The organism is Rhodococcus sp. IEGM 1381, from assembly GCF_030056795.1.
In the GTDB taxonomy this organism is placed as follows: domain Bacteria; phylum Actinomycetota; class Actinomycetes; order Mycobacteriales; family Mycobacteriaceae; genus Rhodococcoides.
In genome coordinates, this window is the sequence record NZ_JASHKQ010000006.1 from 112933 (window position 1) to 170603 (window position 57671).

At 64.7% G+C, this 57671-nt stretch carries 56 protein-coding genes and 1 riboswitch (2 of these 57 only partly in view); of the genes, 20 read left to right on the forward strand and 36 right to left on the reverse strand.

Annotated features, from left to right (window positions below; genetic code table 11):
* Both QM797_RS16045 and dacB read right to left on the reverse strand, forming a co-directional pair.
* Window positions 1-836, reverse strand: partial view of a zinc-dependent metalloprotease gene (locus QM797_RS16045; RefSeq protein ID WP_502942348.1) — the 5' portion only. 262 nt of this gene lie to the left of the window's left edge; 836 of the gene's 1098 nt are visible here — the first part of the coding sequence; its start codon is at window positions 834-836; the stop codon falls past the left edge of the window.
* Window positions 821-2224 carry a D-alanyl-D-alanine carboxypeptidase/D-alanyl-D-alanine endopeptidase gene (gene dacB / locus QM797_RS16050; RefSeq protein WP_283276644.1) on the reverse strand — a complete coding sequence of 468 codons (1404 nt, stop codon included), beginning with the start codon at window positions 2222-2224 and terminating at the stop codon, window positions 821-823. The genes QM797_RS16045 and dacB overlap by 16 nt, the downstream gene beginning before the upstream one ends.
* Before the next feature lie 143 nt (window positions 2225-2367).
* Between dacB and QM797_RS16055 the strand changes: the two genes are divergently transcribed.
* Together QM797_RS16055 and QM797_RS16060 are read left to right on the forward strand one after the other, a co-directional pair.
* On the forward strand, window positions 2368-2859 hold the full coding sequence (locus QM797_RS16055; protein ID WP_032380124.1) for an inorganic diphosphatase: 492 nt from the start codon (window positions 2368-2370) through the stop codon (window positions 2857-2859).
* Between the two features lie 63 nt (window positions 2860-2922).
* Complete coding sequence (locus QM797_RS16060) at window positions 2923-3381, forward strand: PAS domain S-box protein (RefSeq protein ID WP_283276646.1); 459 nt, start codon at window positions 2923-2925, stop codon at window positions 3379-3381.
* 39 nt (window positions 3382-3420) lie between these two features.
* Here the strand turns inward: QM797_RS16060 and QM797_RS16065 are convergent, their stop codons facing one another.
* The 3 genes from QM797_RS16065 to QM797_RS16075 form a co-directional block, all read right to left on the reverse strand.
* Window positions 3421-4437, reverse strand: coding sequence for a GGDEF domain-containing protein (locus QM797_RS16065; protein ID WP_283276647.1), 1017 nt, complete (start codon window positions 4435-4437; stop codon window positions 3421-3423).
* A 185-nt stretch (window positions 4438-4622) separates the two neighbouring features.
* Window positions 4623-5084: a MarR family winged helix-turn-helix transcriptional regulator gene (locus QM797_RS16070; protein ID WP_283276648.1), complete on the reverse strand. Its 462-nt coding sequence runs from the start codon at window positions 5082-5084 to the stop codon at window positions 4623-4625.
* Window position 5085: 1 nt separating this feature from the next.
* Entirely contained in the window at window positions 5086-5913 is an 828-nt protein-coding gene (locus QM797_RS16075; protein ID WP_283276649.1) for a crotonase/enoyl-CoA hydratase family protein, read from the reverse strand.
* Window positions 5914-6032: 119 nt separating this feature from the next.
* Between QM797_RS16075 and QM797_RS16080 the strand changes: the two genes are divergently transcribed.
* A complete protein-coding gene (locus QM797_RS16080) occupies window positions 6033-6530 on the forward strand; it encodes a 2-oxo-4-hydroxy-4-carboxy-5-ureidoimidazoline decarboxylase (protein WP_283276650.1) in 498 nt (165 codons plus the stop codon).
* 17 nt (window positions 6531-6547) lie between these two features.
* Here the strand turns inward: QM797_RS16080 and QM797_RS16085 are convergent, their stop codons facing one another.
* Complete coding sequence (locus QM797_RS16085) at window positions 6548-6772, reverse strand: DUF6480 family protein (RefSeq protein ID WP_283276651.1); 225 nt, start codon at window positions 6770-6772, stop codon at window positions 6548-6550.
* 28 nt (window positions 6773-6800) lie between these two features.
* A complete protein-coding gene (locus tag QM797_RS16090) occupies window positions 6801-7445 on the reverse strand; it encodes a TetR/AcrR family transcriptional regulator (RefSeq protein ID WP_283276652.1) in 645 nt (214 codons plus the stop codon).
* Window positions 7446-7517: 72 nt separating this feature from the next.
* On the opposite strand from QM797_RS16090, the gene QM797_RS16095 reads away from it, so the two are divergent.
* Genes QM797_RS16095 through QM797_RS16105 form a run of 3 tightly spaced genes read left to right on the forward strand, consistent with a single transcriptional unit; the run spans window position 7518 to window position 10028 of the window.
* Complete coding sequence (locus tag QM797_RS16095) at window positions 7518-8522, forward strand: ABC transporter permease (protein WP_283276653.1); 1005 nt, start codon at window positions 7518-7520, stop codon at window positions 8520-8522.
* A 4-nt stretch (window positions 8523-8526) separates the two neighbouring features.
* On the forward strand, window positions 8527-9501 hold the full coding sequence (gene alc / locus QM797_RS16100) for an allantoicase (RefSeq protein WP_283276654.1): 975 nt from the start codon (window positions 8527-8529) through the stop codon (window positions 9499-9501).
* Between the two features lie 53 nt (window positions 9502-9554).
* The gene (locus tag QM797_RS16105; protein ID WP_283276655.1) at window positions 9555-10028 is read left to right on the forward strand and encodes a YbaK/EbsC family protein; all 474 of its coding nucleotides are present in this window, start codon (window positions 9555-9557) and stop codon (window positions 10026-10028) included.
* A gap of 19 nt (window positions 10029-10047) precedes the next feature.
* On the opposite strand, the gene QM797_RS16110 is transcribed toward QM797_RS16105, so the two are convergent.
* On the reverse strand, window positions 10048-10551 hold the full coding sequence (locus QM797_RS16110) for a hypothetical protein (protein ID WP_283276656.1): 504 nt from the start codon (window positions 10549-10551) through the stop codon (window positions 10048-10050).
* 155 nt (window positions 10552-10706) lie between these two features.
* Window positions 10707-12038 (reverse strand): aminotransferase class V-fold PLP-dependent enzyme, encoded by a 1332-nt coding sequence (locus QM797_RS16115; RefSeq protein ID WP_283276657.1) that lies wholly within the window; start codon window positions 12036-12038, stop codon window positions 10707-10709.
* A 54-nt stretch (window positions 12039-12092) separates the two neighbouring features.
* A riboswitch (SAM riboswitch) is annotated at window positions 12093-12208 on the reverse strand.
* Between the two features lie 208 nt (window positions 12209-12416).
* On the opposite strand from QM797_RS16115, the gene QM797_RS16120 reads away from it, so the two are divergent.
* Window positions 12417-16361: a Pls/PosA family non-ribosomal peptide synthetase gene (locus QM797_RS16120; protein ID WP_502942351.1), complete on the forward strand. Its 3945-nt coding sequence runs from the start codon at window positions 12417-12419 to the stop codon at window positions 16359-16361.
* 2 nt (window positions 16362-16363) lie between these two features.
* The gene (locus QM797_RS16125) at window positions 16364-17701 is read left to right on the forward strand and encodes a M1 family metallopeptidase (protein ID WP_283276658.1); all 1338 of its coding nucleotides are present in this window, start codon (window positions 16364-16366) and stop codon (window positions 17699-17701) included.
* 100 nt (window positions 17702-17801) lie between these two features.
* On the opposite strand, the gene QM797_RS16130 is transcribed toward QM797_RS16125, so the two are convergent.
* Window positions 17802-18422, reverse strand: a complete 621-nt coding sequence (locus QM797_RS16130; RefSeq protein WP_283276659.1) for a hypothetical protein — start codon at window positions 18420-18422, stop codon at window positions 17802-17804.
* 99 nt (window positions 18423-18521) lie between these two features.
* Here QM797_RS16130 and QM797_RS16135 point away from each other — a divergent pair, with 99 nt between their 5' ends.
* Window positions 18522-19211 (forward strand): hypothetical protein, encoded by a 690-nt coding sequence (locus QM797_RS16135; protein ID WP_283276660.1) that lies wholly within the window; start codon window positions 18522-18524, stop codon window positions 19209-19211.
* On the opposite strand, the gene QM797_RS16140 is transcribed toward QM797_RS16135, so the two are convergent.
* The 13 genes from QM797_RS16140 to QM797_RS16200 all read right to left on the reverse strand — a co-directional run bounded on the left by QM797_RS16140 (window position 19132) and on the right by QM797_RS16200 (window position 31211).
* Window positions 19132-20382, reverse strand: a complete 1251-nt coding sequence (locus QM797_RS16140; protein ID WP_283276661.1) for an MFS transporter — start codon at window positions 20380-20382, stop codon at window positions 19132-19134. The genes QM797_RS16135 and QM797_RS16140 overlap by 80 nt on opposite strands.
* Window positions 20379-21035: a GntR family transcriptional regulator gene (locus QM797_RS16145; protein WP_283276662.1), complete on the reverse strand. Its 657-nt coding sequence runs from the start codon at window positions 21033-21035 to the stop codon at window positions 20379-20381. Before QM797_RS16145 ends, QM797_RS16140 begins: the two co-directional genes overlap by 4 nt.
* 59 nt (window positions 21036-21094) lie before the next feature.
* Window positions 21095-21292 carry a hypothetical protein gene (locus QM797_RS16150; RefSeq protein WP_283276663.1) on the reverse strand — a complete coding sequence of 66 codons (198 nt, stop codon included), beginning with the start codon at window positions 21290-21292 and terminating at the stop codon, window positions 21095-21097.
* Window positions 21293-21404: 112 nt separating this feature from the next.
* Window positions 21405-21815, reverse strand: coding sequence for a DUF2752 domain-containing protein (locus QM797_RS16155; protein ID WP_283276664.1), 411 nt, complete (start codon window positions 21813-21815; stop codon window positions 21405-21407).
* Between the two features lie 13 nt (window positions 21816-21828).
* The gene (locus tag QM797_RS16160) at window positions 21829-22170 is read right to left on the reverse strand and encodes a plastocyanin/azurin family copper-binding protein (protein ID WP_283276665.1); all 342 of its coding nucleotides are present in this window, start codon (window positions 22168-22170) and stop codon (window positions 21829-21831) included.
* A gap of 23 nt (window positions 22171-22193) precedes the next feature.
* Window positions 22194-23168, reverse strand: a complete 975-nt coding sequence (locus QM797_RS16165) for a HEAT repeat domain-containing protein (protein ID WP_283276666.1) — start codon at window positions 23166-23168, stop codon at window positions 22194-22196.
* Between the two features lie 9 nt (window positions 23169-23177).
* Entirely contained in the window at window positions 23178-23804 is a 627-nt protein-coding gene (locus QM797_RS16170; RefSeq protein ID WP_283276667.1) for a HEAT repeat domain-containing protein, read from the reverse strand.
* Between the two features lie 34 nt (window positions 23805-23838).
* Window positions 23839-25896 carry an FUSC family protein gene (locus tag QM797_RS16175; protein ID WP_283276668.1) on the reverse strand — a complete coding sequence of 686 codons (2058 nt, stop codon included), beginning with the start codon at window positions 25894-25896 and terminating at the stop codon, window positions 23839-23841.
* A 14-nt stretch (window positions 25897-25910) separates the two neighbouring features.
* Window positions 25911-27260: a GAF domain-containing protein gene (locus QM797_RS16180; protein WP_283276669.1), complete on the reverse strand. Its 1350-nt coding sequence runs from the start codon at window positions 27258-27260 to the stop codon at window positions 25911-25913.
* Window positions 27261-27304: 44 nt separating this feature from the next.
* Window positions 27305-28072: an acetoin reductase gene (locus tag QM797_RS16185; protein ID WP_283276670.1), complete on the reverse strand. Its 768-nt coding sequence runs from the start codon at window positions 28070-28072 to the stop codon at window positions 27305-27307.
* Window positions 28069-29127 carry a 2,3-butanediol dehydrogenase gene (locus QM797_RS16190; protein WP_283276671.1) on the reverse strand — a complete coding sequence of 353 codons (1059 nt, stop codon included), beginning with the start codon at window positions 29125-29127 and terminating at the stop codon, window positions 28069-28071. The genes QM797_RS16185 and QM797_RS16190 overlap by 4 nt, the downstream gene beginning before the upstream one ends.
* 83 nt (window positions 29128-29210) lie before the next feature.
* Window positions 29211-30485, reverse strand: coding sequence for an FtsX-like permease family protein (locus QM797_RS16195; protein ID WP_283276672.1), 1275 nt, complete (start codon window positions 30483-30485; stop codon window positions 29211-29213).
* 3 nt (window positions 30486-30488) lie between these two features.
* Window positions 30489-31211, reverse strand: coding sequence for an ABC transporter ATP-binding protein (locus tag QM797_RS16200; RefSeq protein ID WP_283276673.1), 723 nt, complete (start codon window positions 31209-31211; stop codon window positions 30489-30491).
* Window positions 31212-31278: 67 nt separating this feature from the next.
* On the opposite strand from QM797_RS16200, the gene QM797_RS16205 reads away from it, so the two are divergent.
* Window positions 31279-31842, forward strand: coding sequence for a TetR/AcrR family transcriptional regulator (locus QM797_RS16205; protein ID WP_283276674.1), 564 nt, complete (start codon window positions 31279-31281; stop codon window positions 31840-31842).
* A gap of 321 nt (window positions 31843-32163) precedes the next feature.
* Window positions 32164-34005, forward strand: a complete 1842-nt coding sequence (locus QM797_RS16210) for a flavin-containing monooxygenase (protein ID WP_283276675.1) — start codon at window positions 32164-32166, stop codon at window positions 34003-34005.
* Window positions 34006-34079: 74 nt separating this feature from the next.
* Here QM797_RS16210 and QM797_RS16215 read toward each other — a convergent pair whose 3' ends face one another.
* The 6 genes from QM797_RS16215 to QM797_RS16240 form a co-directional block, all read right to left on the reverse strand.
* Window positions 34080-35444 carry an NAD(P)/FAD-dependent oxidoreductase gene (locus tag QM797_RS16215; RefSeq protein ID WP_283276676.1) on the reverse strand — a complete coding sequence of 455 codons (1365 nt, stop codon included), beginning with the start codon at window positions 35442-35444 and terminating at the stop codon, window positions 34080-34082.
* A gap of 111 nt (window positions 35445-35555) precedes the next feature.
* A complete protein-coding gene (locus QM797_RS16220) occupies window positions 35556-37031 on the reverse strand; it encodes a carboxylesterase/lipase family protein (protein ID WP_502942349.1) in 1476 nt (491 codons plus the stop codon).
* A gap of 45 nt (window positions 37032-37076) precedes the next feature.
* The gene (locus QM797_RS16225) at window positions 37077-38081 is read right to left on the reverse strand and encodes an aldo/keto reductase family protein (protein ID WP_283276678.1); all 1005 of its coding nucleotides are present in this window, start codon (window positions 38079-38081) and stop codon (window positions 37077-37079) included.
* A 55-nt stretch (window positions 38082-38136) separates the two neighbouring features.
* The gene (locus QM797_RS16230) at window positions 38137-39387 is read right to left on the reverse strand and encodes a hypothetical protein (protein WP_283276679.1); all 1251 of its coding nucleotides are present in this window, start codon (window positions 39385-39387) and stop codon (window positions 38137-38139) included.
* 7 nt (window positions 39388-39394) lie between these two features.
* A complete protein-coding gene (locus tag QM797_RS16235; protein WP_283276680.1) occupies window positions 39395-39859 on the reverse strand; it encodes a MarR family winged helix-turn-helix transcriptional regulator in 465 nt (154 codons plus the stop codon).
* Window positions 39856-40455, reverse strand: a complete 600-nt coding sequence (locus tag QM797_RS16240) for a DJ-1/PfpI family protein (RefSeq protein WP_283276681.1) — start codon at window positions 40453-40455, stop codon at window positions 39856-39858. The genes QM797_RS16235 and QM797_RS16240 overlap by 4 nt, the downstream gene beginning before the upstream one ends.
* Window positions 40456-40650: 195 nt before the next feature.
* Between QM797_RS16240 and QM797_RS16245 the strand changes: the two genes are divergently transcribed.
* Both QM797_RS16245 and QM797_RS26245 read left to right on the forward strand, forming a co-directional pair.
* Window positions 40651-41031: an ArsR/SmtB family transcription factor gene (locus QM797_RS16245; protein WP_283276682.1), complete on the forward strand. Its 381-nt coding sequence runs from the start codon at window positions 40651-40653 to the stop codon at window positions 41029-41031.
* A gap of 2 nt (window positions 41032-41033) precedes the next feature.
* A complete protein-coding gene (locus tag QM797_RS26245) occupies window positions 41034-42074 on the forward strand; it encodes a TIGR03086 family metal-binding protein (protein ID WP_349307203.1) in 1041 nt (346 codons plus the stop codon).
* 408 nt (window positions 42075-42482) lie between these two features.
* On the opposite strand, the gene QM797_RS16260 is transcribed toward QM797_RS26245, so the two are convergent.
* The 4 genes from QM797_RS16260 to QM797_RS16275 form a co-directional block, all read right to left on the reverse strand.
* On the reverse strand, window positions 42483-44444 hold the full coding sequence (locus tag QM797_RS16260) for a hypothetical protein (RefSeq protein ID WP_283276683.1): 1962 nt from the start codon (window positions 44442-44444) through the stop codon (window positions 42483-42485).
* A 530-nt stretch (window positions 44445-44974) separates the two neighbouring features.
* On the reverse strand, window positions 44975-46180 hold the full coding sequence (locus tag QM797_RS16265; protein ID WP_283276684.1) for an acyl-CoA dehydrogenase family protein: 1206 nt from the start codon (window positions 46178-46180) through the stop codon (window positions 44975-44977).
* Window positions 46181-46189: 9 nt separating this feature from the next.
* Window positions 46190-47011, reverse strand: a complete 822-nt coding sequence (locus tag QM797_RS16270; RefSeq protein WP_283276685.1) for an SDR family oxidoreductase — start codon at window positions 47009-47011, stop codon at window positions 46190-46192.
* Between the two features lie 70 nt (window positions 47012-47081).
* The gene (locus QM797_RS16275; protein ID WP_283276686.1) at window positions 47082-47903 is read right to left on the reverse strand and encodes a sulfurtransferase; all 822 of its coding nucleotides are present in this window, start codon (window positions 47901-47903) and stop codon (window positions 47082-47084) included.
* A gap of 65 nt (window positions 47904-47968) precedes the next feature.
* Between QM797_RS16275 and QM797_RS16280 the strand changes: the two genes are divergently transcribed.
* Window positions 47969-49114 carry an NADH:flavin oxidoreductase gene (locus QM797_RS16280; RefSeq protein ID WP_283276687.1) on the forward strand — a complete coding sequence of 382 codons (1146 nt, stop codon included), beginning with the start codon at window positions 47969-47971 and terminating at the stop codon, window positions 49112-49114.
* A gap of 32 nt (window positions 49115-49146) precedes the next feature.
* On the opposite strand, the gene QM797_RS16285 is transcribed toward QM797_RS16280, so the two are convergent.
* A complete protein-coding gene (locus tag QM797_RS16285) occupies window positions 49147-51267 on the reverse strand; it encodes an HNH endonuclease signature motif containing protein (RefSeq protein WP_283276688.1) in 2121 nt (706 codons plus the stop codon).
* A gap of 160 nt (window positions 51268-51427) precedes the next feature.
* Here QM797_RS16285 and QM797_RS16290 point away from each other — a divergent pair, with 160 nt between their 5' ends.
* Complete coding sequence (locus QM797_RS16290) at window positions 51428-51700, forward strand: hypothetical protein (protein ID WP_283276689.1); 273 nt, start codon at window positions 51428-51430, stop codon at window positions 51698-51700.
* Here QM797_RS16290 and QM797_RS16295 read toward each other — a convergent pair.
* Window positions 51697-52479, reverse strand: a complete 783-nt coding sequence (locus QM797_RS16295; protein ID WP_283276690.1) for an IclR family transcriptional regulator — start codon at window positions 52477-52479, stop codon at window positions 51697-51699. The genes QM797_RS16290 and QM797_RS16295 overlap by 4 nt on opposite strands.
* Window positions 52480-52621: 142 nt before the next feature.
* Here QM797_RS16295 and QM797_RS16300 point away from each other — a divergent pair, with 142 nt between their 5' ends.
* Window positions 52622-53383, forward strand: coding sequence for a CoA transferase subunit A (locus QM797_RS16300; RefSeq protein WP_283276691.1), 762 nt, complete (start codon window positions 52622-52624; stop codon window positions 53381-53383).
* Window positions 53380-54018, forward strand: a complete 639-nt coding sequence (locus tag QM797_RS16305) for a 3-oxoacid CoA-transferase subunit B (RefSeq protein ID WP_283276692.1) — start codon at window positions 53380-53382, stop codon at window positions 54016-54018. The genes QM797_RS16300 and QM797_RS16305 overlap by 4 nt, the downstream gene beginning before the upstream one ends.
* A 55-nt stretch (window positions 54019-54073) precedes the next feature.
* Here the strand turns inward: QM797_RS16305 and QM797_RS16310 are convergent, their stop codons facing one another.
* Entirely contained in the window at window positions 54074-54922 is an 849-nt protein-coding gene (locus QM797_RS16310; protein WP_283276693.1) for an aldo/keto reductase, read from the reverse strand.
* Window positions 54923-54976: 54 nt separating this feature from the next.
* Between QM797_RS16310 and QM797_RS16315 the strand changes: the two genes are divergently transcribed.
* Window positions 54977-56650 carry a phospholipase D family protein gene (locus tag QM797_RS16315; RefSeq protein WP_283276694.1) on the forward strand — a complete coding sequence of 558 codons (1674 nt, stop codon included), beginning with the start codon at window positions 54977-54979 and terminating at the stop codon, window positions 56648-56650.
* Between the two features lie 67 nt (window positions 56651-56717).
* Window positions 56718-57671 carry a 1-phosphofructokinase family hexose kinase gene (locus QM797_RS16320; protein WP_283276695.1) on the forward strand — a complete coding sequence of 318 codons (954 nt, stop codon included), beginning with the start codon at window positions 56718-56720 and terminating at the stop codon, window positions 57669-57671.
* Window positions 57668-57671: the start of a 5'/3'-nucleotidase SurE gene (gene surE / locus QM797_RS16325; protein WP_283276696.1), read on the forward strand. 746 nt of this gene lie beyond the right edge of the window; 4 of the gene's 750 nt are visible here — the first part of the coding sequence; the start codon lies at window positions 57668-57670; its stop codon lies beyond the right edge, outside the window. Before QM797_RS16320 ends, surE begins: the two co-directional genes overlap by 4 nt.

A 57671-nucleotide genomic window follows, 5' to 3' on the forward strand; every position in this document is an offset into this window, starting at 1 on the left:
ACGGCCGGCCCGACGGCGTCCATCACGTGGTCGGCGTGGCCTTCGAGCAGAGTGCCGAGCACCAGGAGCCGGTCGATGGCGTCGCGCTGCGGCTGGGGTTGGGTGGCGCGCAGCAGACCGACGATGCCCGCATCCTCCGATTTTGTCGTTCCGCTCGGATTCTTGCGGGCCTTCAGCGCACCGGTCAAGCGATTGGCGACGTCCGAGAGCGGCTCGTCGATGCCGTCGGAGAGCACCCCCACGTTCTCGCGCATGTAGCCGCCGAGCCACGGCGCGGAGGAGAACTGCACTCGGTGAGTCACTTCGTGCAGGCACACCCACAGGCGAAAGTCGCTGGGCGAGACGCGCAGCGCACGTTCGACGGCAATCACGTTCGGTGCGACCAGCAGCAGCGTTCCGTTCTCCCCGGTGAACGGATCGTACTGTCCGAGAATGGCACTGGAGAGAAACGCCAGCATCGCGCCGGCCTGCAGGCCTGCGGGTTTTCCGCCGAGCAGCCCCGACGGTGGCGTGTCGTCGTCGTCCCCGGTGAGGTGCTTCATGGACGACGCGGCCGCAGCGATCCAGCCTGCTCGATCGACCACCTGGGCGTCGGGCACCGGAAGTCCGTCGGCCAGACCGGTGGTCTCGCGAACCGGTCCCTCGGCTCGAATCGACGCGGCGGCAAGCTCTTCCACGGCCGCCTCGGCGGTGTAGCGCGAGGTGGCCGGACCCGGACGGGCCAGCTTGGCCCCGGCCTTGGCGGCTACCGACCAATCGACCGCACCGGCGAACCCGGACGTGCTCTCGTTATCGTCGGCATTCGCCGCTGCTGCTGACTTCACTGGCAACCACACAATCTCAAGGTCGATGCCACAGCATCGAGGGCGGGGCGACTGACCTCGGGTGGCCGGTCGTTCGACATCAGCGCGAAGGTCAGCACACGGCCGTCGACATCGACGACGTATCCCGCGAGAGCGCTTGCATTGGAAAGGGTTCCGGTCTTGGCCCGCACCCAACCCGCTCCGGTTCGATCCCCCGAGGCATATCGATCCGACAGCGTTCCGGTGGCACCGGCGACGGGCAGGTAGTCGAGCATCGGGCGCAACGTCGGCTGCTGCGTTCCGGCGGCCGAGGTCAGCACCTGATCGAGCAGTCGGGCCGGAATCTTGCCGTCCACCGACAGCCCACTGGCATCCTGCAGGGCCAATCCGGACATGTCGAAGCCTGCCGAATACAGGGTCTGGCCGATGGACGCCACCGCACCGGAAAAGCTTGCCGCCGTGTTCGTTTCGATCGACAGTTCGCGTCCGACCGCCTCGGCGAGGACGTTGTCGGAGCGATAGATCATCTGCTGCAAGCGGTTTCGCAGCGGGGCGGACTGCACCGACGCGAGCTGGTCGGCACCCTCGGCGGCCGTACCCGTCGTCACCGCGGCCGGATCGACGCCCAGTCCGGCCGCCAGTGCGCGGCCCGCGTCCAGCGCCGGGGTGGTGCTGCGGGGTGACTCGTCGACGAGCGGATCGGACCTTCCGCCGTCGAGCATGATCGGTTCGATCGGGGTTATCGAACCAGCGGCGATGTCGGCTGGAAACCAGCCCTGCGCCATGGTGTCGCCGGAGTAGATCGAGGTGTCGACGCTGATGCTGCTTACCGTCGTTCCGCTGCGCCGGATCTGCTCCACCAGATCGTCGATGCGGGCCGCACCGGGATAGAACCCGACGGTGCCAACCGGCAGTGCGGTGAGCGTGGGGTCTCCGCCCGCGATCAGCACGATGTTTCCTTCGCCGTTGCCCTGGACGACGCGTGTGGTGACGCGGTGATCGGCGGGGAGCGCGAGCATCGCCGCGGCCGCGGTGAGCACCTTGGTCGTCGAGGCCGGAGTCATCGGCGCATCGGGGTTCCGGGACCACAGAACCTGGCCGGTCCGTGCGTCGGCGACGGTTCCGGTGAAGGTGCCGAGATCGGAATCGTCCACCACCCCGGCCAGTGCACCGGCCAGTCCCGCCGAGCTGGGTGACGGAGCGGACTCGGGAAACGCAGTGATCTTCGGGTTCGGCAACACGGTGTCGGGCGGCGGCGCGATCGCGGTCTCGGCACCGTCGGACACCGACGGGAGCACGAGCGCAGCGGTCGTCACGGCGAGGATCACCACGAACACAGCGCACAGCGTCAGGATCAACCGCTTCTTCCTGCGCCGCCGGCCCGCTGTGGGACCGAGGAACCGCCGTGTCAGCCCTGCCACCGTTCCTCCGTCATTGCCGTGGTCGTACCCATGATCGTCCAGTCAACAGTATCCTCGGGTCCGGTAGCCTTGCGCCGCCACCATCTTTCGCATTAGCAACCGCTCGGGCCCCTCCGGCTCGACGAAGACAGTGAGGACTGCACGTGCCGTTCGACGTCACCATCGAGATCCCCAAGGGGCAGCGCAACAAGTACGAGGTCGACCACGTCACCGGACGTGTCCGCCTCGACCGCTACCTCTACACCGCGATGGCGTATCCAGCCGATTACGGTTTCATCGAGAACACGCTCGGCGAGGACGGCGATCCGCTGGACGCACTGGTGCTGCTACCCGAGTCGGTCTATCCGGGTGTCATCGTCGAGGCGCGGCCTGTCGCGATGTTCAAGATGGTCGACGAGGCCGGCGGCGACGACAAGGTGTTGTGCGTGCCGGCAGGCGACACTCGCTGGGATCACATTCAGGATCTGAGCGACGTATCGACGTTCGAACTCGACGCGATCAAGCATTTCTTCGTCCATTACAAGGATCTCGAACCCAACAAGCACGTCACCGGGGCAGACTGGGTGGGGCGCGCAGAGGCCGAGGCCGAAATCGCTGCATCATTCAAACGCTTGACGGACAATCCGGGTCACTGATCGTTTCGGCACTACACACTTCGTCTCGGCCGCGCGCCGACGAAACAGAGTTTGGGGAGACCTATGACCGACAGCAGTTCCAACGGCGACGCCGGTGATCGGCGCAATCTCGACTCGCGGCCCATCTCGGATCCGACGCAGTTCCCCGATCTGCCGGTGACGGTAGTTCTCGACCGGATTCCGGTGGCGATCCTCGCTGTCGATCCCAGCGGCGCGATCGTGTTCGCAAACGAGGCCTTCGACGATCTGTTCGGTCTCGACCGCACCGAACGCGTGGACTTCCACCTGCACGACATCTTTCCCGACCGGGCACCGGAGGGGGTCAACGTCGCCGACATGTTCTTGACGACGGTGGCCACCCGCGCGGATTCGCTGTGGCGGATGACCGACAAGACCGGTGACGTCGTTCAGGTGCGCGCCAGCAAGTCGATCCTGCGCCGCACCGAGGACACCATCGTTCTCGTCGCGCTCGAGGATTTCACGGACCAGTTGTGGAACGACCCCAAGAGCGCCTTGCGCTGATCGTTCTCCCCGAACGCGTGACGGTGTGTGCCGGCGAAATCAATCGCCGGCGTACACCGTCGTTCTGTTTCCACCGGCGTGCTTCGACTCGTACATTGCCGTGTCGGCGTCGAGCAGCACGTTGCGTACCAGCTCGGCTGCACCGTACGAAGACACCGCCGCTCGCCACCGAGCGGCGTCGAGTACCGCGACACCGATGCTGACCGTGACCGGCACGTCGTCACTCGGATCGTGCACGGCCTCGCGGATGTCGTCCGCGAGGTGGTCGGCCGAGTCCCCGCAGACCGGTACCGCGATCGTGAACTCCTCGCCCCCGGTGCGCGCCACGCAGGGCCGTTCACCTGTCGCAGTGGTGAGGCGCCGGGCCGTCAAGCGAAGCACCCGATCGCCCGCGGCGTGACCGTAGGTGTCGTTGACCCGCTTGAACTGATCGAGATCGACCACCATCAGCGCCACCGACTGCTTCTCGGTCAAGCGAGCCATCATTCGATCGAGCCGCAGTTCCAGACCTCGCCTGTTGAGCAGACCCGTCAGAGAGTCGGTATTGGCTAGGTCGAGCTGTCGCTGAATGACGGCTCTGAACGCCAGCACCGAATTGACCACCAACACCGTCACCAGCGTCCGCGCGATGATCGACGCCGGATCGTCCGGCCGCTCGACGACGGCCAGCACGGCGAGCAGAAGAATCACGGCGTTGACGAATGCCGTGTGGAATTTGAGCACGTTGCGCCGCGAGAAGTAGGCGATATAGGTGCCGATCACCGAGAACATGGCTGCGCCGTACAAGGCCAAGCTTCGGTCGGCGAAGGTGAGCAGCATGACCGCGACGCCCACGTCGGCGTAGATGACGAACCACCCGGGCATGTGCGACGCGTCGACCGAGCGCAGCCACCACCACGCTCCCACCGGGATTGTCGAGAGCAGCACGATCGTGCACATCGCGACGGCCATCGCACCGACCGGCCCGTCGTCGGACAGCATGATGATCACACCGATCAGGCCGAACGCTGGAGCGAGAACTGCGATTCCTCTCGCAACTCGGCGTTCGAGCCGCACCGAACCCGATCGTGGTCCCCGGTCGGAGGACTGGGGAGGTCTGTCGTGATCGGTTGGCACCACATTCCCTCCGTCCGTTCAGGCAGTTCGAGCGTCCGGGTAAAGCATCGCCTGCGTCCCGAACGTCGCTGGGATCACGAGTACGGAACGACTCGACATCGAAACGTGTTTCAGGTGTCTCGGGCTCAAACGTTACCCGTGCGCTGATCGGGTAGGTCCGGCCTGACGGTTTCGTAATCGGTCAAGAATCGATCCAACAGCCCGACCAGCGCAGACCGATCTTCCTTCTTCCATTTCTCGATGACTCGCCCGAGTGCCTCGGTTCGGTGTTGCTGGATCGCCGCGGCCACATCCCGGCCCGACTGCGTCACCGCAAGGACGAAGGCCCGACCGTCCCGTTCGTCGGGCAACCGTTCGACGTGACCCCGTTCGACGAGCTGAGCCACCTGCCTGCTCACCGTCGACGGATCCGAATTCACCATGGCGGCAAGCTCGCTGGACCGCATCGGCCCGTCACGCAGCAGACGGAACAAGCACACGTAGGCGGCACCGTCGACACCGCCCGACGAGATCTGAGCGATGTTGCGCTCGCGTAGGCGCTGCAATCGAACCAGCTGCGTGCCCAACTCCTCGGCGAACTCGACCACGTCAGCTACCGGTGAACTGAGCCGGCCGCTTCTCGAACACGGAGGTGATCGCCTCGGTGAGATCGTGCGAGGCGAGGAACGCGGCATTCCAGGCCGCGACGTACCGCAGCGAGTCTTCGACGCTGGAGGACCGGGAGTGGTCCAATACGGTCTTGATGCCCTGCACCACCAGCGGCGGGTTCGCGGCGATGGCCGCCGCGCACTCACGGGCGGCGGCGAGGGTGGCCTCGTGGTCCTCGAACACGTCGTTGACCAGGCCGATCTTTTCGGCGCGGGCGGCGTCGATATCCTTGCCGGTCAGTGCGAGCTCACGCAGGTGGCCATCTCCGATGATCGCGGGGAGTCGGGCAAGAGAACCCATGTCAGCGACGATCGCGACCCGCACCTCGCGCACGCTGAACTTCGCGTCGGCGCTGGCGTATCGCACGTCGGCGGCGGTGATGAGGTCGACGCCACCACCGATGCACCAGCCCTGGACCGCTGCGACGACTGGCTTACGGCAGTCCGCGACGGCGTTGATCGCCTTCTGCATCGTCTTGATGGTGTCGTGGAAGGACGTCCGAGGACCGGCCAACGCCTTGTCTTCCATGAGAGGACCGAACGTGCCTGCCATCGCGGCCAGATCCAGTCCGTAGGTGAAGTTCCTGCCGGAGCCGGCGAGTACCACTGCCCGAACCTCGGGATCGGAGTCGAGCTGGGTGAACAGCTCGGTGCTCTCGCTCCAGAAGTCGGGGCCCATTGCGTTGCCCTTGCCGGGCCCGAGAAGTGTCACTTGCGCGATGTGGTCGGCAATCTCGACAGAGAAGGCTTTCCAGGTACGTTCCGTCATGCGTTCGAGCCTAGCGGGATCGCCGCAGATTGCCGCACCGCATGTTACGGCGCGTAACGTCTGCGCTAAGTCCCTGCTCAGCTCTGGTGTGTGCGGCGCAGCAGGCTCACTATCGACACATGCTGATGCACCAGGGGCTGGGACTGGAAACATTCAACGACTTGCCGCGTCGCAAAGCGGTGCACGCACTGTACGAGTGCTGCTGCTCGGTGGCGTGGGCGTCACGGATGGCCGACGGCCGCAGCTATCGCTCCCGCGCCGACCTGTTCTCCACAGCCGATGCCGAACTGGCCGAGTTGTCGGACCGCGACATCGATTCGTTGGCCTCGACGCTGCCGGAGCCCGGGAAAGTGTGCGCGGCCATGGATCCGAACACGCGGGCAGCGCTGGGGACCGCTGCTCGCGCTTACGAGGAGCGTTTCGGATTTCCTTACGTGGCGAGCGTGATGTTCGGACCCGAGGGTTTCGAGCCGCGCGAGATCCTGGTGGATCTGGGACACCGACTCGACAACGACGACCGGACCGAACGCAAGGTCATGCGCAACGAACTCGCGGAGATCAACCACATTCGATTGAACCGTCTTCTCGGCCCCGAGGGTGGTTGGCCTCCGTACTGAGCAACGTGACGCGCAGTTCAGCCGAAGAGGCCGACGACGCGGCCGATCAATCCACCGGCGATCAAAATGGCCAACAGTGCCACCACGCAGATGATGACGATCGGCATCACTCGGCTGCGCTGCGGCGGCTCGTGGTTGGGGCCGCCGATTCCAGATTCAGCGGGCGGAGTGTCTCCCGGCGTGACGCCGCCTCCTGCTTCGAGGCCTGTAGTGACGTCCGGATCGGGATTCTGAGCGTTCATCTTGCGTGGTTACCCGGTGCGGTCACCCTCAATCGAGATGTGCCCTAGCTATCGCTCCGGCGAACAGTTCGGACACCGCGTCGGCGATGGTTCCCTCGTCGATGTCCTCCGGATCCACCGAATGTTCGACGGCCAATCCGGAGATCAAGGCCGTCAGTGACGTCGCGACGCGTCGGGCATCGAACTTCTCGCCGACGCCCCACTGGTCGGCGCGTTCGGCGATGAGACGTTCGAGCTCACGCCGCAGTGCTCGACGGTCGGTGCGGTAGCGCTCGGCGACGGCCGAGTCGCGTCCGGCCAGGATGCCGAACTCGACGGTCAGCAGCGGCCAGCGGGGTTCGGCGACCACCCACGAGGCGATCTCGTTGCCGCCCGCTCCTGCTGCTGCACCGGAGTCCAGATCGGAGATGTGGGCCAGCACGCGGGCCGCGAGGTCGAGTGAGCGTTTGGCGAGCAACTCGGCGAACAGGGCTTGCTTGGACTCGAAGTTCGAGTACACGGCCCCCTTGGTGAAGCCGGCGCGGTCCGCGATGTCAGTGAGTTTCGCTGCAGCATAACCACGTTCGGTGAACTCGTCGGCAGCGGCGGCGAGCAATCGGTCGCGTACGTCGGCACGCTGCGGTCGCCGCTGCGACTGTGGCGACCCCCACTTTTCTTGCTCCTCGGCATTCACGATACCTAGAGTATTGAATACCTCGGGTATCGACAAGACTCACGGGGATCGACACGGTTCAGGAGTTCACCCATGCGCAAGATGTCATTGCTCGCCGCCGCAGTCCTGGTGCTACAGCTCGGCTTCATCCTCAGCTACGTCTCGGCGTTCCATCAGCCGACGCCACACGCGATCCCGATCGCGGTGGTGACCGAAACCGGCCTCCCGGAAGGACTCGCTCAGCAGACCGCCGATCGCCTGGACGCCATCGACGGTGCGCCGCTCGACGCACGCACTGCAGTCGACACCGCCGAGGTCCGCTCGCTCCTCCGTGACCGCGACATCATCGGGGCCTATGTCGTCGGCGCGAACGGAACGGACACGCTCATCACCGCAAGCGCGGCAGGCAGTTCCGAGGCCACCGCGTTGCAATCGATCTTCACCGAGGTCGACGCCGCGCAGGGCCGTCAATTCGTGGTCCGCGACGAGATCCCGGTCGGGGTGCACGACAACCGAGGGTTGTCCGGTTTCTACCTCTCGGTCGGCTGGGTCGTCGGCGGCTACCTGCTGGCCGCGGCATTCGGATTGCTGATCGGGGCACCGTCCTCGCGCCGCGAAACCTACCTGCACGTCGGCATTCTCGCGGTGTACTCCCTCGCCTCCGGAGCGCTCGGGGCCTTTCTCACCACCCACGTTCTGGAAACCTTTGCCGGCCACTGGTTTCCGCTCACCCTGCTGGGCACCGGCGTGGTCTTCGCCACCGGACTGGTCACCATGGGTCTGCGCGCACTGATCGGCGTAGCTGCGGTTCCCGCCGCGATCGTACTGTTCGTGATCCTCGGAAACCCCAGCGCAGGAGGTGCTTTCGGGGCAGACGTCCTACCGTCGCTCTATGCTTCGATCGGTCGGTGGATCACCCCGGGCATCGGCACCGAGGGCGTTCGCAGCATCGTGTACTTCTCCGGCACCGGGCTGGGGCAACCCGCACTCGGCCTGACGCTCTACATCGCGATCGGCGCACTGCTGATGGGCGCGGCCGCAGTGCGTCGCCGGTCCGTACACAACCCGGTGAGCCGACGCGAAACCAGTAAAGTGTGATTCCATGACCGCCAACTTCCCCCTGCCACTGCCCGATCTCGCCGTCCGGACTCTCGGAGGCGCAGTCGTGTGGGCGAACGACGAGACGTTCGCGGAGAAGGAGAATCTCGTCAGTCCGGGCAAAGCCGATTATTCGACGGCGACGTTCGGGCACAAGGGTCAGATCTACGACGGTTGGGAGACGCGTCGGCGACGCGAGGCCGGATACGACGAGGCCATCGTGCGTCTCGGGGCACCCGGCGTCGTATCGGCGATCGTGGTCGACACCTCGTGGTTCACCGGCAACTACCCGCCGGAAATCTCGATCGAGGCCGCCGAGGTGGAGGGGTTTCCCTCCCCCGACGAGCTACGCACGCAGACCGAGTGGACCACCATCGTCGCTCGAAGTCCGGTCGACGGTGACAGCGAGAACAGATTTCAGGTCGCCTCCGACGCCCGGTGGACGCACGTGAAGCTGTCGATCTATCCCGACGGCGGAGTGGCTCGGTTGCGAGTCCTCGGCCGCGGCAAGCCCGACCCCAAGTTCCTCGCGGCCGGGCCGGTCGACCTGGCCGCACTCGAGAACGGTGCCTACGTCTCGGCGTGCTCCAACATGTTCTACAGCTCCCCCAACAATCTGCTGTTCCCCGGTCCTCCGCGATCGATGGGCGAGGGCTGGGAAACCTCGCGCCGACGCAACGACTCGAACGACTGGGTTCAGGTGCAGCTGGCGGGCACCGGACTCGTCCGCCTCGCCGAGCTCGACACCACGTGCTTCCTCGGCAACGCGCCGGGTGCCGCATCGTTGCGCGGACGGCTCGGCGACGGCGAGTGGATCGAGCTGTTGCCGCGAACGTCGTTGCAACCCGACACCCGGCATCGCTTCGTCCTCGACCACGAGACTCCGGTCTCGGAGGTTCGGATGGACATCTTCCCCGACGGAGGCATGGCGCGATTGAGACTGTTCGGTGATCTGGCGGGAGTGGAGCCTGCGGAATGACCCAGTTGGGCAAGCTCTCTGCGTAAACGGTCGCGGGGCAATAGGGTTGGTTCATGTCCCGGCTACTTCATCCGAATGCAGCCCATGTGGCCGACACTCTGATTTCTCGTGGTCATCACGGGGTGGTGGTGAACAGTCCGGAGGGCACACACACTGCCGCCGATGCCGCTGCAGCACTGGGCGTCGAGGTGGGTGCGATCGTGAAGTCGATGGTGTTTCTGCTCGACGACGAGCCGGTGCTGTTACTCGTGTCCGGAGCACACAATGTTCATCTCGAGCACACGGGTGAACGCCTCGGTGGCAGGTTGACGCGGGCCGATCTCGACACGGCCAAACACGCGACCGGGCAACCGATCGGCGGTATCGCACCGGTCGGCCACCCCACGAACCTGGATACCTCCGTCGACCAGGATCTGGCCGGGTATGCCGAGGTGTGGGCGGCGGCGGGTCACGTCAACACGATATTTCGGTCCACGTTCACCGAGTTGGTGCGCATCACCGCAGGTCTGGCGATCGACGTCACCTGACCCATGCCGACGAGACCCCTCAGGATGCGAGTGTAGGAGCGATGCGCGACGCTCCGAGGACCTCGTCGACAGCATCGACGTCGAACCGAGTGCCGCGCGATCCCAGCAGCGGTAGCACCCCGGAGCTCAGGAGTGTCGACTGCCGATCCGCATCGTCGTGGACCTGCAACGTCACCCCGTCGGCGACGTCGGCCGCGGTGACGTCGGAGATCAAACTGGCCAATCCCGACGGTGTGCCGACGTAGCGGATGGACGCCGGGCTGATCGGCGCGTCCAGCCCGGCGAACTCGCGACGAGCCGTCCGAGCATCGGCCGCGATATGTACCTCGAGGTCGAGAAACACCGCTGTGCTGTCGGCTGACTCGCCGCGCTCGACGGCTTCGGCGCGTAACCGCGCGCGTTGCTGCTGCGCTTCCCGCAGGTCGGAGGCCTGGATTCGGACAATGTCCGCGTCCGGAGCCACGGTCAGTTCGGACCAGATCGCATCGAATTCGACGGCGACGCGAGTGTGGTTGTGCGACATGAGTTGTGGTCCTGATTCTAGAAGTCGGGAAACGCATTCGGTCGGAGCGGAGCCGAAATCGAACACGAACCGGACGCAGTGCGGCACAGATCCACGTATCTGTTGCACCAGTGGCGGTTGCCCAGCCACACGACACTCACGGTCATGACGCCATGCTAACCGTCCGAGGGGATGCACGGGGATCCAACCCCGGCGGCCCCGTCTACCAGGCCCGGGAAGGGTCGAGGGTCCGGCACGGGGTTCCACCAGCCGGCGTCCTCCTCGTAGTGCCAGTTCGGCCCGGACTCGACCAGGGCGGCAAGGGCGTCGACGAGTCGGTCGACATCGGCCGAGGAACTGCCGAGGCCGATGCTGGCTCGAACCGCGCCGTCTGCATGGCCGAGCCGGCTCAACAGCGGATGCGCGCAGAACTTTCCGTCTCGGACGCCGATTCCGTGCTCGGCGGAGAGGTACGCAGCCACCTCACCCGGGTCGCGTCCGGCCACCGTGAAGGTGACGATGCCGACGGTGTCGGGCGCGTCGGCCCACACCTGCAGCAGTTCGACGCCGTCCAGAGCGGCCAGACTGCCCCGCAGTCGGGACGACAATTCGTGTTCGTGTGCCTGCAGCTCGGCGTCGTCGAATCCCGCGATGGCCTCACAGGCTGCAGCCAGGGCGGCAACTCCGAGCACGTTGGGGGTGCCGGCCTCGTGCCGCTGAGGCGCCGGGGCCCATTCCGTGTGGTCGATGCTCACACTGCGTACCGCGCCGCCGCCGGCCAGGTGCGGCTCACCGGCGTCGAGCCAATCACGTTTGCCCACAAGCACTCCCGCACCGAACGGCGCGTACAGCTTGTGCCCCGAGAAGGCGAGGTAGTCCACGCCGAGTGCAGCAATGTCGATGCGGCGATGCGGAACCAACTGTGCACCGTCCACTGCGATCCGGGTGCCGTGCCGGTGCGCCAGAGCGGCGAGTTCCGCAATGGGGAGGACCTCACCGGTGACGTTCGATGCACCTGTGATCGCCAGCAGCGCAGCAGGTTTCGCGGCCAGCTTGGCGTCGAGGCGGTCGATCGTCTCGGCCAGTGTCGACGCGGCCACCACCACGCGGCGATCGCGCCACGGAAGCAGGTTCGCGTGGTGCTCGATATCGAGTACCACGGTGTCGCCCGGCACACACGCGGCCAGCAGGTTGAGCGAGTCGGTGGTGTTCCGCGTGAACACCACCACCGAATCAGACTGCGCACCAACAAATTCGGCGACGGTCACCCGAGCCTTCTCGTAGGCAGCCGTCGAGACCCGAGACGCATAGCCGGCGCCGCGATGCACGCTCGAGTAGAACGGCAGCAGTTCCGCGATCCGGTCGGTGACCGCCGCCAGTGCCGGCGCGCTGGCCGCGTAGTCGAAGTTTGCGTAAGTGCACGTGCCGCCCTGCACCAGGGGTACCTGCAGATCCGTGCCCGAAACAGGGGCAAAAGGAGCACAGGGGCGGGAAAGTACGGATGTCATGACAGATCAAGCCCTCACGTTCGAGGGACCCGCAACCGAAGAGATTCGTGAACGAGTCCGCGCTTGCCGCGCCGGTTTTCCGGCAACAGCCTGGTCGTCACCCGGAGCACCCCACCGCGGAGGAGGGTTGCCGACCAGCGAGCCGGGGCTTGATGCTGGTACTCGTGACCGTGGGGAAGACGATCGCAAACTCGCTGCGGTTTTGTCAAGCCGGGACTCACGCGTAGGCAGCAGTAGGATTCCCGCGGTGGGAAGGCGCGCTCGTTCACCTGCTGGCAAACAGAACGTGAGATAACCAACGGCGCTGCTGCTCGCCGGCACCACAGAGTTCCAGCACCACAGAGTCACCAACGAATCGATAAGGACGCCCGGTTGTCTGTGCATCAAGAGAACGATCTGCCGGGTTCGAGCGCGGACATCGCGCCTGCACCGGCGGTGTTTCTACGCTCGTCCCTCGCTCCTCCCGCCCGGACGCTCATCGACGTTCTCTGCGAGACCGCCCATCGCTTTCCCGACGCCCCTGCCATCGACGACGGTGCCGTGTCGGTCAGCTACTCCGAATTGTTGGACGACATCGCCGAGGGCGCGAAGTGGCTCACCGATGCAGGCGTCCGGCGCGGCGATCGCGTCGGCATCCGGATGCCGTCGGGTTCGTTCTCGCTCTACGTCGCCATCCTGTCCATCTTGAACGTCGGTGCCGCCTACGTTCCGGTCGACGCGGACGACCCCGAAGAGCGCGCCGAGCTGGTTTTCGGCGAGGCGAAGGTCACGGCCATCATCACCGCAGGCGGTATCGCGGCCGGTACAGCTCCCAAGCAGGACACTCCTCGGCACGACCTTTCCGAACACAATGACGGACCGCCCACCCCGGAAGACGACGCGTGGGTCATCTTCACCTCGGGTTCCACCGGCACACCCAAGGGCGTTGCGGTCAGTCATCGCAATGCGGCGGCGTTCGTCGACGCCGAGGCGCGCATGTTTCTGCAGAAGGATCCACTGGGCCCGGGCGACCGAGTGCTCGCCGGCCTGTCGGTGGCGTTCGACGCCTCGTGCGAAGAGATGTGGCTGGCGTGGCGGCACGGTGCGTGTCTGGTGCCCGCGCCGCGGTCGCTGGTGCGGTCCGGCTTCGATCTCGGTCCGTGGCTCGTCTCCCGGGACATCAGCGTGGTCTCCACGGTGCCCACGCTGGCGTCGCTGTGGCCCGCGGTCGCACTCGAGGCGGTGCGGCTGCTCATCTTCGGCGGCGAAGCGTGCCCGCCGGAACTCGCCGAGCGGCTTGCCGTCGAGGGCCGTGAGGTCTGGAACACCTACGGCCCCACCGAGGCAACGGTCGTCGCGTGCGCGGCCATCATGGACGGGAAGGGTCCCGTCCGCATCGGATTGCCGTTGGACGGGTGGGACCTGGCGGTGGTCGACGCGTCGGGCGCTCCGGTACAGGTCGGCGAAATCGGTGAACTCGTCATCGGTGGCGTCGGACTGGCGCGGTATCTCGATCCGGCCAAGGACGCCGAGAAGTACGCGCCCATGCCCTCCCTCGGGTGGGAGCGGGCGTATCGCAGCGGCGATCTGGTCAAGCTCGAGCTCGAAGGCCTGCTCTTTCAGGGCCGCGCCGACGATCAGGTCAAGCTCGGTGGTCGACGCATCGAACTCGGCGAGATAGACAATGCGCTGCAAGCACTTCCGGGTGTGGGCGGTGCGGCGGCCGCCATCCGCAAGACGGCCGCGGGAAACTCGGTACTCGTCGGGTATCTCGCCAGCACCAACCCTGATTTCGATCTCGAAGCCGCTCGCGTGTTGTTGGCAGAGCAGCTGCCGGCGGCGCTGGTGCCTCGGCTCGCGCTGGTGGACGAGATGCCCACGCGAACCTCGGGCAAGGTCGATCGCAATGCGCTGCCGTGGCCCCTGCCCGGCGCGGCGGGAGCGTCTGCGCTCGGCGGCACAGCGGGGTGGGTGGCGCAGCTGTGGACCAACATCCTCGGTGCCCAGGTATCCGACGAGAACGCCGATTTCTTCGCCAACGGCGGCGGTTCGCTCTCGGCCGCGCAGCTGGTGACAGCTTTGCGCGAGCGGTTCCCCGAGGTCACCGTCGCCCAGTTGTACGACCATCCCCGATTGGGTTCGCTCGCACAGTATCTCGACGACCTGAAGCCGGTGGTCGAGGCAATTCCACGTGAGGTCGCCCCCACCTCGCGCACCGCCCAGTGGGCGCAGATTCTGGCGACGGTTCCGTTGACCACGTTGACCGGGTTGCAGTGGGTCACCTGGCTGGGGTTGCTGTTCAACGTCATGTCGTGGTTCGGTGACGTGTCGTGGGCTCCGACGCTGTCGTGGTGGTGGATTCTGCTCGCATTCGTCTTGTTCATCACGCCGGTCGGCCGGATGGCGATTTCGGTGATCGGATCTCGCATCCTGTTGGCCGGGTTGAAACCCGGCGCGTATCGACGCGGCGGCAGCATGCACATAAGGCTCTGGGCGGCAACGAGATTGACCGACGCCAGTGGTGCTTCGAATCTCTCGGGTGCGCCGTGGATGGTCTACTACGCGCGTGCTCTCGGCTCGAAGATCGGCAAGGGCGTCGACCTGCACACGATGCCACCGGTCACCGGCATGCTCGAGCTGGGCGACGGCTGTTCCATCGAACCCGAGGTCGATCTCTCGGGTCACTGGATCGACGGCGATATCGTCTATATCGGCGGCATCGAGATCGGTGCCGGTGCCACCGTCGGTGCCCGCTCGACACTTCTGCCCGGAACCAAGGTCGGTAAGAACGCGGTCGTCACCGCAGGCTCTGCCGTCGTCGGACGAGTGAAGGCCGGGCAGATGTGGTCCGGGTCGCCGGCGCAGAAGGTCGGCAAGGCCGATCATCCGTGGCCCGCAGAGACACCGCCGCGCGCCACGAAATGGGTGTTCGCGTACGGCGTCGCGTCCCTGCTCCTGTCGGGCATGGCGCTGTTCTCCATCGGGGTCAGTCTGGTGCTGATGGGCTGGTGGATTCACACCGCCGAGTCCGTGCTCGACGCCTTCGAACGTGGACTGGTGATGTTGCCCGTCGCAACGATGGTGTCGCTGTCGGTGTTCGCACTGATCACCGTTGTCGCAGTGCGGTTGCTCAGCATCGGACTCGTCGGCGGATACCACCCCGTGCGCAGCCGTATCGGCTGGCAGGTCTGGGCCACCGAGCGACTCATGGACTCCGCACGCACGTTCCTGTTCCCGCTCTACGCATCGTTGCTGACGCCGCACTGGCTCCGGCTCCTCGGCGCGAAGATCGGCAAGGACGTCGAAGCGTCGACGGTGCTGATGATCCCGAAGTTCACCACCGTCGCCGACGGCGCTTTCCTGGCCGACGACACGATGGTTGCCAGCTACGAACTCGGCGGCGGCTGGATGCATCTGGGCGACGCCAAAGTGGGCAAGCGGGCGTTCCTCGGCAACTCCGGCATGACCGGGCCCGGGCGAACCGTCCCGAAGAACGGCTTGGTCGCGGTGCTGTCGGCGACTCCGGACAAGGCGAAGTCGGGCTCGTCCTGGCTCGGCAGTCCGCCGGTGCGACTGCGTCGCGCCGCCGGTAGTGCGGATTCTTCGCGCACGTTCGATCCGCCCACGAAGCTCAAGATCGCGCGCGCACTCGTCGAGACATGCCGATTGATTCCTGTCGTCGTGACATTCGGCATCGGGCTCGGAGTGTTGTTCGGGCTCACCGCCATCGCCAACTCCATCGGGTACTGGATGGCCGCGCTGCTCAGTGGACTCGTACTACTCGTCGCCGGTTTCGTGGCTGCGGCCGTCTCCGCGTTGGCGAAGTGGTTGTGGGTGGGCAGGATCGGCAAGACGGACCACCCGCTGTGGAGCTCGTTCGTGTGGCGCAACGAGGTGGCCGACACGTTCGTCGAGACCGTCGCGGCGCCATGGTTCGCGCGCGCAGCCGAGGGTACCGCCGTCCTGAACATGTGGCTGCGGTGGCTCGGGGCCGACATCGGGCGAGGTGTCTGGTGCGAGACGTACTGGCTGCCGGAGGCCGATCTGGTGACGTTGGCCGACGGTGCGACGGTCAATCGAGGGTGCGTTGTGCAGACGCACCTGTTCCATGATCGGATCATGTCCATGGACACTGTCGATCTCGGCGCAGGCGCGACTCTGGGGCCGCACTGTGTAGCGCTCCCGGCCTCCGGTATCGGCGACGGCGCGACGGTGGGTCCTGCCTCCCTGGTGATGCGCGGCGATACGGTTCCCGCGCATACTCGTTGGCAAGGCAATCCGATCGCGCCGTGGGCCAAGGGTGATCCCTTTCCGCGGATTCGCGACGATCGAAACGAGGGGTGATCGTGGCAGGCAGATTGGTGGCACCGGTGTTCGACGTCGATTCCAGTGACAACCCGATCGACACGTATCTTCCGCAGAACGGCAACCGCGGCTATCGCGTCTCACGTTACGAGCTCGACCTCGAGTACAAGGTCGAGAGCAACCGGTTGACGGGCAAAGCGAAGATCACGGCGGTCACCACTGCGACGGTGTCGAAGTTCGCGTTCGATCTCGGCCCGGCGATGAACGTGTCGAAGGTATCGGTCAACGGTTCGCGTTCGGTGAAGTTCAGCCATCAACGCGGCAAGCTGAAGATCACGCCCGCCAAGCCGATCGCCTCGGGTGCAGCATTGGTGGTGACGGTGACGTACGGCGGAACTCCCAAGCCCATCAACGGTTTGTGGGGTGAAGTCGGCTGGGAAGAGCTCACCGAGGGATCGATCGTCGCGAGTCAGCCGAACGGTGCCGCATCGTGGTTTCCGTGTGACGATCATCCGGTATCCAAGGCCAGCTACGGCATCACCATCACCACCGATTCGCCGTACTACGCGGTGGCCAACGGAACGTTGGTGCGCAAGCAAACTCGCGCCAGCCGCACCACCTGGGTGTACGAGCAGCCCGAGCCGATGGCCACGTATCTCGCGACCATTCAGATCGGTCCATACGAGCATCGCATCGTCAGCCCGGGTCCGGTGCCGATGAAGGCGATCACTCCCCCGCGACTGCGCGCACAGTTCGACCACGATTTCGGCCGTCAACCGCAGATGATGGATACCTTCGTACGGCTCTACGGCCCTTACCCTTTCGCGTCGTACACCGTGGTGGTGACCGACGACGATCTCGAGATTCCGATCGAGGCGCAGGGGCTGTCCATCTTCGGGGCCAATCACTGTTCGGGTTCCCGGTACTACGAGCGTCTGGTGGCGCACGAATTGGCGCACCAGTGGTTCGGTAATTCCCTGACCCTCGGCAAGTGGGCCGACATCTGGCTGCACGAGGGATTTGCGTGTTACTCGGAGTGGATCTGGGCCGAGAACTCCGGCGGCGCAACGGCTCACGACAAGGCAAAGCGCGCGCACACCATTCAGCGTGGGCTCGAGATGGATCTGCAGCTCACCGATCCGGGGCCGGAGCGCATCTTCGACGATCGCGTCTACAAGCGCGGCGCCCTGGCACTGCACGCACTACGACGCACGATCGGCGACGAGCGTTTCTTCGGACTGATCCAGGAATGGACCTCCAAGTACCGCTACTCCACCGTGGCGACCGCGGACTTCACCGACCTCGCATCCCGCTTCGGTTGCCCCCGAAGTCTGTGGGACGCATGGCTTGTGGACACGCAACTTCCGTCGTTGCCGTAGTCCCGATGCTCGCGAATCGGCTCCCCAGTTTTGGATAACAGCCTGCAATCGGAGGCCTGAATCCAACTCCGGGGAGCCGATCTGCCGGTCCGACCCGACGTCAGCGATACCCGAGCGACACCGTCAACCCAGCAATCACGTAGCCGTACATCGCCGACGTTGCCACTGCTTGTCGCCAGAAGCCTCGCGGGAACGACGCCGCCCAGCGTCCCTTGCCGTCCAGTTGCAGATCGCAGGGGAAATCGCTGATGGCCATGGCAGACGAGGGCTGCTTCGAGTGCGCGAGTACCACCCCGGTGGTGAACGGCAGACCCCGAACGAACAGGTGACCGCGCGCCTCTCCGGTCCGGTACCGCACCGCAGACTCCGTCACAACGCCTGTGTACCAACGTCGTTGGACGTTCCAGCCGGTGGCGTGCGCGAGCCGAAGGTTACGATCGCCGCGCAGTGCCGTGTCGACGGTCTCGACGTCGGCGATTGTTCCCCACCGCAGCATCGACATCCATCGCGCGATGGTCCTGGCTCGGAGCGTCAGCGCAACCAGCAGCACGATCGCGAACACATAGGGCACCAGAGCGGGATACCTCGACCAGCAGGCAGCCGGCACAATCACCGCGACGAGAAACCAGTACGCCTCCCGTCGTTTCCATGCGGTCGCACCCGCGAGCACCACCGTCGAAGGCACTCGGTGCGGCGGGACAGTGGGCGCGGACTGCAGCATGATGCCGCTGATCCTAGAGCCGAACCCATCAGCGCGCACCCACTCGCGGAGGCTCTGTCTATTCAGAGAAATGGAACGATGCCTGCGTACCATCCACTGATGGCGAAACGGTGGTGGGGACTTGTCATCGCAGCCGCGATTACCGTGGCTCTCGTGTCGCTCGCCTCGAATATCACGAGTGAAAGCCAGCTGTCCGCTCAGGCAAACACGTTGCTGGCCGTGCGCTCGATCCTCAGTAAATTGGTGAATTCGGGTGCCGTGTGGGCCGGCCTGCCTATCCTGTCCGGCTGGCTGGTCCGCCGTCCGCTGCACGCATTCGCGGCAGGGATCGTCGCGAGTCTGCTGGCTTTGGTGGTGCACTACGGTGTCGGCCAGCTGTTCGGGATGTTCGACGAGACCGTATGGGCGGCGAACCGAATGTGGTTTGCTCTCGCCCTTGTCATGGGGGGCCCGTTGGGTCTGGTCGGGGTCGTAGCGCGAGGCAGCGGCGCGTCAGGTTTGGTCGCGCGTCTGGTCGTCCCCGCCGGAGCCATGATCGAGCCGTTCTTCCGGGGCATGTTCAGCGTACCGACGATACTGCCGTGGCCCGCGCGCGTAGCCAGTGTGGCCGCCGGAGCAATCCTGGTCGCAGCCGGAATGGTGGGTGCCGCGGTATTGATCCGCCAGCGGCGCAAGCAGCCCGGAATTCAGAACGGATCCAACCTCCGTCCTACGGCAAGTGAGCAGACGTCTTCGATCGCACCACCAGTCCGCAGATTCCGGCCATCACCGCGCCGAATCCGAAGATGATCGGATACGTGACCACGCCCGGCCAGGTCTCGGTCAGCGCCGACAGCACAGCGGGCACCGCGAAGCCGAGGTACGTCAGCGAATAGAACACCGCGGTGAGACCGGCGAGATCATCGGGGCCCGCAATACGTTGCACCTCTTGCAAACCCGAGACCAGCGCCATGCCGTACCCGCACCCGAGCACCGCTGCCGCGATCAACGCCGCGGCAATCGTCAGCACCGACGCCGCCCACGCCGCGACAGCCATGCCGACCACCAGCAGAGACAGCGCAACCAGAGCGCCTCGCGCATTGGCGGGTGTGTCGATCCGTCGCCCGACGGCCTGGATCGCGAATCCGGATCCGAGCGCGATCACCGCCATCGCGGCCGAAAGTGCAACGGGATAGCCGCCACCGGGCTCGTCGGCCAACGCGTCGGCCATCAGTGACGGTAGCACCGCATAGGCGACGCTCGCGGCACCGAACACCCATGGAGCCAAAGGCAATACGACGAACAAGAACCGTCGATGCGAAGCGGACGGGATCCTCAGGTCGTCGAGCAACTTCTTGCTCTTCGATGTCACTGTCGCCGGGCGCGTTTCGGGAACGGAGAGCATTCCGATACTGGCAACGATGCAGATGAGCACGTGCACGCTGTAGGCGAGGTGCGTCGGCCAGGGCGCCCACTGCGCGAGTACACCGGCGACTCCGGCACCGAGGGCGAAGCCCGCGGTCAGCGACATCGCGGCGCGGCGCGCTCCGGCACCGGGCTTGGCGCTGGCGTCGCGACTGGAGAGTTCCTTGACCCAGCTGCCGCCCACGGCCATACCGATTCCGAGCGCGATGCCGCTGAGCACGCGACCACCGAAGAGCAGGTACGCGTTGTCGGGTCCGAGGGCGATCAGAATGGACCCGGCTGCGGCAATTGCGGGGGCGGGCAACATGATCGGACGTCGGCCGAGTCGATCGGAGAGCGGCCCGCAGATCAGCATCGCCGGAATGATGCCCAGGACGTAGGCGAACAGGAACGTATCGACCACCACGGCCGAGAAGCCGTGATCGAGCCGGTACATCACCAACAACGGTGTGAACTCGTTACCGCCCCAGGCGACGGCGACCATGCCCGACGCCACCAGCAGCCAGCGTCGCGCAGTCAACTCGATGTCTCGATCGTTCGTGAGCGTTTCACTCATCGTGCTCCCCCTCTGTCCGGTCGTAGGCCGTGCACCCCGAGCATGTGTTGTTCGACGGCCTGCTCGAATCCGTCTGCGTCGCCGGCCTCGATCAGGTCGGTGAGTCGGCGATGGTCGTCGACGATGCGAGAGATCTGCCCCGGATCGCGCGTCACCGAGGCCGCGGTCATTCGGCGCTGACGCTCTCGAAGTCCGTCGTAGAACGCGTCGAGCAAGGGGTTGCCGCCGGCTCGAACGACGATGCGGTGAAAGTCGGCGTCGGCGGCGCTGAACTGCGCGGCGGTGCCGTCGACAGCCAGCTTCTCTTGCAGCTGCAGGTTCTCGCGCAGCGCGTTCACCACGGATTCCCGGGCGGTGACGTCGCCGCTGAATGCGCGAACACTTCCTGCCTCGACGAGGCGACGCGCATCGACGACACTCTCCGCCTCACCCACTGCGATCGGCACCACCAGTGCCCCGCGCTTGGGGTACAGGCGCATCCACCCCTCTACTTGCAGACGCAGAAAGGCCTCGCGTACGGGCGTGCGACTGATCTCGAGCCGGGTCGCGATTTCACCCTCGCTGACGAGCTCACCGCCGGGCAGATCACCCGAAACGATGAGCTCTTTGACCGTCGCGTAGGCCGTATCGGCGGCAGATTTAGTCTCGAGCACAACATAGATACTAGATGCACCTCAACTGTGCACCAAACCGAGCCAAGTCGAAGGGTCTGTCAGGGAACCCAGTGGCGTGCGGCGATGTCGTCGATCACCGGATCCCCGTCCTGTGCCGACTCGAGTGCGTCGAGGTCGTCGCGCAGTGCGTTCAGGCGCGGGTCGTCGCCCTCGGCCTGCTCGGCGGCCGTTCCACCGTCGTCCGCGAGTTGCGCGAGCAGCTTCGCGCGCACCCGATCCTTCAGGGAGTCACTCATTCGTCGTCACCTTTCTTGAACACGCGTCGGGCGGTGGGGATGAGCGCGATGAGTACGCCCAGCAGCACGATGATCGAGAAGATTTCCAGCAGCACAGCTACTCCCAGGAGTTTCAGGTCGGGGCGAGTGCGCTGCCCCACGGGGTGTTGCGCACCACCATAAACGCAGCGAGAACAGTGATCAGGACGATCACCGTCGGACGGTCGACTCGCGGGCGGCGCAGCGAACGACCGGTCCAGCGCGATCGAAACCACAGTCCCCACACCCCGACCGCAACGAGCGCAAGGACAACCGCAACGACATTGCTCGACGCGGCCGCCGCGATGTCTCCGCGAGTGAGGTCACCCAGAGCGCGGGTGGCTCCGCATCCGGGGCACCACAGTCCGGTCAGTGCGTGGAACGGGCAGGGAAGATAGGTCGAGGTTCGCGGGTCGCGCACGTGCAGCAGCACCGATCCGCCGACAGCCGCAGCGGCCACACCGAGGGGCGCGGCGATGCTGCGCGATCGGGTGGGTGCCGTCATGACTACCAGTCCATCACGGTTCTACGATGACTGTCGCCGTCATGTCCGGATGCGGCGTGCAGTGATACGCGAAGGTGCCCGCGGTGTCGAAGGTATGTGTGAACTGGCCGGTCTCCATGAGTTGACTGCGAAACGAGTGGTCGTCGGCGACGACGTTGTGCGCCATGCCGCGGTCGGCGAACACCCACGTGACGGTCTCTCCCACGGAGATCGTCAGTGACTTCGGCGAAAACGTCCGGTCGGCGACGGTGACCTGATTCTCGGCAACGGGTTCGGCGGGCGCGGCCGGGGTGGTGGCGGTGGAGCAGGCAGTCAACGTGATCAGCAGTGCCGCGAACAATCCGAATGCCTTCATGACCTCGACGGTACCGAAAGGGATCATTCACTCCGGCCGAGGATGTATTCGGCCGTCAGGGCTACCGATCGGTCCGCGTCTTGGGTCAAGCCCTGCAGTGCCTGCACTGCTGCCGGTCCCGGAATGCTCGCCAGGGCTTGCGTCACTCGCAGTCTCACAGCGACATCGTCGAGCCCGTCCATCAGCGCCGCAACCGTAGAAGAGTCGGATCCCAGCAGTCCGAGTGCGTCTGCTGCGTCCACATCGTTCGCTCCGTCGTGGACCATCTCGATCAGCGTCGGAACGGCGTCGGTCATCCCTCGGGCCGCCAGTTCCAGTGCAGCGACGCGCCTGATCTGCGCGTCGTCGTGGACCAGCGCCTCGCGTAACACGTCGGTGGCGTCGGGGTGGGCAATCTCGACGACGGTATCGACGGCGCGGCGGCGCACATCGGGGTCCGGTGAGTGCAGGCCGCGGCGCAGCGGCGCGATCGCGTGGCCACCCGACTGCGCGAGGGCCCACCGAAGTGCGCCGGCCACGTTGGTTGCGGGTTCGCGCAGTACCGCCTCGGCCAGGGCCTCCGCCGGTATGGGGCGATCACCGACCGATGCCAACGCTGCCGACTGCCGTTTTCCCGCACTCACCGAGTCCAGGTCGCCGAGCATCGCCACCGTGCCGAGCACGTCGTCCCAGTCGTCGGGACGGGCGCTGCCGACGCGACGCAGCCGCGTCAGCAACTCGGTATCCCGCGCGACGCGCTCCTCCGCTCGGGCCGCGAGCTCGTCGACGAGTCCCGACGCCGCGAAACTCGGGTCGTCGAGCGCTCGGCCGACGTCGTGCAACGACAGACCCAGCGAGCGTAGGGATTCGACGTGGAACAGACGCCGAACGTCCTCCGGGGAGTACTCGCGGTAGCCGGTGCTGCTCCGCGAGTTCGGCTGCACCAGCCCGAGCCGGTCGTAGTGCCGGAGCATGCGCGCACTGACCCCGGACCGCCGCGCCACCTCACCGATCAACATCGTCCTATCTCACCCCGCCGTGTCGCCGACGCCAAGGGCATCGACGCGTCTGGCCTCGAATATCGAGAACCCGGCATCCGGATCCAGCAACAGCGCCTCGGTCGCCCCCGCGTGTACTCGAACAGCAACATCCTTGCTCGACGCGGCCTGCCGCAACATCGGCTCGATCACCGAACCCAGTGCGACCAGAGCGCGACTCAGACTGCGTTGCATCTCTCGCCCACCTCGCCCGAGTTGCGTGCCCAGCATCCTGGCCAGCTGCCCTTCGCTTCCTGTCGGTACCAGAACCACCGCGGCTCGCCACGCGCTGCGCGCCACCTCGTCGTCGGGGTCGGCGATCAACGGCTCGGTGATGACCGGCCACGCCGCCCGATCTTTGATCTTGGACAACGTGTGCAACGCCTGGCTGCGAGCCTGTGCCCCGCCGAATCGCACCTGCTCGATCAATCGCGGAACCGTCGACGACGCAGGAAGCCGAATCAGCGCCCACGTCAACATCTCCCGCACCTGAAAATCAGGTTCGACGGCGCACCGCTCCAGCAGTGCGTCGAGGAACTGCAGATCCGGCGTCGTACCGATATCGAGCGCCGCCCGCAGCCGGGCCGACGAATTGCTGTGTTCGAGTCCTTCGTTCATGCGGCCCAGCCAAGACCCTGTCACCGTGCCAAGGTCAACCCCCACCCAGGACGTCCGCGAGAGTTCGGTTCATCGTGTTCAGTGCGCGCACCGCGCCCCGTAGCGGGCCTGGTGCATTGGTCGAGGTGAGCAGCACATCCAAAACCGTTGTCTCGGTGATCTTCTCCGGCGGATCGACGTGCTTGCCCGCCGCGGCCGCCTCGACGTGACGTACGGTCTCGCGCACCAGAGCCGCAGCGTCGCGCAGAGCCCGGGCCGTGTCGTCCGACGGGGCCGTCTGCGTATCGGCGCGAGCGGCCAGCACACCTGCTCTGGCCAATGCATGGGCAGATCGGCTACTGACGGCCAACACTCGAAGCAGTCGTTTCGCCCCTCGCCTGCTGCGGGTCGTCGGCCCCAGTACGAGTGGCTTTCCGGCCGTCACGACGTCCTTCAACGCGTTGTCGAGCACGCGCGTCGACGCCACCAGGTCGGTCTCCCCTCCCGGCGCCACGACCGATTCGACACTGGCCTCGATCAACGCGTCCAGCTGTTCGAGGTAGGTATCGACCTTGTCCACCATCGTCTTTCGAGTTCCGGTCGAGAAGATGAAGTACGCGGAGACGATGCCGACCACGCCGCCGACGGCGGTCTCGGTGATACGAAGCTCGAGCACCTCGATACTGAACGTGCCCAGCAGCCCGTAGAGCATCGCAAGCAGAATAGTGACGAAGAACGACAGCAACGCGTACGCCACGGTCACCAGGTAGAACGCGAAGAAGACGCAGACGACGATCAACACCAACTGCAGGGGTTGATTGTTGCCCACCAGTGCCGCGATCACCACTCCGGCCAGCACGCCTGCGATGGTTCCGAGTACGCGTTGACCTGCGCGCGTGAGGATTTCGCCCCGAGTCGACGCGCCGGTGAACACCAGGAACGCCGTGAGCACCGCCCAGTACCAGCGGTCGGGCGAGACCAGTTCACCCAGCACGGTCGCCGCGCTGGTGGCCACGGCCACCTGAATTGCGGCCTTGGTGCTGGGGTTCAGTCCGCTCGGCTCGTCCTTGGTCGCGGGCTCGGTCGATTCGGTCTCGGGGCTCGCCGCAACCGAGACTGCGTTGGTGGTGATGTGATGAATAGCGATGTGCGCCTGCACGGCTCGCTGCGCAGAGACCGTAGCGATGCCTGCGGGGGTCGACGGGTCGGCACGCTCGGCGGCCGTTGCGGCCAACCGACGCGCAGCTCGAAGCTGTTCCGAGGACGGCGTGTTCTGCAGGACCGACCCGAGTGCCGTCGTTGCTTGGCCCAGCGCATTGGGCCATGGCTTGACCGGATCGAGAGCCCAGAGAGAGCTGACGAGTTGTTCGGTCGCGATCTGGGCGTCGAACACGCGGAGCGACAGATCGGTGCTGGTGACACTGAGCAGCTGGCCGGCATCGTGTCGGTCGAGCCAGTCGTCGATCATCAGCGCGGTGTTGCCGAGTCGGTCGAGTCTGCGGCGCAACAGGTTCAGATCACGACCCTCCCCTGCCGACGCCGCCTCCAGCACCGACACCGATACCGCCCGCATGGCGAACAGCAACCGACGAACTTCCACGATCGGCCGGTCCGGGAAGATCACCGCTCGCACGAACAACGCGATCGCCAAACCGCCGAGGATCGCCGCGATGAGCATCGGCAGCTGCCCCGGGGTCGCGCGCAGAAACAGTGCGAAGAAGTACGAGATGAACGCCACCATCCCCAGCGCAGTGCCGCGAGGACCGAATCTGCGGACCCACACGGCCGCGAACAACACCGCGATAAAGCCGACGTCGGCCACCTTGCCGAGCTCGGAGAGCAACGACGCCAACGTCACTGCCGCCGAGGCCGGCAGCGCCATCAGTGCGGTGGTGATCAGCCGACTGTGCTGATCTTTGTCCTTCACTGCCGCCGATGCTTGCATCGCCACCACGGTTCCGAGCATCGCGACCGTCACCGGCTGACCGATGGCGCGCGTGGTCAGCAACAGAATCACCATCGCCAGCAGCACCGTCAACGTCGTCGCCGACGCGCTCCGAAGCCGAACCTGCCCCGGATCCGAGGCGTCGAGGATTCGGGCGAGGCGGTTCATTCCTCGATTCTGCGCTACTGCCTCACGTCGTGCTCGAAGAGCCGGGCCGCGCAGATCGCCGGTGCCGACGAATGCGGCAGCAAACGGCTCAGGTCCGACGGCATGAGCAGCTCGACCGTCGACGACTCGTCCAGTCGGTACGGCTGGGTGGAGACGATGCCGGCGAGGTGTTTGCGCAGCCGCGACATCTCGGCACGAACGGTGATGGCTCGGCCGGCGTCGCCGAACAGATCTGCGGCCATCTGGGCGGCCGTTCGCCCGTGCCGATTCGTGGCGAGAAGGTACAGAATTTCGGCGTGCCGGGGCGTCGGCTCGTGAGTCCACTCCCCCACTTCGCTGCGTACCTCGAGGCGCGGCTTCTGTGAATTGCGCAGGTCGATGCGAATTCTCGTCGTATTGCCGGAGTCCGCGACGGACGAATCCGCGGCACCGCCAGGAGTGGAGCCTGCGGAACGACCATAAGAAGTCGGGCGGACCAGCCATCCACCGGGCAGGGGTTCGAAGTCGCACACGCCGAGGGTCGGCAGCCAGAAGCGTCCCGTTGCCAGGTCCTCGGGCAGCAGAATTCGATTGCGCAGTGCCACCGATTCGACGGCCGCGACCCATCCGTTCGCGTCGACGGCCAGCGCCGGCGACCGCAGTCGCGCGAGCATCGGTGCGGCCACCGAGCGCAGTCGATCGAGGGTGCTCCGGTGCAGTTCGCGCAGTTGGGATTCCGCCAACCGTGCTACTGCGTCGACCAGCGCGATCGTGGTGGGGTGCACCGTCTTCGCCGGTCCGCTGACGTCGATGGCTCCCAGCACCTGACCGGTTCGCGGATCACGAATGGGCGCTCCGGCGCAGGTCCACGAATGATGGCTCCGCACAAAGTGTTCGGCCGAGAAGATCTGGACCGCGCGGCGGGAGACCAGTGCCGTTCCGATGGCGTTGGTGCCCACCGAATCCTCGGCCCAGTTGGCCCCCTCGACGAATCCGAGGTTGTCGGCGCGGTCGAGGACGGCCGTCGATCCGCTGCGCCACAGCACGCGGCCGTGCCGATCGGCGACGACCAGAATGTTGTCGCCGTCCTGTACCACCGACTCCAGTCCGCGGGCCAGATCGTCGAGGATGTCGAACAAACCCGACTCCCGACGCGTGAGCTCGAGGTCGGAGACGTCCATCTGCGTCTCGGCGGGGTTGCCCAGCTCGGGGTCGATGCCGAGGGTCTGCAACCGTCGCCACGAGTCACCGATGACCTCACGGGGACGCGCGGGTGACTTGCCGCCGGTCATGGTCGCGTCGTACACGGCAGTGAGAATCTGCGCGTAGCGGCGCGGGTCTTCGCCGGCCGCCAGCGCAGGTTCGGGGCCTGTCGACTGCGTCATCGCTGTCAATTGTGCTCCAGCTCACAGATCGGCGTGAACGGGGGCTACCGATAGACCAGACCACCGTCGATCAACGGTGCCTGGCCCGTCATGTAGTCCGAGTCGGGTCCGGCGAGATACGAAACAAACGCCGCCACGTCCTCAGGCGTCTGCGCTCGACCGAGAGCGATACCGCCGACGAACTTGTCGTAGGTTTCGCCCTCCGCGGCTCCGGTGAGCTCCGCGAAACGCTTGTCGATGGTCACCCACATGTCGGTGCCGACAACACCGGGGCAGTACGCGTTGACGGTGATGCCGTCCGAGGCGTACTCCTTGGCCGCAGCCTGGGTCAATGCCCGGACTGCGAATTTTGTTGCGCTGTAGACCCCGAGCATCGCGAACCCGTCGTGACCCGCGATCGAGGACGCGTTGATGATCTTGCCCTTCTGGCCGGTGGCCTTGAATTTCGCTGCGGCAGCCTGGATTCCCCACAGCACGCCGTCGACGTTGACGGCCCAGATCTTGGCGACGTCCTCCGGTCGCACGTCGTCGAGCGGTGCCACCTGGGCGATGCCGGCATTGTTGACGATGACGTCGAAGCCGCCCAGCGCCTCGTGGGTGTGTTCGACGGCCGCGAAGACCTGGTCACGATCGCTGACGTCGGCCACGAATGTCGTTGCCTTCGAGCCTGTTCGACGCACCTCGTCGGCGACCCCGGCGATCTTGTCCTCGGCCAGATCCACCAATGCGATGTCGTGCCCGTCGGACGCCAACCGCAATGCGATGGCGCGGCCGATCCCCTGACCGGCACCGGTCACCAGTACCGCGCTCATGAGACTGCTTCTGTCGAAGGATCTACGAGAACCTTCATCTTCGTACCGGCGTGCAGCGCCTCGAAGCCGTCGTCGATGACGCCGTCGAGCGTGATCTTGTCCACCCAGCCCGTCGTGTCGTAGTGGCCCTGGCTCATCAGATCGATGACGGCCTCGTAGTCGGCGGAGGTGTAGCACAGCGAGCCCTGAATTCGGGATTCGTTCATCACCAGCTTCTGCAGCGGCGTGGTCAAGGGCTTTTCGTAGATCGCGACACTGATCAGTGGCTTACGCGCACCGATGCAGCCCAGCGCGGCCTCGACAGCAGGTTGCACGCCGGCCGCGTCGTAGATGGCGTCGGCCCCGTTGCCGTCGGTGAGGTCGGCGATGTAGGCCGGGATGTCGAGAGCAGTCGGATCGAGAGTCCTCGCTCCGAGGGCTTCGATCGATGCTCGACGCGTCGGCGACGGTTCGACGACGTAGACGTTCTCGAGTCCCTTGCCGCGCAGCGCGAACCACAGTCCGATGCCGATCGGCCCGGCCCCGAACACCATCGCGGTGTCATCGGTCTTCGGATCTCCCAGTGTTGCAGCGTGATAGGCGACCGACATCGGTTCGACGAGCGCACCGAGTTCGAGAGAGACGTTGTCGGGTAAGGCGTGAATCATGTCGGTGGGGACCACGGTGTATTCGCCCATTCCGCCGTCGGACATCAGTCCGTGGAAGCCGATCTGCGCGCAGATGTTGTAGTTGCCCGCCCGGCACGGCCCGCAATGGCCGCAGCGGTAGAGCGGTTCGATGGCGACGCGGTCGCCGACTTTCACACCGGTGACACCCGTGCCGAGTTCGGTGACGGTGCCCGAGAACTCGTGTCCGAGCACCAGCGGCATCTCCTGACCGGTCAGAGGATGCGGCGAGGTGGGGATGAAGATGGGGCCGGCGTAGTACTCGTGCAGGTCGGTTCCGCAGATGCCGTTGAAGCCGACCTGGATCTTGACCTGGCCTTCGCCCGGCTGAGGCTCGGGGACGTCGGTGATCTCCACCTTGTTGGGGCCGTAGTACACAGCTGCGCGCATCGCTTCACTCCTGATCGTCGGATGCGTTCATGTCTATGTGACGCCGACCACTTGGAATAGGGTTGCAGCGCGTTGCATCCCGGTCACACTGCCGCAGCCACGGTGCGTCGGCCAGCGGCAGCGGTCGCGGCGATTGTCAGGAGTGTGCCTGCGGCGAGCACGAGGACCACCACAGGTACCGAGAGTGCGTCCGTGGGACTGCCGCCCTTGACGTAGGCGTACGGCGCGACGGCGAGCACGGCACCGATCGTCCCTGTCGTTCCGGCCGCGACCACCGCCAACACAGATTCCAGGGTCAGCATCCGCACGGTCTGGCGAGCCGTCGCACCGATCCGAACCATGGTTCCGAACTCACTGCGCCGCCGACTGATCGATGCAATCAGATTGTTGATCAACGCAATTGCCATGAATGATGCGACGAGCCCGACGACCGAGTAGTTGATCGATGCCATCAGCTGCCCTTCGGGGCCGGCACCGGCCGAGGCGTTCTCGATGTTCTGCATGGTCAGGGTTCCCACGCACACCCCGACGAGCAGGGTGAAGAACATCGTGGTCGGGCGCGCACCCTGGGCGCTGACCGCGTTGATGGCGGCGAGATACCCACTGACTCCTAGCTTCTGAAAGAGGAACGCAGCGACGCGGCAGAACCCGCCGAGGATTTCTCGGGCGAGCAGCGCAAGCCCGATGGACACGAAGACAGTTCCGGGTCCCGCCGTCGCAGTCGCGCCCGCACCGGTCGGCTCGACGGCGAACGCAGCCGTCGACGACGCAATTCCGAGTACGGTCACGAGCGCAGCGATCACTCGGCGGCGTTTCACATCACCCCGGTGCGAGTTCTCCGATCGCGAACCGAACTGTGCCGCAACACCTCCGAGTACTACGATCGCTGTCGCCGCCAGTGCGGCAGCGAGGATTCCGGGCGCATACCCGGTGGCCGAGTCGACAATCCCGATCGTTCGCAGGCGGTGGAAAATTACCGAGCCGAGCCCAATCCCCACTGCGACAGCGGGAACGGCCACGACGATTCCGAGGACCGCTGTCTCGAGTGCCACGAGTAGCCGGAGTTGAGGTTCCGTAGCACCGAGTCGGCGCAGAGTGTCGAATTCTTCTGCGCGCGCGAGTGTTGCCACGCTCACCGTCGAGGAGATCGCGAACAGCGAGATGGCCAGAATCCAGCTGCCCAAGATCACCGGAAAGAGCAGCAGGAATTGCTCGTCGTCAGGGTTGGACGCCGATCCGCTCGACGCCAGCAGGGACACGAACGCCAAGACCAGAACCAGGCCCGAAAACAGCACGACTGCTGTGGGTGCATAGCTCCGTCGACGGGTCCACACGGTTCGGATCGTGTAGGTCAGCATGTCTCAGGCCGCCGAGACGAGGTCGGTCATCCTCGACGCGACTGCGCTCGCAGTCGGTGCCGACAACTGGTCGACCAGTTCACCATCGGCCAGAAACAGCACCCTGTCGGACGTGGCGGCCGCGACCGGGTCATGGGTGACCATGACGACAGTGCGGCCGGAGTCGGCAATGCTGCGGAGAATACGGAGAACGTTTGCGGCGCTGTTGATATCGAGTGCACCGGTCGGTTCGTCGGCGAACACGATCGTGGGATCGCCGACGACGGCACGGGCAATGGCCACCCGTTGCCGTTGGCCGCCGGAGAGCTGCTCGGGACTCCGTTCGGCGAATTCCGCAAGCCCGACGATGTCGAGCATCTCGATCGTTCGGCGGCGATCCGGTCTGCGGCCGTCGAGACGAAGGGGAAGCTCCACATTCTGCTGAACGTTCAGCGCCGTAAGCAGATCGAAGGATTGGAACACGAATCCCATCGATCGCCTGCGGTATCGGATGAGATCGTTGCCCGACAAGGCAGTGATGTCGGTTCCGTCGAGGAGCACTCGACCACTCGACGGTCCCATCAAGCCCGACGCACAGCGCAGCAGCGTGCTCTTCCCGGAGCCCGACGGTCCCATCACCGAGGTGAACGAACCCGTCGGTGCCAGGGCACTGACGCCTCGCAACACCGGCACCTCTCGGTCTCCTTCGACGTATCCAGCGACAATACTTTCGATATAAAGCGTCACGGCAGCCTCCATAAGAAACAGTTGTTTAAAACGAACGTTTATATATGGCGATGCTAGCCTACAAACCGTGAGCCATCGAGACAACCTTCTGAGAGCGGCCCGGTCATGCCTGTTGGACAAGGGGTACGCCCAGGTCACCGTCCGCGACCTCGTCGCATCGTCGGGCGCGAATCTCGCGTCGATCAGCTATCACTTCGGCTCGAAGGACCAACTGCTCACCCGAGCGCTGCTCGACCTCAACGCCGAATGGGGTACCGAACTGTTCGCCGCCCTCGGTAGCGAGGAGACGCTGCCCGACGTCGAGCGGTGGGCTCGGATCATCTCGTCCATCGAAGCGAACCGCCCACTGTGGTTCGTCAACTTCGAGTCGATCGGGTACGTCGAGCGCGAACCCGAGATACGCGCGCTCAACGCTCGGGGGCAGGCAGAGTCCCGTCTCGCCCTTGCCCAAGCGTTCGGCGGACTCGGAGCCGACGCCGATCCAGCCGAGATTCACGCGGTCGGTTCGCACTACTACTCGCTGCTCACCGGCCTGGCTGTGCAGATCCTGACCGATCCCGCCGCGGCGCCGACAGCCGAGGAAATCGTGCGCGCCGACAGTCACCCACGAACCACCGCCACGTCCTCGTAGCGCCGCCGGTCACGGAACCGACACAGTTCACCCAGGGCCGACGACGAACTGCTCGAACACAACTTCACGCCGATACGCGATCGTGGCGTTCTGCATACCGACGACACGAGCGACACCGTTCGATCCTGCCGGATTGCTTTCCGACTTCGACCGGCCTGTGCTGCTTGCCTGGGTTGCTGACGACCGACGGACCGAAGTGGCGTCGCACATCGCCACATTCGTCCGCGATTCGCACTGCAACCCCCTGCAACTCTCGACCATCCGCCGCGCGAGGAGTGTGCTGAGTCACACAGAGGGTGCCACGAACCGCAAGGAGCTTTCATGACCCAGACCATCGAGCCGGCCTCGATCACCCGCACGCACACCCCGCAGGAACGGGTCGACGCCTGGCTGACGAACTTCGAGGACGCACTGGTCGCACGAGACATCCCCCGCGTCGCCGGCATGTTCGCCGTCAGTAGCTTCTGGCGCGATCTCGTCACCTTCACGTGGAACCTGAAGACGGTTGAGGGTAGGGAAGGCGTCGCCGACATGCTGTCCGAACGGCTCGACGACACCGATCCGACGGGTTTCCACACCACCGAGGTTCCCGACGAGGCGGACGGCGTCGTCTCGGCGTGGATCGAGTTCGAGACCGCAACGAGCCGAGGTAAAGGTCATCTGCGCCTGACGGTGGATGCCGACACCGGCGACGACGTGGCCTGGACTCTGCTGACGACCATGCAGGAGCTCAAGGGCCATGAGGAGCGTCAGGGCAAGTCCCGCATCAAGGGCGCGGTGCACGGCTCGAACGCCGATACCCAGAACTGGGCGGAGAAGAAGGAGATCGAGGAGAACGAGCTGGGCTACAGCGTGCAGCCGTACGCTCTCGTGATCGGTGGAGGCCAAGGCGGTATCGCGCTCGGCGCTCGATTCCGACAGTTGGGAGTGCCTGCGATCGTCGTCGACCGCGCCGAACGCCCCGGCGATCAATGGCGTGGGCGCTACAAGTCGCTGTGCCTGCACGACCCGGTCTGGTACGACCATCTCCCATACCTGCCGTTCCCGCCGAACTGGCCGGTGTTCGCGCCGAAGGACAAGATCGGCGACTGGCTCGAGATGTACACCAAAGTCATGGAAGTGCCGTACTGGAGCAAGACCACCGCGAAGTCCGCGACCTACGACGAGGTGGCGAAAGAGTGGACGGTCGTCGTCGACCGCGACGGTGAGGAAGTGATCCTGCGGCCCAAGCAGTTGGTGATGGCCACCGGGATGTCCGGCAAGAAGAACGTGCCCACCTTCCCCGGCATGGACGAGTTCGAGGGCGAGCAGCACCATTCCAGCGAACACCCCGGTCCCGACGCCTATGTCGGCAAGCGCGTCGTGGTGGTCGGTTCCAACAACTCGGCGCACGACATCTGCAAGGCTCTGTACGAGACGGGCGTCGACGTCACGATGCTGCAGCGTTCGTCGACTCACATCGTCAAGTCCGATTCGCTGTGCGAGATCGCGCTCGGGGATCTGTACTCCGAGCGCGCCGTTGAGTCCGGAATGACCACGGGCAAAGCCGATCTCACGTTTGCGTCGCTGCCGTACCGGATCATGCACGAGTTCCAGATCCCTGTCTATCAGCAGATCGCGGAGCAGGACAAGGACTTCTACGATCGCCTCGAGAAGGCCGGCTTCCAACACGACTTCGGTGACGACGGTTCAGGACTGTTCATGAAGTACCTGCGCCGCGGCTCGGGCTACTACATCGACGTCGGCGCATCCGAGCTCGTCGCGGACGGCAAGATCAAACTCGTTGCCGGACAGGTGGAGCGAATCAGCAAGACCGGCGTGGTGCTCGAGGACGGTACCGAGCTGCCGGCCGACCTGATCGTTTACGCCACGGGCTACGGCTCGATGAACGGCTGGGTCGCCGATCTGATCGACCAGGAGACCGCGGACAAGGTCGGCAAATGCTGGGGCCTCGGATCGGACACCACCAAGGATCCCGGTCCGTGGGAGGGCGAGCAGCGCAACATGTGGAAGCCGACGCAGCAGGAGAACTTCTGGTTCCACGGCGGCAATCTGCATCAGTCACGGCACTATTCGCTCTACCTCGCGCTGCAGATCAAGGCGCGCTACGAGGGCATCGACACCCCGGTCTACGGGCTGCAGGAAGTGCATCACCTTCGGTGACCCATGTGCGCGGAAATTCGTAGCAGGCTACGTGTTCAGGCTACGAGTTTCCGCGCACGTGCGGCGCAGCCGCTCTACTCGTACAGGTCGATCGCCTGAGCCTTGTTGATCAACGCATCCTCGGACCGCACCTGTGCAAGGTTGACGACCCGGGTCGGCAGCACCGCGCTGTACAGCCAATCCGTCGCTACCCGCACTCGCGCGGAGATCGTCGGCAGCGCGTACAGGTGATATCCGCGCGCGACGAACTTCGCCACTGGTCCGGTCAGCGGGATGCCGAGAGGCTTTGCCACGCCGTCGAACCCGCCGAGATCGGCGACCAGTCCCAAATCCTTGTGCTTGTACGGGCGCGCCTGCCCGACGCCGAGTGACGCCGCAACATTTCGGGCGACGGCCACACCTTGCCGCTGCGCATGCTGGGCGGTGGGCGCCGTCGGCTTCGACGGGTCGGCGGCCAGATCGGGCACCGCAGCGGCGTCGCCGATGGCCCAGACACCGGGCACACCGGGGACCGTCATGTCGGCACCGACGACGAGTCGCCCCTTCTCCGTCGGCAGTCCGAGCGTCGCGATCAGAGGGCTCGGGGCGACACCTGCACCCCAGACGAGTGTCCTCGACGGGACGACCTCCCCGTCGGTCAACGTCACCGAGGTTGCGGTCGCAGCAGCCACCGAGATCTCGAGACGAACCTCGACGCCGCGATCGGCGAGCACGTCGAGCGCCTCTCGGCCCAGCCGGTCACCGAGTTCGGGCAGCACCTTCGGCGCCAGGTCGACCAACAGCCAGCGGACGTCCTTCGGATCGATGCTCCCCCAGCGGGTCGCGATCCCGCGCACCCAATTCTGCATCTGCGCAACGAATTCCGTGCCGGTATAACCTGCTCCGACGGCGACGACGGTCAACCGTTCGGCGCGTTCTGCCCGGCCCGCAGGCGTGTCGGGGAGGGCGTCGGCTGCATCGAGCTGCGCGAGCACGTGATTGCGGATGTACACCGCTTCGCTCAGTGTCTTGAGCCCGTGCGCGTGTTCGTCGACGCCGGGGATATCGAACTGCTTGGTCACCGAACCCGGCGCGAGGATCAACTTGTCCCACTCGAGAGTGGAGTCCCCCTCGGCCCCGGTCAGCGTCAATCGGTGCGCGTCGAAGTCGACATCGACGACGTGGCCGAGCGCCAACGACGTTCGGGGCAAGGTCTGACGGATCGAGACGGCGATATCGCGGGGATCGAGCACGCCGGTGGCCACCTCGGGCAGCAACGGGCTGTACAGCAGGTAGTCGGTCGGGGCGACCAGTGTCAGCTTCGCCCGATCGGGTCCCAGCAGCTTCTCGAGCTGTTGGAGGGCATTGAATCCACCGAAACCACCGCCGACCACGACGACCCTGGCCGGCCTCGCAGGAGCCGGGGTGTCGGAGCCGAATCCGGGAACAAATCTGAGCATGAGCCAGGCTAACTCTCGTTCCGAGTGCTCCGCAGACGACGATTGGAGGTGTGATCGAGACCTCGCTGGCTGTCGAGTCAGCGCACCTCGAGAGTCAGCACACCTCGAGAGTCAGCGCACCCCGTCCCACACTGCGCGTGTCGCCGACCTCGGGTCCAGAATGACGCCCGGCTCGTCTCCGAACATCATCACCGCACGGTCGCTGCCGTACGAGTCCCATCCGGGTGAGCCGTCGCGCACGAAATCGACCCAGGCACGGTGCATCTCGTCGGCAACCTTCTGCGGCGGGTTCGGGCCCGTGATTCGTGCGGTCTCGGGTTTGTGCAGCATGTCGAACACGAACGGGATCTCGAGTGCATGGCAGGCCCCGAGCGAGCCGTCGAACAGCGATGAGCGCCAGGTGAACTCGTAGACGAATGCGTTACCGGAGCGGGCCTCGACCAGACGCGTGGCCGGGATACGGAAGAACCAGTCGGTCATGACCGCGATCATCAGTTCGCCGGCCGAAGCGTCGGGCAGCTGTTCGCGGTACCTGTCCAGCGCCGACGGGTCGGCTCGGTACCCGGCAAGGACCATCTTCACGTAGTCCTCGGTGAGGTGCGAGACTATTCCGGCCGGAACGATGAAGAACGCATGTTCCTCGCTGGTGGTTCCGATCAGCACGTCCACCTGTGCGCTCGCGCCGTCACTGATGATTCGCGAAAAGGGAAGCGCCGGAACGACATCACCGTCGATGTACGGCTCGAATGCCATGACGTTCAAGGCGAGCTCACCCCACGCACCGGTCGGCGCCTCGGCCGCGATGCGATCGGACAGATCGCGCTGCGCGTCGACCAACGCGTCCACCGACACCGAACCGAGTCCGTCGACCGTCGCCTCGACGCCGAGCGAGGCCGCCAACGCCGCGGAGACCGTCGCGGCGGTCTCGGCGGTGATGACGTGGTGGCCGGCTCCACTTTGCAGGATCGCCCGCTGGAAGAGCCCCTCGGCACGGGGCATCGACATCAGGGTGCCGACGCTCATCGCGCCTGCCGACTCTCCCGCAATGGTCACTCGGGCCGGGTCGCCGCCGTAGGCAGCGATGTGGTCGCGTACCCATTCGAGGGCGGCGACCTGGTCGAGCATCCCGCGGTTGGCCGGGGCTCCGTCGATCAGCGCGAAGCCGTCGACGCCGAGTCGGTAGTTGATCACCACGGCCACGACGCCGTCGCGCGCGAAGGCGGAACCGTCGTACGTGGGAATGGCGTTGCTGCCGTTGACGAATGCGCCGCCGTGAATCCAGACGAACACCGGTGCCGAGCCGCCGACATCGGGGGTGAAGACGTTGACGTTCAGGCAGTCCACGCCGGGTACCACCGGCTCACTGAGGATCTCGCTGGTCGGCGGACGGTAACCCACCTTGGGAACGGTGGCCCCGAACTCGAGCGCGTCGCGCACGCCGTCCCACGTGGGCGGCGACGACGGTGCTTGGAATCGGCGGGGTCCGAACGGAGCCTCGGCGTACGGCACTCCGAGAAACGAGGTGATGCCTGCGCCGGTCCGACCGCGAACCTGGCCCTGAGGTGTATCGACGGTGATCATGTCCATACCTCTTTACTACCCTGTTCGGGTCGGCTCGACGCAGGCAGGCGGTCAGACCAGACGTGCCTCGGGCGAGCCAGTCTTGCCCGCGTCACGCTCGACGGAATCTCCGAGGGCCTCGTCGATCTTCGCGAGAACGTCGGCGTCGAGTGTGACCTCCGAGGCCTTGATGTTCTCGGCGATCTGCTCCGGCCGCGAGGCCCCGACGAGTGCGGCGGCGATGTTGTCGTTGGCCAACACCCAAGCAACGGCCAACTGCGCCATGGTGATTCCCAGATCGTCGGCAATCGGCTTCAGCTGCTGCACCCGGGTGAGCGTCTGATCGTCGAGGTAGCGCGCGATCATCTTGTCGCCGCCCTTGTCATCCTTGGCGCGCGAACCATCGGGCAGGGGTTGACCGGGAAGGTACTTACCGGTGAGCACGCCCTGGGCGATGGGCGACCAAACGATCTGCGAGATGCCCAGTTCCTTCGACGTCGGGATCACCTGATCCTCGATGACACGCCACAGGGCCGAATACTGCGGCTGGTTCGAGATGATCGAGAAGCCGTTCTGGCGGGCGAGTTCCTGACCGCGTCGCAGCTGATCGGCCGTCCACTCCGAGACGCCGATGTAGAGCGCCTTGCCCTGACGGACGACATCACCGAAGGCGGCGATGGTCTCTTCGAGCGGGGTCTCGACGTCGTAGCGATGCGCCTGGTAGAGGTCGACGTAATCGGTGCCGAGCCGACGCAGCGAGGCGTCGATGCCTTCGAGGATGTGCTTGCGTGAGAGTCCGGTGTCGTTGGGGCCCTTGGGTCCGACGGGGAAATAGACCTTGGTGAAAATCTCGAGCGATTGCCGACGCTCCCCTTTCAGCGCGTCGCCCAGCACCGTCTCGGCAGCTCCGTTGGCGTAGACGTCGGCGGTGTCGAACGTGGTGATGCCCGCATCGAGAGCGGCGCGTACACACTGGGTGGCGATGTCGTACTCCACCTGCGATCCGTGCGTCAACCAGTTGCCGTAGGTGATCTCCGAGATCTTCAGTCCACTGTTTCCGAGGTATCTGTAAGCCATGCAGAAAACGGTACTCCGGTGACCGACGGAGGTTCTATCCGTCGCCGGGAGCCGACTACAGCGACGACCGACGATCGAGTACCCACGTCCCGACACCCGCGAGGACGACCGTCACGACTGCCGCGCCCGTCGAGAGCCACAGGTCGGTGCTGGGCGAGAACGTACTGGTGTCGATCGAGGTCAGCGGCGTGTATGCCGTCCATCCGTAGGTGACGACCATCGGCACCGTGATCGCCACCGGTACTGCGAGGCCCAGGGTCAAGGTCGTGGGGGTCGAGGTTGTGGGAGTAGACGACCTGCACGAGACATACAGATAGGCCGCGGCAGCAGGGAAGATCACCAGGCTCGCCGCGTAGTTGACGTTGTCCAACGGTTCGCTCTCGAACAGTGCCGTCGCGCAGACCACCGCCAGAACTACGAAGCCGATCAGCGGACGCCCCCAACGTAATCCGAGTGCCGCGCCGGCCGCCACCGTGAGTGCCGTCACGGCCACGAGCCCGAGTACCCAGACTCCGTCCGACACGTCGATCCCCACCCCGGCGGTGGTGGTCGACGTGAGCAAGACCGCCGCGCCCACGAGAACGGACACGCCACCGCGCCCCGGCAACAGTGCAGCAGCCCCGAAGAGTACGGGGACGGTGAGGAGGCCGAAATACCACCGTCCCTCGAACCCGAAGCCCCCACGGAACACGTCGTGCAAGAACAGCAGATTGAGCAGCAACCCGCCGACCGCGATCAGCAGGATCGCCCCCACCGTGCGGATATTGCTGTCGGGTGACGGGTAGTCATCAGCGTGGTCGACACGAGCCACCCACGCCGTCGCCAAAACCACGAGTGCGCACAGGACCGGAATTACCACCGGTGTGCCGATATCGGATTCGGTGAGGTAGTCGGCGTAACGCCGCGGAATGCCTGGGTACTGAAACGCCTCGACCGCACCTGCACTGAGCAGACCGAGAAGGAATGATCCGATCAGCAGCGCTTGTCGAATTCGTGAACCGTTCGCCCGTACTGCTGTGCATCCCAACAGAACTCCGCCCGCTATCACTTCGGCGAGGTCGGAGGGCATCAGCAGTGCCGTCACCCCAGCGACGACAGCCGCGGCGATGGCCAACCCTGCCAGGACGATGCGACGCCGAACGGTCATGGCAATGGCCGACGCCATGACCACCGCAACCGCGACTCCCCCGCCGCCACTCGAGAACAGCACTCCACCGGCGCTGGTGTCGCCGAAGATGTCGACCCCGTCCGTCTGCATCGACAATCCGGCCAGCAACCCGGTGAGCAGTACCGTAAGCACAACCATGCCCGAATTATGCACTGCCGCCGCGGTAGTCCCGGGATGCCGCGAGAATCTTGTCGAGGGTAGCCGCGAACGCATGCAACTCGTCCTCCCCCACTGCAGCTCCCACGGCGTCCGACCACGCGTATTGAGCATCTCGCAGCGAGGCGACCGTATCGCGCCCCTTGGGTGTGGGCTCGAGGAGCTTGGCCCGCTTGTGGTGAGGATTGTCTATGTACACCGCCCAGCCTCTGTCCACCAACAGATTTGCGGTCCTTTGCACGCTCTGCCGCGCCAGTCCCAGCCCGACGCGTCGCGCGATGTCTGCGACCGAGAGTGGCTCGTCCAGGGTGGCTCCGAGGACCTGCCACCAGGCCGGCGTCAGACCCGTCGGCGCGGTGATGTCCTGTGCCGCAGCGAGAAACTCGCCGTTGAGCTCGAAAACGGGCAGCACCAGCGCAGTCAGCGCGTCCCCCTCCGGGCTGCGGTCGGTCATGCCCCCGCCAACTGGTCGTAGTACTTTCGCTCTCCTGTTGTGTAAAGGCCGTACCAGGCGTCGACGATCGGTTGTGGAAACACGTTCAGCCGCTCGAACACCAGCTTGGCGAATTCGATGGGTGCCGTCGCGCCTGCGGTGATCACGGTGCCGTCGGACACCGCTTTTTCTTCTCGGTAGTACTCGGCACCACGGTATTCGGTTGCCTGCGTCAGGAAATCGGCGGCATTCGAGGTGTGCGGACGTGCGTCGAGCAGTCCGGTCCGGGCCAGGCCGTAGGTTGCACCGCAGATCGCCGCAACCGGAGTACCCGCCGCAACCAGTTCTGCGGCCAAACCTAGAGCCGCATCGTGGCCAACATTCCAGGTCGCCGCACCCGGCAATATCAGAGCATCGACGGACGGAAGATCCGCCAGGGCCAGATCGGGCGTGATTCGCAATCCTCCCATCGTCGTGACGGCCTCCCCCGTCTCGGAGGCGACGATCAGCCGGTTGGCATCCGGGTCCTGCTCGCGGGCCATGGCCAGGCCTGCGGTGAGGTATCCGTACTCCCAGTCGGCCATGGTGTCGGTGGCGTAGAGCGCAATGGTGGTCATCGGAACGTCCTCGCATCGATTGACAGGATGCTGTCATCATTGCCGCATTGACAGCATCCTGTCAATACTCGGCAGCACTCGAGTTGCCCGCGCACGGGGATCCAGCTCGTCCATCCAGTCGTATTACTCAACCAAATGGTTGACGATGCACGTCACGCGGCTTACTCTCGGCCCCATCGAGAAAGAGAGACGGCGATGGACGATCACACGGAGCAACTCGACAAGACGTTCGCGGCATTGGCCGACCCCACTCGTCGCGACATGGTGGCGCGGCTCGCCGGCGCAGACGCAAGCGTCAGCGAATTGGCGGAGCCCTACGACATGAGTCTGCAGGCCGTATCCAAGCACGTGAAGGTGCTCGAGGAGGCCGGCCTGGTCACCCGAAGCAAAGATGCCCAGCGTCGGCCGGTGCATCTGGACGCGGAGGTGTTCGGCCTCGTGGCGAAATGGATCGAGCGCTATCGACAGGAAGCAGAACAACGCTACCGACGCCTCGACGCCCTGCTGGACAGCATGGACAGCATGGACATCGAGGATAACCAGACGAAGACCCCGCACACGAAAGAAGCGTCGTAACCATGTACGAAACCGAGATCCTCGCGGACGAGAAAGTACCCACGATCGAGATCGTTCGGGAGTTCGATGCAACGCCGGAGCAGTTGTTCCGCGCTCACATCGATCCCGAACTGTACCGAAAGTGGGTGGGGCCCAGATCGTTGACCACGCGAATTCTGAAGTGGGAGGGCCATACCGGAGGCTCCTGGGCATTCGCCAACGATCGGGACGGCAAAGAGATCGCTGCTTTCTTCGGCAGCTTCCACGAGGTCAGGGACAACGAGCGGATCGTGTGGACGTTCACCTACGAGGGCCAACCCGATTCGGTTGCCCTCGAGACCCTCACATTCGAGGGCCGCGACGGCGGCGGGACACGGCTGAGAGTGCTGAGCGTGATGTCCGACTTTGCAACTCGGGACGGCATGCTGTCCAGCGGCATGGATGTCGGGGTGAAGGAGGGCTACGACAAACTCGACGAACTGCTCGGGCAACGAACAGGTCCGGCCCAGCAGCACCTGCAGGACGCCGCCGTGTTCACCGCGCTCGTCGAGTCCGCGTCGCCCGAGGACTGGTCACGCCCGAGCCCGGTATCGGACTGGGCCGCAATCGATGTCGTGAAGCACCTGATCGAGTGGTCTCGCGGCTTTCTCGCGGGCGGCGCAGGAATCGAATTCCAGACTCTCGACATCGAGGCCGACCCGAAAGCCGCATGGAGGCAACACGTCGCCGACATCCAGGCAATTCTCGACGACCCTTCCGACCGCGTCTCGAGCAACCCGCACACGGGAGACATGCCGGTGGACAAGGCGATCGCGATGTTCTACACCGCCGACATCTGGATGCACTCCTGGGACCTGGCGAAAGCCCTTGGCCTGGAACCCGACTTGGGCCAGGAGCGCTGCGCGGCGGCCCTCGACGCCATGCGACCGATGGAGCAGATGCTACGGGACAGCGGGCAGTACGGGCCCGCCATCTCGATCGGCGACGACGCGTCCGCGCAGGACAAACTTATGGCCTTCATCGGCCGTGACCCGCACTGGAAGGCCCAGGTTCCGGGGGATTGAACCGCCTTTCGGGCCTGCAGAGCCCGATTCGGCTGAACGCCTGACCTGCACCACCTGTGTATTTACGACCGCGAGCACCGCGCGCCAAGGATGGACCGCAACGGCGTCCCGGTCTGGGAGTTTAAACGCGACAGGAAGACAAATTTAGACCTGGCCACGAGCACTAGCTGGGCTACTTCGGAGGGGCGAACCTTATCCGCCTAAAAAACGCGGTGACGCCGCAGAGCTACGACTGAGCCTGAAGGAGAGCTACCGATCCCTGCTGGCATGGCCGAATCACGGTTTGCAAGCAGGTTGGCCACCAGTCGGGAGTCAACCTCCTGCGCCGAAGGCTCATCGTCATCTATGCGAATTGTCTTTCGATCGTCCCGATCTGACGGATCTGGGCCAAGGACAAACGCCATGAGCTCACTGATCGACATATTGCCTTTCGCCTCCCTGGTCAAGATCGCCAGGGTCCTCTAGAGCCCCTGGCGGCTGATCACCCAAAATCCGCTTGCGACTACCATAGGCGCACAACATGTAGAACCACCCAAATCTTGTGATTCGAATCACAAATATAGCACTGGCCAGCAGAGCCAGACACAACCCCACTGCTAGCAGCACAGTCCACAGGCCGTCTGACAGCAGCCTCAGACGGATCGCACTGTCTTTGGTTACGAGCCCACCCACGAACATGGACACTTCCCAAACCAGAAGAGCTGCACCGCTAAAGCTTAGAGCAACGGCAGTAACCGAGACGTTAAGAGAGTTCTTCGCTCTCGCGGTGAACACCGTAACGGCCGTCGTAAGCATAAGGGGAAATGCAATTGAAAACGCCAGAATATTACTTGTCTCACCTTTACCCTCCAGCAAAGTTTGCTTCGCAACTGCACTGATACCCACCACCACAATTAACCAGAGCATCGCCAAAAGATCGGATCCATACGGCTTCTCGTACACGTTAAAGCGAACTTCTCGCGCGTGACCGACCGAGCTAGAGAACAATCGCGAAGACCTCAGATATAGGTGCGCGCGGGACAGACCAAGGGTCGGCAGCCGCACGTATGGACCTTGCCCGAGCATAGCCGGATAGCTGGAACGTTCCTCTATCGACCCATCTTCGTTGACGACCGTAGTGGCACCGATGTAGGACCCAGAAGGGATAGTCATCTCCAAATGGAAACTGGAACACGTGTGCGCCCTCGACAACGGGATCACTATGAACCCGGCAGGTGCGGTAAGGCTCCGCCAAGCTCGCTTGAGCGAAAGCTCGCTGAATTTCAGACTTCGAGGCGGTAGCAGCTGCCTGGTGTCCAAAACGTATTCATACGTGATGTCGTACCATTCTTGACGTTCAACACATAGAATAATCGCATATCGCTCGATGCATGTTTGAGCCATAAATTTTGCGGAAGCGTGTGCTCCCGGATGTTTGCTACTCGACGCAAAGCAGGCTTCCAATGCCGACTGACAATCTTCGACCTGTTCTACCGTTAGCAAAAGATTCGCTGGTACCATAAATTTCGACACCAGGGTACTGAACTTAGTTACGAACTCCTCTCCCCATTCGTTAAATTCCTCAGGTAAGTCGTATGCCTCACGAAACAACACGATGATTACTGCCAGGTAACGGACTTGAGACTGGTGGAAGCTTAGCGACTCCACCGAGTCTGCCCCTTCCACCGAAATCTTCATTCCGTCATATAGTTGCCCTTTCATAGGGTAAAGGACCGGCAGATATACAGGTTCCTTGACCTTTGATTCATCCCCCGAACTGCCCGGAGAATATTTTTCGTCAAGGGCAATATTGCTGTGATGAACCGCCTGGCGGCCTGTTTTTGACGTGAGCATCCGTTCGACTTTCAGTTCTTCGGTGAGTCGACCCCGATGCGCATCGGGATTAACAACCATTGAGGCAAACTCAACGACAGCCGACCTTGGCCACGTATTCGCAATTCTAAAAGCCTCATCCAGTTGCCTACTCACCAAGACATAGACATCCTCGACGCTTATCTGCTGAGCCTTTGCGGTTGGCACCGGTTTCTTCAAGCGGATTCTTGCGCAGATTTGTACTATCCAACCTATCAACAAGGCTTGATTGAGAGCTTCGGGCACCTTACCCGAGACCGCGAAGTAGCACCAAAATGCGCTTGTAACCGCCAAAATTCCACCGAGATAGTTGGTCACTCGGCGCCCATAAGTGCGTGATCCAAGATTCCAAGCAAAACTAATACATAGCCAAAATATGAGCAACGACCCAATAGTCCCAAGAAGCCAGTAGAAAAAACCACCCAGCAAACTACTTTCAGGGAATATAAAATCGATCAAGTATCTTCTTACGAAGATAATTATTCCACCCAGTATCGCACTGATGAAGCTTCTGGTCACCCACGCATGATTCATCGAACACCCCCGCCCTATTTTCCCGGCTTACGCATTGTGAGCTCGCGACTAAATTTGACCACACAAAGACCTCCGTCGCCAGCTTCGATAGCGAAACGAATCATTTATCATTCGGTCGGTCTATGCGAGGGCCCAGCCCGATGCGTCGTGCGCAACAAAACCGACAGCGAAAAAGTCGATGGCCAAGTGTCGGCAGTGAGGTTGGCTGCGCGTCCGGACCGACATTTCCATACTTTGGGAGCCGGATGAGCCGCAAACAACGCTTAACTGAGTCGCAAGCCTGCGCGTGGCGCGGGGTTCGACGTGCGTTCCAGGCGGCGGCGGGCACGTCGTGTGCAATCCGAGCCCCGCGGTCAACTGTCAGAGAAGGGAAATGGCCGCGTCCTCTGAGCGCGCCTCCAAAACGAGGACGCGACCCCAACAAGGGCGCGGAGCCCGAGCGCAAGTCCCACCACGGCAGTCCGACCGCCTCGCGCCTGCGGCGTTAGTCAAAGTTGTAACGTCGTGAGCCACGTTCACAGGTACTTACGCAGCTCCATCTTCGCGATCGACATCTTGTGCACCTCGTCCGGACCGTCGGCCAGACGCAGGGTGCGAATGTGGGCGTACATCATCGCGAGCGGGAAATCGTTGCTCACTCCGCCGCCGCCGTGCACCTGGATGGCACGGTCGATGATCTTCAGTGCCATCTCCGGTGCCGCAACCTTGATGGCCGCGATCTCGGTGCGCGCTTCCTTGTTCCCGACGGTGTCCATCAGGTACGCGGCTTTGAACGTGAGCAGTCGCGTCTTCTCGATCTCGATCCGCGCCTCGGCGATCCAGTCCTGAATATTCGAGCGCATCGCCACCGGCTTACCGAACGTCACCCGCGATACCGCACGGCGACAGAGCAATTCGAGCGCACGTTCGGCCACGCCGATGGTGCGCATGGCGTGGTGGATACGGCCAGGTCCCAAACGAGCCTGACTGATGGCGAATCCCTCACCCGGCCCCTTCAACACGTCCTTCGCCGGTACCCGCACATCCTCGAACAGCACCTCGGCGTGACCTTCGCGGTCGATGTAGCCGAATACCGGCAGATTGCGCAGGACGGTGACACCGGGTGCGTCGATGGGCACCACCAGCATCGATTGCTGACGGTGGGTGGCCGCCTCGGGATCGGTCTTGCCCATCACGATGAGAACCTTGCAGTTCTTGTGCATCGCATTGGACGTCCACCACTTGCGCCCGTTGAGGATGAAGTCGTCGCCGTCGCGGTCCATCTTCATGGCAATATTCGTGGCATCGGAACTGGCGACGTCGGGCTCGGTCATCGCAAAGGCAGAGCGAATGGTGCCGTCCAGCAACGGCTTCAGGTACTTCTCTTTGTGCTCGTCGGTGCCGAAGAGCGTGAACACCTCCATGTTGCCGGTATCGGGTGCGTTGCAGTTGCACGCCTCGGGGGCGAGCAGGCTGCGGCCCATGATCTCGGCGAGCGGGGCGTACTCGAGGTTGGTCAGGCCGGGGCCCCACTCGGGGTGCGGATGGAACAGATTCCACAGTCCACGTGAACGCGCTTCCTTCTTCAGATCCTCGATGATCGGCGGCTGGAAATGCGGGTCACCGGAGTCGAGCATCTGCTGCTCGTACACGGCCTCAGCCGGGTAGACGTGAGAGTCCATGAACTCCAACAGATCCGACTCGAATTTCTTCGCACGGTCGGAGGTCTCGAAAAATGCCACGGTGGGCCCCTATCGGTTGTTGTCGAGCAAGCTGTCCTGGTAGCGACGCATGCCGCGCAACCACCGGTCGTAATCGGCACCCTTGTTGCGGTACATGTCCAGTACGTTCTCGTGCGGCAGGATGAGGAACTGCTCGCGGTCCATCGCGTCGAGCACCACATCGGCAACGTCGAGGGGTTCGAGTACGGCGCCGGCGCTCAGTACCGCCGCAGTTGCGGCCGCTCCCAACGCATCTCCGGATTCGCGTCCCTCGTAGAGCAGTTTGGTGTTGACGCCCATCGGGCACAGGCAACTGACACGAATGCCTCGGTTGCCGTAGGTGACGTTCAGCCATTCGGCGAATCCGACGGCCGCGTGCTTGGTCGTTGCGTATGTGGCCGAACCGATCTGGGTGAGCAGACCTGCCGCAGAGGCGGTGCTGACGAAATACCCCTCACCGCGCTCGAGCCAACCCGGTACCAAAAGCTGCGCGGCGCGTATGTGTGCGCGCACGTTCACATCGAACGAGAGGTCCCAGTCCTGTTCGGTGGCGTCGAGCCCGGGTGCGCCACTGATACCGGCGTTGGCGAAGTAGAGATCGACAGGTCCGAACGAGTCCTCGGCCACCGCGATCAGCCGTTGGATGTCCGCGATGTTCGACGCGTCCGCCGCAGCGGCGACGGCCGTTCCCGGCCGGTCGCGTTCGATGGCGTCGACTACCGCTTGGGCCGTCTCTCCGTCGAGATCGGAGACTATGACGCGTGCGCCGTGCTCCGAGAGTCGAGCAGCGATGGCCCCGCCGATTCCGCCACCACCGCCGGTGACGATGGCAACCTTACCTTCAACCTTCATTCCCCAGGTATAGTTGAAGTCAGATTCAAGTTCAACCCACGTTCGGTGAACAGCCAGCTCAGACGGGGTGTCATGCCCTCGGCCGCGTCGGATCGGTGATCCATCCCGACCACGAACCCGGATACAACGCAGCGTCGATACCCGCCAACTCGAGCGCGAGAATCTGGTGTGCGGCGGTCACCCCGGATCCGCAGTAGACAGCGACGTCCTTTCCGGCCGGCACAAGTCCACCGAATGTGCCATCGAGTACCTCGGGGTCCAGGAATCGCCCGTCCAAATCGACATTCTCGGTCGTCGGTCGATTGACAGCGCCCGGGATGTGACCGGCCACGGGATCCACCGGTTCCACTTCCCCGCGGAATCGTTCGGGTGCCCGCGCGTCGATCAGTACGTTGGTTCGGGCGAAATCGAGTACGTCGTCGACGTCGAGGACTCGTGCCAGGGATGGCCGTGCGGTGAACGATCCGGCTGCCACGATCGATGGTTCGGTGCCGATCGGGAATCCGGCGGCCACCCATTGAGTCAAACCGCCGTCGAGGACTCGCACGTCGCCGTGGCCGTAGTAGCGCAACAGCCACCAGCCGCGCGCGGCCGCGGTCGCCGGTCCTCCGTCGTAGACCACAACCGAGGAGTCGTCACTCACCCCGGCGCTGCGCATCGCTGCGACGAAGGTCTCCTCGTCGGGCAATGGGTGACGCCCGCGCTGACCAGGCGGGCCGGCCAGATCGGCATCGAGGTCGACGAATTGCGCGTGCGGGATGTGCCCGGCCTCGTAACCTGCTCTGTCGCTCCCGGTCTGAAGCGTGAACCGGATGTCGAGGACGACGGGTGCCCGTCCCATCTCGAAGAGATCGTGCAGTTCGGCGGCAGAGATCAGCGGCGAAGGGCTCATAAGGATCCGACGCTAACAGCCCCGCGCGGGGAATAGCTCGGTGTTGGTACAGGTTGTGCGCAGGCGTGACCGAAACTGCATCCACAACTCAGCACCTGTCCACCGCCGGGCTCTTCGAGCCGTTCGAGGTCAAGTCGCTGAAGCTGCGTAACCGCTTCGCCATGGCCCCGATGACGCGCGCCTTCTCACCCGACGGCATCCCCGGCCCGGACGTGGCCGAGTACTACCGCAAACGTGCAGCCGGTGGCACCAGCCTCATCATCACCGAGGGCACCTACATACCCGATCCCGCCGCAGGCCCCCACACCCGCGTTCCACGCATCTACGGCGACGCCAGCCTCGAGGGCTGGAAGGGCGTCGTCGACGCGGTGCACGCTGAGGGCGGCGCGATCATCCCGCAGCTGTGGCACCTCGGGGTCGAGCGCGGCACCGAGCCTCGCCTGTTCCCCGACGTCACCACCGTCAGCCCGTCCGGCATTGCACTCGACGGCACCTCGGTCGGTCGAGCCTTCACCGACGCCGACCTCGACGAACTCACCTCACAGTGGGTACAGGCCGCGGTCAACGCGAAGAACACCGGCTTCGACGGCCTCGAACTGCATGGCGCGCACGGGTATCTGCTCGACGAGTTCCTTTGGGCCACAACCAATGTACGCGACGACGAGTTCGGCGGCTCGCTCGAGGCCCGCACCCGTTTCCCCGCACAGGTCGTTGCGGCGATCCGCGCGGCCGTCGGCGAGGACTTCGCCATCGTGTACCGATTCTCGCAGTGGAAGAGCAACCACTTCGACGCTCGGATCGCGCAGAACCCCGAGGAACTCGGACGCGTCCTGACGCCACTGGTCGACGCCGGAGTGGATGTGCTGCACGCCTCGACCCGTCGCCACTGGGATCCGGCGTTCCCCGAGCTGGACGGTAGCGACGGCAAGCTCGGCTTGGCCGGGTGGACTCGCAAGCTCACCGGAGTTCCGACGATCACGGTCGGATCGGTCGGTCTCGACTCGGTGTTCACGTCGGCATGGTCGGAGGATGCCGCGTCGGGTGTGACCGGATTGGACGCTCTCGTCGGTCAATTCGAGAACAGCGAGTTCGATCTGGTGGCCGTCGGACGCGCGTTGCTGTCCGATCCGGAGTGGGTGAACAAGGTGGGCGACGGCCGCGTGGACGAGCGCATCGAATTCACGCGCGACCACATTCAGCACTTGGTCTGAGCGAGCGGCACAGGGATTCACGGCAGCATCGTCTAGAACGGCGGTGCTGCCGTTTCGTCTGTCTCGGACTGTTCTTTGTCAGGTGGGTTGGGGTGGGCGATGATGCCGGATCGTTTGGGTTTGGTGGGGATGTGTGGCCTCAGGTCGTTGCCGAGGATGGGTACTGTTGTTCCGTTGGCGGGCAGGGTGATTCGGGTGGTTTTCGATGTCGATTGCCAGAGGATCGCGCCGCCGGGGAGCATGGTGGCTTTCCAGTAGCCGGCTGTTTTGACGGTGTGGTGGAACTCGCACAGGCATTGGAGGTTGTTGACGGTGGTCCAGCCGCCGCCGCGGGGGTTCGTGTGGTCGAAGGGTGTGATGTGGTCCAGTTGGCAGCGGTCGGCGGGGCGATTGCAGCCGGGGAAGCGGCAGTGCCGATCACGTAGCCGTACTGCGGCGGTGGTGAGGGCGTCGGGTCGGTATGTCAGGGCTCGGTCGGTCAGTGGGTCGCGTGCGACGGACTTTCCGAGGGTGGGATCGGCGGCGATGGCGGCTTCGAGGGCGGCGGCGAGGGATGCGTTGCCGAGGTAGATGCCGGCGGGTGTGTGGATGCTTCGGCTGTTCGGCCGGATTGCGGAGGGCAGGTCGAGGGCAGAGCTGTGCCGTGTGCCCCTGCCGACGGGTGTGTGGGTGCAGAACAGTGCTGCGGCCGAGGTCAATGAGTGCCGGCGCCGCTGGCGTTGGTCGTCGCTTGTGGCAGCAGAAGCAGCAGAGCCTGTTCCCGATGCCGGACCTACGGCTGAATTGGGTCCGGCTGTTGTTGCAGGAGAGGGTGATTGGAAATTCTTCGGTGCAGGATCAGGCACCCGCGAGGTCTGGTCCGCAGGTAATTGCGATGCTGACGTGGGTGCCGACGAACGAGTTGCTGCGGGCTTCCCGACAGGATCGGCGGCACCCCGGCTGGGAGTTGCCGACGGGTCGGTCGCACGTACGGGTGCGGTCTCGCCGTTCTCCTCGGACTCGCCGTTCTCCTCGGACTCGTCGGCTGGTGAACTGGCCGAAGTCTTGTCGGTCGAGCAATCTGTCCCCGCCCCCGCCCCCGAGTCCGCGGCCGACCTCATTCCCCCATCTCCATCAGCAGCCGTAGCGGTATCAGTAGCCGAGTCCGCGTCTCTGTCTGTATCTGTCCCTGTTCCCGTCTCGGGTCCTGTTGCACCCCCTGCCGTCTCGCTGTCCGGGCGTCGTTCCCATTCCCCGGTCTCGGGGTCCTGCACAGCCAGTCCCAGTTTCTCGGCCAGGGTGACTGCCTCGGTGAGCAGGACCTGCCACTGACTGTTGCGCGCGAGTTCCCGCGCGAGGTCCGGGTCGATGGAACCGTGACCGGCCAGGTACGCCGGGTTCGCCAGTAACCCGATGAGGGTGGCGATGTCGACGGTGATCATCGTCAACGGCACCCGACGATCGGGCAGCTCTGCATCTTTTTTCGGGCACTCTGGGCGGTGGCACAGGCATGTCAGGCGGGGTTCGCCGTGCATGCGGGCCATGAACGCATCGCACAGGCGTTCTTTCTTGCCGCGGGGGTCTTTCGGGCAGAGCGTGTCGGCCATCTCCTCGAGGAGCTGCCATGCGGCGGCGGCTTCGGGTGCGGTCAGCTCGGCCCGGATCCGGGTGAGTTCCCCGGCGGGGCTGTAGGTGACGCTGCGGAATCGTTTCGCGAACTCCCGTAGTGCTGCTGCTTCCTCGGGGGCGACCCGCAGCAGGATGTCCCAGATCTCCTTCTCGAGCGGACCCGGCGAAGACCGGCGGGCGGCTTCGACGACCTCGTCCTCGACCTTCTTCACGATGTCATCGGAGAGGTTGTCGAGGATCCGGCACACCGTCCGCACACGGGGGAGGTCGACCTCGCCGGTCTCGAACGCTCTCCGCAGCAGCGGTAGTCGGGTGTGCAGGGCAACGCCGACGGACACATACGATTCGGCGACCGTCGCCGAGCACCCCAACGCGACTGCCATTTCGGTACGTCCGTATCGGCTGTAGTGCTTGTGCTCGACATCGAGTGTGATCCAGTCGCAGTGCACGCGGTAGCAGGCAGCGATCTTGCGGGCCGCCAGACGATTTTCTGCTCGTGCGGCAGCGGTCAACGCCTCCAGCGACACGGTTGGTACTGCACCCATTTTTCACCCCCCGGTGACCCGAAACAAGAACGTCTGTTCGAACAAGAAGAACAGTAACCCGAGCCACCGACAGAAACCGTCGAGCCGACATCGCTGCGCCGAACATCCTCGTGACCTGGTGCGATGCGTCGAATTCGATAGGCGTTCTACACTTCGACCCATGACCGAGCCCGATTCCACAGCGGCCGAGCTGGCCGAGTTACGCGCCCACGCGAACGAAGGCGATCAGGATGCGCTCGACCAGTTGGTCGAACTCGCAGGCTCTCGAAACGACCTCGACGAACTCCGCGCCCTCGCCGACGCAGGCAGTACCGATGCCGTCGACATCCTGGTCGAACTTGCCGGTGAACGTGGTGATCGCGTCGAGCTGCAGAGACTGGCCGCGGCAGGAAGCCAAGACGCCGCAGATATTCTGGACGAGCTCGACAGCTAGCCGGGGCTGGGCCGCTCCCCCAGTTGCACGGTGAGTCGGTGCGCCGCGTCGAGGAGCATCTTGCCCAGCTCCCGTCGTCGATCGTCGCGGAATCGCGTCTCGACACCGGTCAAGCTCAGCGCCCATGCAGGCTTGTCGGCGCGATCGAACACGGCGGCACCGAGTCCCCAGCTACCCTCCACGAGCAGCGCCGGATTGACGGCGAATCCCGTGGTGCGGGTGTGCGCTATCCGCCTGCGAATCTCCACGGCGGCGTGGCTCTCGCCCCACTCCGGCACCAGGTTCACGCCATCGAGGTACTCGTCGACCTCCCGATCCGGTAGGTGCGCAAGAATGGCCAACCCTGCGGACGCCACTCCGAGCGGCAGCCGAATTCCCTCGTACAGCACGTGCGAGCGCAGCGGAAAACTTCCCTCCACTCGAAGCAAGCACACCGTCTCCGAACCCCGCCGAGCCGACAGGAACGCACTCTCACCACTCTCGGTGGCCAACGCCTGCACTACTTTTCGCGCCTGGTCGGTGATGTCGTACCGCAGGGCCGCCATGGACCCCAGCAGGTAGATCTCCGGCCCCAGCGACCAGCGGCCGGTGCCGGCGTCGCGATCCACGAATCCCTGTTCCGCGAGCGTGGACAGCAAGCGGTGGGTGGTGGGTCGAGCGATACCGGCCGCCCGCGCGAGGGCAGTGGTGGAGGCACCGGATGGCTCCTCGGCTCCGGCTGCACGCAGCAACGAACAGATCTTCCCGATCACACTCGCGTTGGCTTCCGATGACGTCACCCGAGCATCGTACGTCCACCCAGTGGACACCAACTCTCGAACCGTTCACCGGACGAGCAATCGAGGCCATTCTTGCCACATCGAGATGCAGCTCAGGTTCACTGAAGTCATCGTTTGCTCAACGAACACATCAGGAGTTCTTGTGACAAGAAAGACCTACGCGTCCGCTGCCGACGCGGTCGCAGATATCGGCCGTGGGGCGACCATCGCGGTCGGCGGCTTCGGGCTGTGCGGTATTCCGGACGCCCTCATCGAGGCCATCGCGAACACCGACGCCGACGAGCTCGAAGTGTTCTCCAACAACTGCGGCGTCGACGGTTACGGGCTCGGAATCCTGTTGGCGGCAGGTCGCATTCGCCGCGTCACCGCCTCGTACGTCGGAGAGAACAAGGAGTTCGCCCGGCAGTACCTCGCCGGCGAACTCGAGGTCGAACTGACCCCTCAGGGCACGCTCGCCGAAAGGCTTCGCGCCGGCGGCAACGGCGTTCCCGCATTCTTCACCCCCGCCGGGGTCGGCAGCCCCATCGCCGACGGCGGAATGCCGTGGCGCTACAACGCCGACGGCTCGGTGTCGATCGCATCGCCGCCCAAGGAAACGCGAGTGTTCGGCGACAAGCGGTATGTACTCGAAGAGTCGATCAATGCCGACTTCGCACTGGTGCACGCCGAAACAGGCGATACAGCAGGCAATCTCGTGTTCGACAAAACCGCGATGAACTTCAACCCCCTCGCCGCGATGGCCGGCAAAATCACTATCGCGCAGGTCGAGAATCTCGTGGAGCCGGGCGAGATCGACCCAGCCCACGTACATCTGCCCGGAGTGTTCGTCCAACGCGTCGTACACACCGGGCCACAGGACAAGCGCATCGAAAAGCGCACCGTCAGTTCAGGAGTTCGAGCATGAGTGCAGGATGGACGCGCGATCAGATGGCCGAACGCGCCGCAGCGGAGATGATCGACGGCGAATACGTCAACCTCGGCATCGGACTACCGACACTGATCCCGGGATATCTCACCGAAGACGTCAAGGTCACCCTGCACTCGGAGAACGGCATCCTGGGCACCGGGCCTTACCCCACCGAGGACAAGGTCGACGCCAATCTCATCAACGCGGGCAAGGAGACCGTCACCGTCAATCCCGGTGCAGCATACTTCGATTCGTCGTTGAGCTTCGGGATGATTCGGGGCGGCCACATCGACACCGCGGTACTCGGCGGCATGCAGGTCTCCCGCACCGGCGACCTCGCCAACTGGATGGTGCCCGGCAAGATGGTCAAGGGCATGGGCGGCGCGATGGACCTCGTGCACGGTGCCCGACGTGTCATCGTCGTCATGGAACACACCGACCGCGACGGCAATCCGAAGATCCTCGACGCCTGCACTCTGCCGCTCACGGGCCAGGGCGTCGTGGACCGCATCATCACCAACTTGGCCGTCATCGACGTCGTCGGCGACGGCACGCTCGAGCTGGTGGAACTGGCACCGGGCGTGACCACCGAGCAGGTCACCGCCGCAACCGGATCGACCCTGAAGCACTGATCGAACGACTGTGGGCCCGAACGTCCGAACACGTTCGGGCCCACAGTGTTACGTCCTAGTCCGGAATCATGTCGAACGTATCCGGATTCGGTCCGGTACGACCCTGCTCACCCTTGTCCAGCGCCGTGATGGCGTCGACATCGGCGGAGCTGAGCTCGAAGTCGAAAATCTCGAAGTTGGCCTTGACCCTCTCCGGCGTCACCGACTTCGGGAAGATGATGTTGCCGCGCTGAATGTGCCAGCGAAGGACCACCTGCGCAACCGATTTGCCTGCTGCATCGGCGATTCGCTGCAGTTCCGCGTCGTCGAGGACGTTGCCCTGAGCGATCGGCGACCACGCCTCGGTGGGGATGGCGTGCTCACGGCCGTAAGCCCATACGTCGTTGTTCACGAAGTACGGGTGCACCTCGATCTGGTTCACCGCGGGGACCGTATCGGTCTCCTGCGCGAGGCGATCGAGGTGAGCGGGCTGGAAGTTGGAGACACCGATGTTGCGGGCGCGGCCGTCGGCTGCGAACTCCTCCAACGTCTTCCACGTGGATACGAAATCGCCGTCGTAGCGGGTGGGTAGCGGCCAGTGGATGAGGAAGAGGTCGACGTAGTCGGTTCCGAGGTCGCTGAGCGTCTTGTCGAATGCCGAGCGCGCGTCGTCGGGCCGATGAAAGCCGTTGTTGAGCTTGCTGGTGACGAAGACCGACTCGCGATCGATCCCGGAGTTACGGATGCCTTCGCCGACCTGCTTCTCGTTGCCGTACATCTCGGCGGTGTCGATGTGTCGGTAGCCGATCTCGAGCGCCGTTTCGACGGCCTTCGCGGTCTCCTCCGGGTCGATCTGGAAGACGCCGTAGCCGAGCTGGGGAATCTGCTTGCCGTTTCTGAGCGTGACGCTGGGTACCTGAGTCATATCGCCGGGGTGCCCGCCCACTCTCGCCTTCAAACCGGGTGAAATGATGCGTGCGTGATAGTGCAGCGCATCCGGCGCGTCGTAGACGGAGTTGCCGAGAAATTCGGCCGGTCCACCTCCGCTCTGATTGCCCCCGAGCGCCACTTCGACCCGGCGCACCCGTGGTTCCTCACCGCGCCCGAGCGAGGCAACGACGACACCCGAATTTCGGCGTGGACCGAGGGCAACCGCGTCGAGAATCTGGTGCACGGCAAGACCTACTTCGCTGCACTCGCACGAGCCCTGGAGCAGACCGAGCGAAACGATCTGGTGCTCTTCACCGATTGGCGCGGCGACCCGGAGCAGCTGCTCACCGACGACGGCGTGACCGTCGAGGATGCCCTGGCAGCCGTCGCGCACCGCGGTGGCGTCGTCAAGGGCATGGTGTGGCGCTCCCACATGGAGACCCTCGGTTTCACCGGCCCGAAGAACCGTAAGCTCGCGCTGCGGCTGGAGGAGGCGGGCGGCGAGGTCATTCTCGACCAGCGCGTGCTGGTGACCGGAAGCCACCACCAGAAGTTCGTCGTCGTGCGGTACGGCAGGAAAGATCTGCCCGACGTCGCGTTCGTCGGTGGCATCGATCTGGCCCGTGCTCGACGCGATGATGCCGATCACTTCGGCGACCCTGTCTCACGTCCCTTCCCTCCCGAGTACGGCGAGATCCCCGCCTGGCACGACGTGCAGGTGCAGATCGAAGGCCCGGCGGTACGAGACGTGGAAGACGTCTTCCGCGAACGCTGGGAAGATCCGGCGGCTCTCTCCCGCTTGCCGTGGCACGCCATCCCCGACCTGCTGCGCGGAGTCACGCGAGAGCCGTCGGAACTCCCTCCTGCGGCGGCGGCCCCGGAGCCGCGGGGCACGTGCTCGGTGCAGTTGTTGCGCACCTATCCCCGCCGACGCCCCGCCTACCCGTTCGCCACGAAGGGCGAGCGCAGCGCGGCCCGCGCATACGCCAAAGCCCTCGACAGGGCTACCGAGCTGATCTACATAGAGGATCAGTATCTGTGGTCGGTCGACGTAGCTCGCGTCTTCGCCGCAGCATTGCGCCGGAAGCCGAATCTGAAGTTGGTCGTGGTGGTCCCCAAGCACCTCGACGACGACAGCAACTTGACCATTCCTTCTGCGCTGCTGGGACACTCGGCTGCACTCGGGGTCATCCGGGCGGCCGGCGGTGATCGCGTTCTGGTACTCGACATCGAAAACGACCGAGGCATACCGGTATACGTGCACTCGAAGGTCTGCATCATCGACGACGTATGGACCGCGGTGGGATCGGACAACTTCAATCGCCGCTCCTGGACCCATGATTCGGAGCTGACCGCGGCCATCGTCGACGAGCAGCGCGACGATCGCGCACCCTTGGACCCGGCGGGCCTCGGCGACGGTGCCAGAACCCATGCGCGCAACCTGAGACTCGAACTGATTCGCGAGCACCTGGGACGGGCCGACGGCGACGACGCAGACCTCGTCGACCCGCAGCAGTTCTTCGATGTGGTCGCGGCCAGCGCGACCGCTCTCGACAACTGGCATCGCAACCCGTCCGCGAAGTCCCGGCCGGTCGGCCGACTGCGCAAGCACGAGATCTCGGTGCCGCCCGTCTGGCAACAGCGACTCGCCGCACTCGCCTACCGGTTGTTCGTCGACCCCGACGGGCGGCCCATCGGGATGCGCCTGCGTCGTCGATTCTGACGACATTGTCGACCGGCCCTTCCCGCTCTATCCGTTTCGGACCTGACAAATCGGGCATTCGCGATCGGTGCCTTCCTCCTCTCGTACACCCACTGCCCTCGTCTTCGCACCGTCTCCGCTTCTGACGGTGACTCTCGACGCCGCCCCGAACGGCAGTACCGAACTGCACGTACACGCAGGCGGTCAGGGTCACTGGATCGCGCGAATGGCGTCGGTGCTCGGTCTCGATGTCACGCTCGCCGGGGTCTTCGGCGGCGAGATCGGTGCCGTGCTGCGGGGCATCGTCGAGGGTGAGGGCATTTCCGTCGTCTCCATCGATATCGGCCAGGAAAGTGGCTCCTACGTGCACGATCGCCGCAGCGGAAAGCGTGAGGTACTGGCCACGGTGGACCCGCCGCCGCTCGCCAGGCACGCGCTCGACGATCTGTTCGGTGCCGCACTCGCCACCGGTGCCCGCAGCGACGTCGCGATCCTCGGCGGTCCGCATGCCGACGACATCGTGCCGGCCGAGGTGTACGAGCGGTTGTGCGCAGACCTCCGTGCGCTCAACGTCCCGGTGGTAGCCGACCTGTCGGGACCGACGATGCAGGCCGCTCTCACCGGCGGTCTCACGGTGCTCAAAGTCAGTCACGAGGATCTCATCGCCGACGGTGGTGCCGAGTCCGAAGACCCGAAGCACCTGATCTATTCGATGCGAAAAATGCACGACGCCGGGGCCGAGGTCGTCGTGATCTCACGAGCGGGGGATCCAGCGTTGGCTCTGGTGGAGGGCGACGTACTCGAGATCGTTACCCCGGGTCTGCAGATGGTCGACCACCACGGCGCAGGCGATTCGATGAGCGCCGGGATCGCGGCCGGAATCGCCCAGGGAATGCCGATGCAGGAGGCGCTACGGCTGGGCGGAGGCGCGGGCACCGCCAACGTCACCCGCCGCGGCCTGGGTAGCGGCCGAAAAGATCTGGTACTCGGGCTGACCGAATCGGTGGACGTGCGTCCGTACGGCAAGGCGGGCAAGAAATGA

Bases quoted from the DNA above. Each gene is read 5' to 3' on its own strand.
- QM797_RS16285 (WP_283276688.1), bottom strand. From the start codon at position 51,267: ATGGGTGCAGTACCAACCGTGTCGCTGGAGGCGTTGACCGCTGCCGCA.
- QM797_RS16095 (WP_283276653.1), top strand. From the start codon at position 7,518: ATGCGCAAGATGTCATTGCTCGCCGCCGCAGTCCTGGTGCTACAGCTC.
- QM797_RS16270 (WP_283276685.1), bottom strand. From the start codon at position 47,011: ATGAAGGTTGAAGGTAAGGTTGCCATCGTCACCGGCGGTGGTGGCGGA.
- QM797_RS16165 (WP_283276666.1), bottom strand. From the start codon at position 23,168: ATGTTGATCGGTGAGGTGGCGCGGCGGTCCGGGGTCAGTGCGCGCATG.
- QM797_RS16175 (WP_283276668.1), bottom strand. From the start codon at position 25,896: ATGAACCGCCTCGCCCGAATCCTCGACGCCTCGGATCCGGGGCAGGTT.
- QM797_RS16060 (WP_283276646.1), top strand. From the start codon at position 2,923: ATGACCGACAGCAGTTCCAACGGCGACGCCGGTGATCGGCGCAATCTC.
- QM797_RS16085 (WP_283276651.1), bottom strand. From the start codon at position 6,772: ATGAACGCTCAGAATCCCGATCCGGACGTCACTACAGGCCTCGAAGCA.
- QM797_RS16310 (WP_283276693.1), bottom strand. From the start codon at position 54,922: ATGACTCAGGTACCCAGCGTCACGCTCAGAAACGGCAAGCAGATTCCC.
- QM797_RS16160 (WP_283276665.1), bottom strand. From the start codon at position 22,170: ATGAAGGCATTCGGATTGTTCGCGGCACTGCTGATCACGTTGACTGCC.
- QM797_RS16195 (WP_283276672.1), bottom strand. From the start codon at position 30,485: ATGCTGACCTACACGATCCGAACCGTGTGGACCCGTCGACGGAGCTAT.
- QM797_RS16190 (WP_283276671.1), bottom strand. From the start codon at position 29,127: ATGCGCGCAGCTGTGTACTACGGCCCCAACAAGGTGGAGATCACCGAC.
- QM797_RS16220 (WP_502942349.1), bottom strand. From the start codon at position 37,031: ATGGACATGATCACCGTCGATACACCTCAGGGCCAGGTTCGCGGTCGG.
- QM797_RS16275 (WP_283276686.1), bottom strand. From the start codon at position 47,903: ATGAGCCCTTCGCCGCTGATCTCTGCCGCCGAACTGCACGATCTCTTC.
- QM797_RS16135 (WP_283276660.1), top strand. From the start codon at position 18,522: ATGGCGAAACGGTGGTGGGGACTTGTCATCGCAGCCGCGATTACCGTG.
- QM797_RS16150 (WP_283276663.1), bottom strand. From the start codon at position 21,292: ATGAGTGACTCCCTGAAGGATCGGGTGCGCGCGAAGCTGCTCGCGCAA.
- QM797_RS16170 (WP_283276667.1), bottom strand. From the start codon at position 23,804: ATGAACGAAGGACTCGAACACAGCAATTCGTCGGCCCGGCTGCGGGCG.
- QM797_RS26245 (WP_349307203.1), top strand. From the start codon at position 41,034: ATGTACGAAACCGAGATCCTCGCGGACGAGAAAGTACCCACGATCGAG.
- QM797_RS16075 (WP_283276649.1), bottom strand. From the start codon at position 5,913: ATGACGGAACGTACCTGGAAAGCCTTCTCTGTCGAGATTGCCGACCAC.
- QM797_RS16290 (WP_283276689.1), top strand. From the start codon at position 51,428: ATGACCGAGCCCGATTCCACAGCGGCCGAGCTGGCCGAGTTACGCGCC.
- QM797_RS16240 (WP_283276681.1), bottom strand. From the start codon at position 40,455: ATGACCACCATTGCGCTCTACGCCACCGACACCATGGCCGACTGGGAG.
- QM797_RS16115 (WP_283276657.1), bottom strand. From the start codon at position 12,038: ATGACATCCGTACTTTCCCGCCCCTGTGCTCCTTTTGCCCCTGTTTCG.
- QM797_RS16155 (WP_283276664.1), bottom strand. From the start codon at position 21,815: ATGACGGCACCCACCCGATCGCGCAGCATCGCCGCGCCCCTCGGTGTG.
- QM797_RS16110 (WP_283276656.1), bottom strand. From the start codon at position 10,551: ATGTCGCACAACCACACTCGCGTCGCCGTCGAATTCGATGCGATCTGG.
- QM797_RS16245 (WP_283276682.1), top strand. From the start codon at position 40,651: ATGGACGATCACACGGAGCAACTCGACAAGACGTTCGCGGCATTGGCC.
- QM797_RS16215 (WP_283276676.1), bottom strand. From the start codon at position 35,444: ATGCTCAGATTTGTTCCCGGATTCGGCTCCGACACCCCGGCTCCTGCG.
- QM797_RS16140 (WP_283276661.1), bottom strand. From the start codon at position 20,382: ATGAGTGAAACGCTCACGAACGATCGAGACATCGAGTTGACTGCGCGA.
- QM797_RS16080 (WP_283276650.1), top strand. From the start codon at position 6,033: ATGCTGATGCACCAGGGGCTGGGACTGGAAACATTCAACGACTTGCCG.
- QM797_RS16185 (WP_283276670.1), bottom strand. From the start codon at position 28,072: ATGAGCGCGGTACTGGTGACCGGTGCCGGTCAGGGGATCGGCCGCGCC.
- QM797_RS16180 (WP_283276669.1), bottom strand. From the start codon at position 27,260: ATGACGCAGTCGACAGGCCCCGAACCTGCGCTGGCGGCCGGCGAAGAC.
- QM797_RS16210 (WP_283276675.1), top strand. From the start codon at position 32,164: ATGACCCAGACCATCGAGCCGGCCTCGATCACCCGCACGCACACCCCG.
- QM797_RS16305 (WP_283276692.1), top strand. From the start codon at position 53,380: ATGAGTGCAGGATGGACGCGCGATCAGATGGCCGAACGCGCCGCAGCG.
- QM797_RS16225 (WP_283276678.1), bottom strand. From the start codon at position 38,081: ATGGCTTACAGATACCTCGGAAACAGTGGACTGAAGATCTCGGAGATC.
- QM797_RS16130 (WP_283276659.1), bottom strand. From the start codon at position 18,422: ATGCTGCAGTCCGCGCCCACTGTCCCGCCGCACCGAGTGCCTTCGACG.
- QM797_RS16105 (WP_283276655.1), top strand. From the start codon at position 9,555: ATGTCCCGGCTACTTCATCCGAATGCAGCCCATGTGGCCGACACTCTG.
- alc (WP_283276654.1), top strand. From the start codon at position 8,527: ATGACCGCCAACTTCCCCCTGCCACTGCCCGATCTCGCCGTCCGGACT.
- QM797_RS16230 (WP_283276679.1), bottom strand. From the start codon at position 39,387: ATGGTTGTGCTTACGGTACTGCTCACCGGGTTGCTGGCCGGATTGTCG.
- QM797_RS16235 (WP_283276680.1), bottom strand. From the start codon at position 39,859: ATGACCGACCGCAGCCCGGAGGGGGACGCGCTGACTGCGCTGGTGCTG.